The organism is Roseococcus sp. (genome assembly GCF_965227005.1).
Taxonomy (GTDB): domain Bacteria; phylum Pseudomonadota; class Alphaproteobacteria; order Acetobacterales; family Acetobacteraceae; genus Roseococcus.
This window is the reverse complement of sequence record NZ_CBDDFJ010000026.1, coordinates 1-56,279: the sequence shown is the minus strand read 5'-3', so window position 1 is coordinate 56,279 and position 56,279 is coordinate 1. Positions and strand designations below refer to the sequence as shown.

Here is a 56,279-nt window from a genome sequence, read left to right as displayed (position 1 = left end):
GGTCGTCTTGCCCATGCCGTTGCGGCCGAGGAGGGTGACGACCTCGCCGGCCGCCACGTCCAGGCCGACGTCGCTCAGCGCCTGGCTCTGGCCATAGGCGGCGGCAAGGGCTTCGACGCGGAGCATCAGACCTCCTCCTCCTCGCCGAGATAGGCGTCGCGGACGATGGGGTCGGCGCGGATCTCGTCCTTGGTCCCGGTCGCGATCACGCGGCCCTGCGCGAGCACCGAGATGCGGTCGGCCAGGGCGAAGACGGCCGGCATGTCGTGCTCGATGAGCAGGATGCCGTAGCGCGCGCGCAGCCCGCTCAGGATGCGCAGCAGCCGCTCGGCCTCCTCGGCGCCGGTTCCGGCCAGGGGCTCGTCCAGAAGCAGCAAGCGCGGGCGCATGGCGAGCGCGATGGCGAGCTCCAGCTGCCGCTTCTCGCCATGCGAGAGCGCGGCGGCGCCGATGGCCGCGCGGCGTTCCAGCCCGACCTCGGCGAGCGCCGCCATGGCCTCGTCGTTCAGCGCGGCCTCGCTGCTCGCGGGCCGGAAGAAGCGGAAGGAGGAGCCGCTGCGCGCCTGCACGGCGAGCGCGACATTCTCGAGCGAGGAGAAGCCCGGCACGAGGCTCGTGATCTGGAAGCTGCGCGCCAGCCCCCGTCGCGCGCGGCGCGCCAGCGACAGCCGCGTCACATCCTCGCCGGCGAAGAGGACCTGGCCGGAATCGGGCGCGAGCGTGCCGCTGATCTGATGGATCAGCGTCGTCTTGCCGGCGCCGTTCGGGCCGATCAGCGCGTGGATCTCCCCCTGGCGGAGGTCCAGCGAGACGTCGTCGGTGACCACCAGCCCGCCGAAGGCCTTGCGCAGATGCCGCAGCTCCAGCAGTGCCTCAGCCACGGCGCAGCAGCCCGGCGATGCCACCACGCATGTAGTAAACGCAGAGGATCAGCAGCGGCCCGAAGATCAGCCGCCAGTGCTCGGTGACGTGGGAGAGCCATTCCTCGATGAGGATGAAGGCCAGCGCCCCCATCAGCGCGCCATGCGGCCCGGCGGTGCCGCCCAGGATCACCATGAAGAGCAGGTCGCCGCTGCGCTGCCAGGTGAGATAGGCCGGCGCCACGAATTCCGTGCCATTGGCCAGCAGCACGCCGGCCAGCCCGCCGATCGCGCCCGCGATGACATAGGCGACGAGGCGGTAGCGATAGGGCTCGAAACCCACGGCGCGCGCGCGCGTCTCGTTCTCGTGCGAGGCGCGCAGCACGCGCCCGAAGCGGCTCGACAGCAGGGCCTGCACCAGCGCCCAGCATAGGATCAGCAAGGCGAGGCAGGCGAAGTGGAAGAACAGCCGCCCCTCCAGCGCGCGCGAGCCGAAGAGCGCGGTGCGGCTGTAGAGGGTGTAGCCGTCGTCGCCGCCATAGATGGCGAGCGAGGAGGTGGCGAAGAAGGCCATCTGCCCGAAGGCCAGGGTGATCATGATGAAGTGCACGCCCGAGGTGCGGATCGCGATCGCGCCCGTGATCGCCGCGAAGCCGGCGGCGGCGAGGATCGCCAGCGGCACGACCATCCAGGCCTCGGTGATGCGCGCATGGTCGAGCACCACCACGGCATAGGCGCCCACGCCCAGCATCGCCGCATGGCCGAGGCTCACCAGCCCCGCGCCGCCGACGATCAGCGAGAGCGAGATCGCCGCCATGGCGAAGATCATCGCGCGCGACAGCAGCGTCAGCGAATAGCCCTGGCCGAAGCCGGCGAAGGGGGCGATGGCCAGCAGCGCGAAGATCGCGAGCGGCACGGCGGCGTCGCGCCACTTCATCGGCGGGCCGGGAAGAGGCCGGCGGGGCGGAAGGTCAGGATGGCCGCCATCACGATATAGACCAGCATCGAGGCCAGGGCCGCGCCCGTCTGTCGCGCCGCCGAGGGGTCGAGGAAGAGGCGCATGAGATCGGGCATGAGCCCGCGCCCCATGGTCTCGACGAGGCCCACCAGCAGGGCCGCGATGAAGGCCCCGCGAATGCTGCCGATGCCCCCGATCACGATCACGACGAAGGCGAGGATGAGGGGCGTGTCGCCCATACCGGGCTCGACCGAGAGGATGGGCGCGGCCAGCGCGCCGGCGAAACCGGCCAGCATCGCGCCGAAGCCGAAGACCAGCATGAAGAGCCGGCGGATATCGACGCCGAGCGCGCTGACCATCGGCGCGTTGCTCGCCCCCGCGCGCACCAGCATGCCCGCGCGCGTGCGCTCCACGAGGAACCAGAGCAGGCCGGCGATGGCCAGGCCCACGACGAGGATCGCGACGCGATAAGTCGGGTAGAGCAGCCCGTCCATCACGGGGAAGCCGCCGCTCAGCAGCTCGGGCAGGGGCATCTGCATCGGCGCCGTGCCGAAGACGGCCTTCACGCCCTGGTTCAGGAAGACGATGACGCCGAAGGTCGCCAGCACTTGCGACAGGTGGTCGCGGTCGTAGAAGTGGCGGAAGACGAGGAATTCCAGCAGCAGCCCGAAGCCCAGCGTGGCCGGCAGCGTCAGCAGCAGCCCCCACCAGAAGCTGCCCGTCCAGGCGGCGAGGGTCGCGCCCAGATAGGCGCCCACCATGTACTGCACGCCATGGGCGAGGTTGATGAAGTCCATCACGCCGAAGACCAGAGTGAGGCCCGCGGCGATGAGAAACAGCAGAATGCCGAATTGCAGGCCGTTCAGGGCCTGCACGAAGAGCAGTGTTGCGCTCACCCGTTCAGATGCGAACGGGCATGCGGCAATCGCCGACCCAGGGGTCGGTGTTGTTCGAGAGAACCTTGCGCACCGTCTCAGTCTGGAAGCGGCCATCGGCGCGGCGCGCGACCTGGAGCTGCCAGAAATCCTGCACGGGATACTGGTTCACGCCGAAGCGGAAGGGCCCGCGCACGCTCTGGAAATCGGCGGCGGCGATGGCGGCGCGCAGCGCGTTCTTGTCGGTGAGGTTGCCGCCCACCTTCTTCACCGCGGAATCCAGCAGCCGCGCGGCGTCGTAGCTCTGCGCCGCATAGGTGGCGGGCACGTAGTTGAAGACGCCCTCGAAGTCGCGCACGAAAAGCTGGTTGGCGGCGTTGTCCATGTTCGGCGCCCAGCTCGCCGCGGCGTAGAAGCCGAGCGCGGCCTCGCCCTGGGCGGGGAGGGTGGATTCATCGACGGTGAAGGTCGAGAGGAAGGGAATGGTCGCGAGGCCCGCCTGACGGTACTGCTTCACGAGGTTCACGCCCGGCCCGCCGGGCATGAAGGTGAAGATCGCATCGGGCCGCAGCGAGGCGATCCTCGCGAGCTCGGCCGAGAAATCCATCTGCGTCAGCGGCACGTAGACCTCGTCGACGACGGTGCCCTGGAACTTCGACTTGAAGCCCGCCACCGCGTCGCGGCCCGCCTGGTAGTTCGGCGTCATGACGAAGACGCGGCGGTAATTCGCATCCTGCGCCACCTGGCCCATCACGGAATGGACCTGGTCGTTGTTGTAGCTGGTCGTGAAGAAATACGGGTTGCAGCCGCGGCCGGCGAGCGTCGAGGGGCCGGCATTGGTGGAGATGAGGAAGGTGCCCGCATCCGTCACCGGGCGGACGATCGCGCCCAGGATGTTGGAGAAGACCACGCCCACGATGAAGTCCACCTTGTCGCGCTCCAGCGCGGCGCGGACCTTGGTGACGGCGACGTCGGGGCGCAGCTCGTCATCGATCACGAGGGTCTCGACGCGGCGGCCGCCCAGCTTGTTGTCCAGGTGCCGCATGCCAAGCATCCAGCCGTCGCGCAGATGCGTGCCCAGCGCGGCGGCGGGGCCGGTGAGCACGGAGACGAGGCCGATCTTGATCGGCGCGGGCTGCGCCTGGACGGCCGGCGCGGCGAGGACGGCGGCGCCGCCGCCGGCGAGGATCGTGCGGCGGGCAAAGCCCGTGTTGTCCTGGAACGCCATGGCGCTGTCTCCGCGAATTGTTTTTAACTCAGGCCACCGATAGCTCGCCGCAAGCCTGCCGAGCAAGCCTCGTGCCGGTGATCGTCAGGGGATGATCGGGGCGCGACAGGGGGGCGAGGACGGTGAAATGGTCTAGCCCCGGCAGGGCCTCCCACGTGCCGCCCCAGAGCGTGGCGAATTCGCGGCTCTGGCGCAGGAACTCGTCGCTTTCCGCGCCGCCCACGGCGCAGTGCAGCGGACGGCCGGGCGAGGGGAGCAAAGCGGGCGAGAGCGCGCGCGCGCCGGCTTCATCCAGGCCGAGCGCGACGTTGAGGCTCGTCGTCACCAGCGGCTCCAGCCAGAAGACGCCCGAGATGGACAAGGCGGCGGCGGCGATCTCCACCGGTAGCCGCGCCAACAGCATCGCGGAAAGCTGCCCGCCGGCCGAATGCCCCGCGATCAGCATCGGCCTTCCCAGCCGCGCATGCAGCGCGCGCGCCGCGGCCTCCGCCTGGTCCACGATCCGCACGAGCGGCACGCCGGGGCAGAGGTCGTAGGAGGGCACGCCCACGGCGATGCCATGGGCCAGCAGCCCGGCCGCGCAATGGCTCGCCGAGGAGCGGTCCAGCGCCTGCCAATAGCCGCCGTGGAAGAACATCGCCACGCCGCGGATCTCCCGCGGCAGGAAAAGGTCCATCGCCTCGCGCGGGCCGGGACCATAGGCCAGCACCTCGGGCGGATGGGCCGCGCGGAAGGCGGCGGCGTCGCGCATCCATTCGCCGATGATGGCGGGATGGCCCGGAACGCGGGCGCGGTTGTTGTATTCGACCTCGAGGTTCATGGCCTTCTTCCCTATCGCGATCCGGCCCCTCGCGACAGCGCCGCGAATATGGTCCGCAGCATGCATCCCTGGCAGGATGGCCCATGCGAATCTACCTGGCCGGCCCCGAGGTCTTCCTGCCCGAACCGGCCGCCCTGGGCGCGGCGAAGAAGGCCATCTGCGCGCGCCATGGGCTGGTGGGCGTCTTCCCCATCGACGATCCCACGACCGCGCCCTCCGGCCCGCCCGACTGGCGGCGCATCCACGCCGCCTGCGAGATGCATATGCGCGGCTGCGACGCGCTGGTCGCCAATCTCACGCCCTTCCGCGGTGCCGGCGCCGATGCGGGCACGGCCTATGAGCTCGGCTTCATGCGCGCTTTGGGGCGGCCGGTCTTCGGCTACACCCACATCCCCGGCGAATACCGCGCGCGCGTCCAGGCCCGCCGCGACGGCCGGGCGCTGCGCGATCACGAGGGGCTCGAGGTCGAGGATTTCGGGCTGGCCGACAACCTGATGCTGGAGGGGGCGATCGCGGCCTCCGGCGGCATGCTGCTGCGCGCGAACGCGCCGCTGGGCTGGACCGACCTCTCGCTCTTCGAGGCCTGCGTGGCGGCGGCGGCCCGCAGGCTCGCCGCCGCCTGAGGCTCAGGCCCAGCTCGGCTTGCGCTTCTCGCGGAAGGCGGCGAGGCCCTCCTTGCCCTCGGCGCCGGCGCGCACCATCCAGCTCTCATTGGTCAGCTGCGTGACCTGATGCGCGCTGAGCGTCAGCCCGTTGGATTCCAGCAGGCTGGTCTTCGTCACCGCGATCGCCGCCGGCGAGGAGAGCAGCATGGCGGAGATGATCTCCTCCAGCCGCGCCTCGATGGCCTCGGGCGCATGGACCTCATGCACGAGGCCGATGCGCATGGCCTCCTCGGGGCCGAAGCGCTCGCCCGTGATGGCGTAGCGGCGGGCGTGGCGCAGGCCCATGGCGTTGACCATATGCGTGGAGATGGGCGTCGGCGACACGCCCACGCGCACCTCGCTGATCCCGAAGCTCGCCTTGGTGCTGGCCAGCGCCACGTCCACGCAGCAGGCGATGCCCGTCCCGCCGCCGAAGCAGGCGCCGTGGATCAGGGCGAAGCTCGGCTTGGGGAACTCGTTCAGCAGCTGCATGGCGCGGGTGGTCTGCAGCGAGGAGGCGAAGGCCTGCTCCGGCGCGGCCGCGGCGGCGGCGTTGAGCCAGTTGATGTCGGCCCCCGCCTGGAAGTTCTTTCCCGCGCCGCGGATGACGAGGCCGCGAATGGCGGGATCGGCGGTGAGCTTGGGAATGGCCCCGATCAGGGCGTCCAGCATCTCGCCGTTATAGGCATTGCCGAGGGCGGGGCGGTTGAGGGTGGCGGTGGCGATGCCTCGGTGGTCCACGGTCATCAGCACGGGCGATTCGGTCATGGCGTTCTCCTTGGCGCGCAGGGTCCGCCGGGTGCCTGGAGCGCGCAACCCCAGTGCGACGAACTGGGCCGACGAACCGGGCCGGAGGCGGGGTCGGGACGACGCGACATCCGCGACAATTGCTGCCTTGGAAATTAATCTCCCGGCACATTAACTATTCGTATCAACGATGGGGATCGGGAGCGAGATATGGCGGCAACAGTGGTGACCTATATCCGAGGCAACCAATATGTGAGGGACACCAAAGGCGCCTGCGGCCTTGTGGGCGAGCTGATGGTCGGCGGAGAGACCTATCGAACGCTTGAGCGAATGGACGGCTACGTGAACATGGCGGGCAATAACGACTACACCAATTCCACCATGTACTGGTTTGAGAAGTATGGCGCATACGTGATCAATCCCTGGCTCGGCAAGGACGTGGAAAAGACCAAGAAGAAGAACATCCTCTTCCATCCGGCCAGCATCCCCACCGACCTCGAGGGGTGCGTCGGCGTGGGGACGCTCAACGCGGCCGGGCTGATGACGCAGAGCAGGGCCAAGTTCGCGAAGATCTGGGAGGCCTGCGGCGGCACGCCCGGCAAGAAAGAGGGCCAGATCATCATCACGCTCCGCGTCCAGGGGCAGATGAAGAGCCCGGCCGCCTGTACGGCCTGGGCGGGCTGAGGGCGTTCAGGCGGCGAGTTGCACCCGGTTCCGCCCCGCCGATTTCGCGGCATACATGGCCTGGTCGGCGCGGCGGAGCAGGCTGTCGAAATCCCGGTCCTCGGATTGGGACACGGCGATGCCGACCGAGACGGTGAGGGGGATCCGCACGCCCTGCAGCAGGAAGTGCTGGCGCTGCACCATCTGCCGCAGATATTCGGCCGCCTGCTGAGCCTTCTGCGGCGCGGTCTCCGTCAGCAAGGCGACGAATTCCTCGCCGCCGGTCCGCGCCAGCAACTCGCCGGCTTCGATGCCCTGACCGAGGCAGGTCGCGACATGCGTCAGCGCCATGTCGCCGACGTCATGGCCGTAGCAATCATTGATCGACTTGAAGCCGTCGATGTCGATGAGCGCCATCGCGACGCTCCTGCCTTCCAGCCGCGCCAGCTCGAAGCGTCGGCGGCCTGTCTCGGTGAGGGTGCGGCGGTTCGGCAGGCCCGTCAGATAGTCGGTGGAAGCGGCGCGCTCCCATTGGCGGCGCAGGCGTTCCGAGCACATGAGCGTGAAGGCCGTCGTCCCGATCACCGGCAGCATCGCGGCCACCAGCGGCGAGATGATGTTCATCACCTCCGCGTTGTCGGCGATGCTGAAGCCGGGCGGAATATCCGCCCAGGCGAAATAGCCGAAGCGCAGCGCGTTGAGCGCCGTGATCAGGACGAAGATCGCGGTCAGCAGCAGGCGGCTCAGCGAGCCGTCCCGATACTCGCGCTTGCCCAGGTCCGACACGCAACCGCCGAGGATCACGGCCGAGGCCAGCGAGACCGCAAGGATGCGCGTCAGCGTGTCCGGCTGGACGGCCGAGAACCAGCAGATGACGAGGGTGCCGAGCGCGGCGGGGACGAACTGCCACCGCCCTGGCGGCGATCCGTCGAATTGCTGGATGCCGCGCCAGCAGATCGTCAGGCCGAACAGGATCGCGCCGTTGGAGAACGTGACCATGACCGGCATCGGCAGGCTGGGAAAGGCATGCAGGAAATAGCCCGCCGCGATGATGAGCGTGCCGGCCTGCCAATGGCGGACCGGCGATCGCAGGTCTGCGGGAAGGTCCCGCAGGATGAGGCCGAGCGCGCCGCTATTGGCGAGCATCATGAGCGACAGGACGACGTAAGCGGTCCGGGAATCCATGCTCACCCAATAAGGATTGCAACCTGTGCGTGCAAGCGTTGCGATTCACTCGCGCAATATTGCATTCTTTATCATGAATTACTTGCCTCCGCCTTCATCCTGCGCGCCAGCCATTCACCGATCATCACGCAGGTGAAATGCGTGTTGGCCCGGCAGTCGAAGGGCATGATCGCCGCATCGGCGACGCGCAGCCCCTCCAGGCCCTTCACCTTCAGATCGGGATCGACGACGCCGCGCGGGTCCTCATAGGCCGTCATCTTGCAGGTGCCCGCGGCGTGCTGCATGTCGTTGACCTGATCGAGCATGATCGCGTCCAGATCGGCGGTCGGCATCGCGGCCACTTCGGCCACGGACAGGCCCGTCTCGCCGAAGCTGAAGCCGCTCGCGATCCGCATCAGCGCCGGCTGGGCGGCGAGCTCGGCCAGGCGGCGCACGGCGTCACGCATGCGGATCACGTCCCGCGCGTCGGAGAGCATGTTCTCCTCCACGATGGGGTCGATGCGCGGATCGGCCGAGGCCAGGGTCAGCGCGCCGCGCGAGAAGACGTCGTAGATGCCGGCCGCGACGCCGCCCATCGATCCGGGCAGGTTGCCCTGGCCGAGATAGCGGTGGTTGAAGCCGATGAAGATCATGTCGCGGAAGCCGCCGCCGCCCAGCCCCGAGGTATAGGTCACGCAGGAATTGGTGTGGCGCTGCTTGGGATCGGTGGAGACGAATTCGGGCTTCAGCGCGAGGTTCGTCCGGCAGATCGCATGGTCGTGGAAATGCTTGCCCACATGCGGCATGTCGCGAACGACGGGGATGCCCAGGGCCTGGAGCTCGGCGGCCGGGCCGAGGCCCGAGCGCAGCAGGATCGCCGGCGAATGGATGGCGCCGGAGGAGAGCACGATCTCGCGCCCGCGGATCTCCTGCCACTGCCCGTCCAGCATCACGCGCACGGCCACCGCGCGGCCGTCCTCGACGATGATCTTCTCGACCAGCGCGCCGCCGCGGATGGTCAGGTTCGGCCGGCCCCGCGCGGGTTCGAGATAGCCGTCATTGGTCGTGACGCGCTCGAAGTTGCGGCTGTTGATCGGGTAGCAGGAGACGCCCTCCTTCTCCGGATCGTTGAGGTCCGGATTCCAGGGATAGCCGCAGGCCAGGGCCGCCTCGCGCAGGCCCTTGTCCACGGGGCCCCAGGTCTCGAGCGGCGCGCGATAGACGGGGATGGGCCCGCCCTGGCCGTGATGCGCGACGCCCGCCATGTCGGGATCGTCCTCGAGCTTGGCGAAGAGCGGCATCACCTGCTCGGCCGACCATCCCTCGCAGCCGGATTCCGCCCAGGCGTCGAAGGCCGCGGCCACGCCCCAGATCGCGATCTGCGCGTTCACGGTGGACGAGCCGCCCAGCGCCTTGCCGCGCCAGTAGTATTTCGGCGCCTGTGCGCGCGAGCGGCGGGTGTGCAGCTCGGGCCATTGCCAGTCGAGCTGGTTCTGCCGGTCGTGCATGAAGGGGATGATGTTGCTGGAGCGCAGCGCCGGCGGCGCCTCGGCCGCGCGCCAGTCGCGCCCGGCCTCCAGCACGAGGACCTTGCGGCCGGGATCCTCGGACAGTCGGCCCGCCAGGGCGGCACCGGCCGAACCGGCGCCGACCACGATCACGTCATATTCGCTCATCAGGGCTTCTCGACATTCCAGAAGAGGGGGATGGCCGAGGGGATCATGTTTCGCAGCGTCGCGCGATAGGCGGCGGGCTGGGCGAACTGGCCCCAGGGAACGGCCATGCCGTTTTCGTAGACGATGCCCTGGATCTCGCCGGCGATCGCGCGGCGGGCCTCGATCGTGGGCGCGCGGGCGAAGGCATCGAAGAGCTCGTTCATGCGCGGGACGCACATGAAGCCGGCCGTGCCGGTGTCCTGGCAGTTGAGGGCGATCACCGAATTGGTCAGCGGCGAGCCGAGATCGACGTTCAGCGCATGCACGCCGTAGATGTGCCAGCCGTCGCGCCGGACGCGGCGGGCGAGCAGGGTGGCCCAGTCGGTCACCTGGGCATCCACATTGAAGCCGGCGCGGCGCATGCGGTCGGCCAGGATCTCGGTGGAGACCTTCGCGGCCTCGAGGTCGGAGGCGACCATCAGCACGATGGGCTCGTTGTTGTAGCGCGTGGCGCGCAGCGCGGCGCGCGCGGCCTCGATGGAGGGATCCGCCAGGGCCGAGACGCCCACGTCGGATTCATTCGGCCCGCCGCAGGTGAAGAAGGCCGGGCAGGAGCGGGCATAGCGCGCATCCAGCCCGAAGCCCTGCATCACCTCGTTCTGGTCCACGAGGCGCAGCAGCACGGCGCGGATCGCGGGATCGTTGAAGGGCGGCGCCGCGTGATTGAGGCGGTAATGCCCCGTGAACATCTGCGCGCCGGTGAAGTTCTGCACGGTGATGCGGCGGTTGCGCTCGAACTGCGGCAGCAGGTCGAAGGGCGCGTATTGCATGTAGTCGATCTGGCCGGCCTGCAGCGCCGCGGCGGCGGTGCCGGCATCTGGGACGACGCGGATGTCGAGCGCATCCACCATCACGCGCTTGCCCCCGGCCAGGAAGTCGGCCGGCTCGGCGCGCGGCACATAGTTCGCGTTGCGGCGCAGCAGCATGCGATCGCCCGTGCGGTGGTCGGCGCGCGAATAGACGAAGGGACCGGAGCCGACGATCTCGGTAACGCGCTCGGTGCCCGGCGTGCGCGCGATGCGCTCGGGCATGATGAAGGGCGTGGGCGAGGCCATCGTGCCCAGCGTCTCGATGACGAGGCCGTAGGGCTCCTTCAGCACGAGCCGGAAGGTCTTGGCGTCGACGGCCTCCAGGCTCTGCGTCGCGTTCATGAGCCGCGCGCCGAGCGGGGCGCGCGTGGCCCAGCGCCGCAGCGAGGCGACGACGTCGGCCGAGGTGACGGGCGTGTTGTCGTGGAAGAGCAGGCCGTCGCGGAGCGTGAAGGTCCAGGTCAGGCCGTCGGGCGAGACCGTGTGGCTGTCCACCATCTGCGGGCGGTAGTTGAAGTTGCTGTCCGGCGCGTAGAGCGTGTCGAAGACCGCATAGCCGAAGGTACGCGTGATATAGGCGCCGAAGAAATGCGGATCGAGCGTGACGATCTCGGCTTCCAGCACGACCGTCAGATTGGCGGCCGGGGCGGGTTTGGGCGCCCCCGCCAGGCTGGCCATGGCCAACCCCGCAAAGCCCAGAAGTCTCAAAACCTTCATTGCCCGCACCCCATTTTTGACGCCGGAATGCTGCGTTGCGGCATCCCCGGCGTCAATGGAGCGGCGAGGACTTATCCCGCCTTCAGCCCACGCTCGACGATCCGCGCATAGAGCGCCGCGCCGTAGGGGATGGCCTCGTCGTTGAACATGTAGCGGGGGTTGTGCGGCATCGCGCCCTCGCCGTTGCCGACGAGGATATAGGCGCCCGGCACCTGCTCCATCATGAAGGAGAAATCCTCCGAGCCCATGGAGGGCGGCTTGCCGCGCACGACCTTCGCCTCGCCGACCAGCTCGGTCGCCGCCGCGACATAGGAATCGGTCTGCTCGGGCGCATTCACCGTGGGCGCGAAGATGAGCCGCCAGTCCAGCACGGCCGTGCAGCCGAGGCCCGCGGCCACGCCCTCGACGACGCGCTTGAGCGCCTCGTGGACCTGCTCGCCGACCTTGCGGCTGAAGAAGCGCGCGGTGCCCGACATCGTGGCCGTCTCGGGGATGACGTTATAGGCGTCGCCGCCGCCGATCTTGGTGATGCTGATCACCGCGGGGTCGGCCGGGTTGAGGTTGCGCGCGATGATGGTCTGCGCGGCGGTGGCGATGTGGCAGGCCGCGATGACCGGATCCATGCCCGCATCCGGATGCGCGCCATGCGCGCCCTTGCCGGTGACGGTGATGTCGAAGAACGCGCCGCCCGCCATGGCCGGCCCCTCGCAGATCGCATATTCGCCGACCGCCATGCCGGGGCGGTTGTGCATGCCGAAGACGGCGTCGCAGGGGAAGCGCTGGAACAGCCCGTCCTCGAGCATGGCCAGCGCGCCGCCGCAGCCTTCCTCACCGGGCTGGAAGATGAAGTGGACGGTGCCGTCGAAGTCGCGCGTCTCGGCGAGATACTTCGCCGCGCCCAGCAGCATGGTCGTGTGGCCGTCATGGCCGCAGGCATGCATCACGCCGCCGGTCTTGCTGCGATAGGGGACGTCGTTCGCCTCCTCGATGGGCAGGGCGTCCATATCGGCGCGCAGGCCGATCGCGCGATTGCCCGGGCGGCCGCGCAGCACGCCCACGACGCCGGTCTTGCCGACGCCGCGATGCACCTCCACGCCGAAGGATTCGAGCTGCTTGGCCACGATCTCGGCCGTGCGGTGCTCGACCATGCCGAGCTCGGGATGGGCATGCAGGTCGCGCCGCAGTTCGGTCAGCTCGGGATGATAGGCGCGGATTTTGTCGAGGGTGGGCAAGGGGGGCGGCTCCTGGATGCGGATCGGCGTCAGGCGGGGACGCGGGCGGTGTCGAGAAAATTCTTCAGCAGGGCGTGGCCGTGCTCGGAGGCGATGCTCTCCGGGTGGAACTGCACGCCCTGGAGGGGCAGTTCGCGGTGCCTCAGGCCCATGATGAGCCCGTCCGAGGTCTCGGCCGTCACCTCCAGCTCCGCCGGCAGGCTCGACCGCTCGACGATCAGCGAGTGGTAGCGCGTGGCGCGGAAGGGGGAGGGCAGTCCGGCGAAGACGCCCTCGCCCTCATGCATCACGTCCCAGACCTTGCCGTGCACGGGCACGGGGGCGCGGATCACCCGGCCGCCGAAGACCTGGCCGATCGCCTGGTGGCCCAGGCACACGCCGAAGAGCGGCAGCTTCGCCTCGGCGGCGGCGGCGATGAGCGGGAGGCAGATACCGGCCTCGCTGGGCGTGCAGGGCCCGGGCGAGAGCACCACCGCATCCGGACGCATGGCGAAGACGTCCTGCACGGTGAGCGCGTCGTTGCGCTTCACCACCGCCTCCACGCCCAGGTCGCCCAGGAAGTGGTAAAGGTTGAAGGTGAAGCTGTCGTAGTTGTCGATGAGCAGAAGCATGCTGCGAAACTGGCTCCGGGGGCGGCCAGGGTCAAGCTGGGCGCCGCCCCCGCATCCTTCCGAAGCCGCTTACTTCTTCTTCGCGTCCAGGCTCCAGGGGCCGGGGCCGGCGAAGGTGAGGTAGAAGAAGACGAAGGAGAAGAGGATCGCGGTCTCGCCCCGGTTGAGGATGGGGAAGATGTTGTTCGGCGCGTGGAACTGGAAATAGGCGATCGCCATCATGCCCGAGCAGATGAAGGCGGCGGGCCGCGTGAAGAGGCCGATCATGATCAGCGCGCCGCCGATCATCTCGATCATGCCGCCCACGCCCATCTGGGAGAGGAGCTCCGGACCCGGATTGGCCCGGGTCGGGATGCTGAAATACTTCTGCGTCCCGTGCATCAGGAAGAGCAGGCCGGAGACGAAGCGCAGCACGCTCAGCACGCGGGGGGACCAGGCGTCGAGGCTCATGCGGGATTCCTTTGGGAAGACGTGCCGGTAACCGATGCTCCGGGGTTGGAATCGGCCCAACACAATTCGCCGGCCAGTCTTCCCCGGTTACCTCACATTCCGCCAGGATAATTCGGCCCGCCGCCGCCTTCGGGCGTCTTCCAGTCGATGTTCTGCGTCGGATCCTTGATGTCGCAGGTTTTGCAATGCACGCAGTTCTGCGCATTGATGACGAGGTGGGGATTGCCCTCCTCGACGCCCACGGCCTCATAGACGCCGGCCGGGCAATAGCGGCTCTCGGGGCTCGCGTATTTCTCCCAGTTCTCGCCCAGCCACTTGCCCGGATCGCGCAGCACGAGATGGGCGGGCTGGGTCTCCTCGTGATTGGTGTTCGACAGGAAGACCGAGGAGAGGCGGTCGAAGCTGATCACCCCGTCCGGCTTGGGATAGACGATGCGGGTCGCCTCGGCCGCCTTCTTCAGGCTGTCGTTGTCCGGATGGTGCCCCATGGTCCAGGGCGCCTTGCCGCGGAAGAGGTAGGTGTCGATGGCCGCATTCGCCATACCGCCCCAGAAGCCGTATTTCGCGAAGCCCGGACGGATGTTGCGGACGGCCTGAAGCTCCGGCCAGATCCAGCTGTTCTTGACCGCCTCGGGGTAGGATTCCAGCACCGGGGCCTTGTCGCCCGCCAGCGCGGCGGCGACGGCCTCGGCGGCCAGCATGCCGGACTTCATGGCGGTGTGCGTGCCCTTGATCTTGGGCACGTTGAGGAAGCCCGCCGTGTCGCCGACGAGCATCCCGCCAGGGAAGACCAGCTTGGGGATGGACTGGATGCCGCCCTCGTTCAGCGCGCGCGCGCCGTAGCTGACGCGCTTGCCGCCCTCGAGCATCGGCCGCACCGCAGGGTGCTGCTTGAAGCGCTGGAACTCGTCGAAGGGCGAGAGCCAGGGGTTGGGATAGTCCAGGCCGACGACGAAGCCGATCGTGACCAGATTCTCGCCGAACATGTAGAGGAAGGAGCCGCCATAGGTGTCGCTCTTCAGCGGCCAGCCGGCGCTGTGCCAGACGAGGCCCGGCGTGTGCTTCTCCTTGGGGATCTCCCAGAGCTCCTTGATGCCGATGCCGAAGGTCTGGGGCTGGCATTCGGCGCGCAGGTCGTAGGTCTCGAAGAGCTGCTTGGTGAGGCTGCCGCGGCAGCCTTCGGCGAAGATGGTGTAGGTGGCGCGCAGCTCCATGCCGGGCTGGTAGTCCGCGCCCTTCTCGCCGTCCTTCTGAATCCCCATGACGCCGGCGACGACGCCCTTCACGACCCCGTCCTCGATGAGCGTCTCGGAAGCCGCGAAGCCCGGATAGATCTCGACGCCCAGCGCCTCGGCCTTGGCGCCGAGCCAGCGGGCCACATTGCCCAGGCTGACGACGTAATTGCCGTGGTTGTTCATCTGCGGCGGCGTCGGCAGCTTGAAGGCCTTGGTCTCCGTCAGCAGCATGAAGCGGTCGTCGCCCGCGGGGGTGGCGAGATCGGGCGGGCTGTCGCGCCAGTCGGGCAGGAGCTCGTCGAGCGCCCGGGGCTCCAGCACGGCGCCGCTGAGGGTATGGGCGCCGATCTCGCTGCCCTTCTCGACCAGGCAGACGCTCATCTCGGGCGAGAGCTGCTTGAGGCGGATGGCCGCCGCCAGACCGGCAGGCCCACCGCCCACGATCAGGACGTCGAACTCCATGGCTTCGCGCTCTTCGCTCATCTCTCCGGACCTTTCCACGCCAAATCTCAAGTCATCTCACTAGACGAGCCCGCGGTTTCGCGGAACCCGTTCGGCGCGCTACACAGATGTGATGCAAGCCGTCACCGAACGCGACGCCCTGATCGCCGCCCTGAGCTGGCAACTCTCGATGGGCGCGGACGAGGCGATGCTCGACGCGCCCGTCGCCCGCACCGCCGCGCCTCCGCCCGGGCCGGAGGCCGAGGCGAAGCGTCCGCCAACAACGCCTTCCGCCCCCATTCCGTTGCGCAAGGTCCCGCCGGCGGGCCAGCTTTCCGCCTCCCTGGCCGCCGGGGCCTCCACGCTAGAGGAGCTGCGCGCCGCCATGGCCGGCTTCGAAGGTAGCGCCCTGCGCGAGACGGCGACCAACTTCGTCTTCAGTGACGGCGTGCCCGGCGCGCCCGTGATGATCATCGGCGAGGCGCCGGGCGCCGAGGAGGACCGCCAGGGAAAGCCCTTCGTGGGCGCCTCGGGCCAGCTGCTGGACCGGATGTTCGCCTCGATCGGGCTGAGCCGGGCGGAAAACCTCTACATCACGAACATCCTGCCCTTCCGTCCGCCGGGAAACCGCACGCCGACGGACGCCGAGATCGCGCTTTTCCTGCCTTTCGTGCTGCGCCACGTGCAGCTGGCGGCACCGCGTTTCCTCGTCCTCGCGGGCGGCGTTTCGGCCAAGGGCGTGTTGCAGGCGCGTGAGGGAATCACTCGTCTGCGTGGTCGCTGGCACGAAGTAACGGTACTTGACGGAACAGTATTCAAGGTGCTTCCCACCTGGCATCCGGCCTATTTGTTGAGAAATCCCATTGCGAAGCGGGATGCCTGGGCGGACCTCCTGTTACTGCGTCGCAACATGAAAGATGACTAGAATAGGGCAGACTGGAAATCTGTCCGGATCAACCGTCAGCCGGCTTTCCATATCTGGAACGGTTCGAGGCTGTCAGAAAATAAGCGCTTGCCAGCTTCGCCGGGACTGGGTACCGGGTAGCCCGTCATGCGAGCGATTGCCCCCATGGCCCGACTTCGACCCGGCCTGCTTGCCGGGTTTCTGCTTCTCGGCGCCGGGCTTGCCCCGGCCACCGCTCAACGGGCCAGCGAACAGGCCGCTCCTTCCCAGGCGCGGGCACGAACACAAATTGCCGGCCTGCCACAGCCGCTCTCGGCCACGGATGCCGCGCGGCTTCGCCGTGCCTTCGAGGCGCAGGCGCGGGGCGACCTCTCGACCGCCGTGCGGGAGTCCGAGCGCCTCGACGACCGGCGGCTGATGGGACACCTCCTCGCCGACCGCTATCGGCGCGGCGAGCCCACCGTCTACGAGCTCCAGGCCTGGCTCGCCGATTTCTCCGACCTGCCCGACGCGCCGCTGGTCCATGAGACCCTCGTCGCCCGCCTGCCGCGCGGGGCCGCCGCCCCGCCGCCGCCCAGCCAGCCGGACCTGCCGGGCGATCTGCTCCCCGAGGACCGCGCGCCCGAAGGCCCTCGCCTGTCGCGGGATTCCGGGCTGGAGCGCAGCGTCACCCAGCGCCTCAACGACGGCAATCTCGATGGGGCCCTCGCGCTCATCCAGGCCCGCCGCGGGCTGAGCCAGGCCTATCTGGCCCAGCTCAAGACCGAGATGGCGCAGACCCTGTTCCGCCTCGGACGGGATGCCGATGCCTGGCGCCTCGCCCAGGAGGCGCTGCGCCTCGCGCCGCACAATCCCTTCGCCGCCTATCAGGCCGGGCTCTCCGCCTGGGGGTCGGGCCAGTTCGACGCCGCCCAGGCGGCCTTCGAGCGCGCCTCGCGCAACGACAAGGCCCCGCCGACCCTGCGCGCCGCCGCCGCCTTCTGGGTCGCCCGCTCGGCCGTGCGCGCGCGCCGGCCCGCGCTCTACGTCCCCTGGATGCTCCAGGCCGCGCAGGAGCCGCGCACCTTCTACGGCATGATCGCCCGCCGCAGCCTGGGCCTGCCGCCCGGCCTCGTCTGGGAGCGCGACCAGGCCAATGAATCCCACGCCCAGCGCCTCGCCGAGACGGCCGGCGGCTGGCGGGCCCTGGCGCTGCTGCAGATCGGCCAGAAGGACCGCGCCGAGGCCGAGCTTCGGCTGCTCAACCGCCGCACGCGCAACAATGCCCCCGTCGTGCAGGGCATCCTCAGCGTGGCGCAGCAGTCGGGGCTGACCGGCCTTTCCTCCGAGGTCGCCTCGCAGGCCCAGGGCGAGGACGGCCGCGTGCGCGACGTCGCCCGCTTCCCGCTGCCGACCCTGCTGCCCAATGGCGGCTTCCGCATGGATCCCTCGCTGCTCTACGCCCTGGCCCTGCAGGAGAGCCGCTTCAATCCCGGCGCCGTCAGCCCGGCCGGGGCGCGCGGCATCCTCCAGATCATGCCGGCGACGGCGAGCTACCTCGCTAACGACCCTTCGCTGCGCGGCGAGAACGTCTCCCGCCTGCACGATCCCGGCTTCAGCCTCGAGATCGGCCAGCGCTACATCCATTATCTGGTGCGCCACGAGGCCATCCAGGGCGACATGATCCGCGTGCTGGCGGCCTATAACGCGGGGCCGGGAAACCTGGCCCGCTGGCTGCCCGCCACGCGCCATCGGGCGGACCCGCTGCTCTTCATCGAGAGCATCCCCTTCAACGAGACGCGCAACTTCGTCAGCCAGGTGCTGACCTATAGCTGGATCTACGCGAACCGCCTCGGCCTGCCGACGCCCTCGCTCGACCAGCTGGCCGGCGGCAATTTTCCGACCTTCCCGAACACGGAAGAGGTCACGGCCATGTTGCGGGTCCGGACGCAGCGTACCAATTGAGAGCGGCCGATCGCTCAGGGCCACCGCGGCCCGGGGCGTGAATCGGCCCCGCGCCCTCCGGGGCCAGCCTGCCGAGGTCTCAATGCCGATCGATCCCGAACGCGCCTTCCTGCCCGTCAACATCGCCGTCCTGACGGTCAGCGACACGCGCGACTTCGCCTCCGACCGCTCGGGCGAGACGCTCCAGGCGCGCATCGAGGCCGCCGGCCATCGCTGCGCCGACCGCCAGATCTGCCGCGACGAGGCGGGGGTGATCGAGGCGAAGCTGCTCACCTGGATCGCCGATCCCGAGGTCGATTGCGTCATCACCACGGGCGGCACCGGCATCACGGGGCGCGACGTGACGCCCGAGGCCTTCGATCGCGTGCTGGAGAAGGAGATCACCGGCTTCGGCGAGCTCTTCCGCATGCTGAGCTATCAGAAGATCGGCACCTCCACGATCCAGTCGCGCGCCATCGGCGGGGTGGCAGGCGGCACCTATCTCTTCGCGCTGCCGGGCAGCACGGGGGCCTGCAAGGATGCCTGGGACGATATCCTGGTCTTCCAGCTCGATGCGCGCTTCCGGCCCTGCAACCTGGTGGAGCTCATGCCGCGGCTCAAGGAACATCTGGCCTGAGTTCTTCGGCCAGGCGGGCTCAGCGCTGCAGTGATGGTCTTCTGGGGTATCCGGAAGGACTCGCCTGAAGGCGCGGGGGCTGCGGCCCCCCGCCGGTGCGTTCCAGGCAGATGACGCGGCTGCGGTTGGTGCAGATCCGCAGCCGGTTGGGCGTCTCCAGCCACAGGCAGGCGCGGCCGGGCCACGGCATCGCGCCGACGGGCATCAGTGCCCGCCGCTCGTCCAGCGCCGTGAGCGGGACCGGGCGGCGGAGCGGGCCATTGCCCATCGCGGCCATGGCCACGCCCTCGGGCGTCATCTCGATCGACAGATCCAGCCAGGGCCTCGTCGAGCGCCAGCGCCCGGCGAAGGCGGCGGTCGAGGCGCCTTCGGCCACGGGGTGGAAGTGCCGGGGCACATGCCCGATCGTCCCGGCGATACCGTCCGCCTCCGGGTGCAGATGCATCGGCAGATAGGGCGAAAGCGCGAAGGCCGCGCCGTCGGGGGCGGCGAAAAGCGCCTCGCGCGCGCCGAGGAAGGTGAGCTGGCCGGCGCGATGCTCGATCCAGGCCGGGCCAGCATCCTCCACGAAGAGCCCTTCGGGAAGCAGCGCCGTCGCCGGGGAGGGCAGCTCCACGCCCAGCAGCGATGCCAGGACCCGCAGGGCCGGCAGCAGTGGGTCGGTGTCCTCGCGGTTGGAGAGGAGGAGGACGCCCGCCCCGGCCTCGGCGTCGAGAAGAAAATGGCTCTTGAAGCCGGGCAGATGTCCGCCATGGCCGATCCAGCGCCGTCCCCCGATCTCCATCAGCGCGAGGCCGAGCCCATAGGCCGAGACGGTCCCGTCCTCCAGCACGCCGGGGGTCGCGAGACGCGACAGCACCGCGCCGGCCGGGCCGTCGCCGCGCAGCAGGGCCTGGAGCCAGAGGGCGAGGTCCGTCGCACTTCCGGTCAGGGCGCCGGAGGCGGAGAGCGCCATGCCGTAGCTGCCGGCGCGCCAGCCCGAAGCAGGCGAATCCCGCCAATGGCCGTCGGCGAGGTCGGGCAGGGGCGTGTCCCAGCCGCTCGGGTATCGCAATCCGGTGCCGAGCGCCGCGTTCAGCGGACCCTCGACCCAGTCGCGGAAGATCGCGCCCCGGCGCGCCAGTCCCTGCTCCACGAGCCGGTAGCCGGTGTTGCTGTAGGAGATCTCGGTGCCGGGCGGATTGTCGAGGCCGGGCAGCTCGCGGGTGAAGGCGTCCAGCGCCGCGCCGTCCAGAGCGAGGCCCGGGGGCACGCCGCAGAGCGTGTGGCTCGGCGAGAGGTCGGGAATGCCGCCGGACATCCCCAGGGCCTGTCCTGCCGTCACCGTCGCGAGATCGCCGGTCAGGTCGGGCAGCATCGCGCCCAGCGTCTCCCGCGGGTCCAGCCCATGGCCCAGCGCGAAGGCGCAGAAGATGTGCTTGGTGAGCGAGGCGAAGCGCAGCCGCGTGTCCGCCGTGATCGCCCGGCGGTGCGACAGGCTGGCGAGGCCACCTGTCGCGACGATGCGGATCGCATGGCGGTCGAAGGCCAGGAGGACGCCGCCCGGTTCCTCTGCGGTCCAGCGGGCAGCAACGTCGGAAGCGACGGTGGAGGACCAGTTCAGGGACATGTGTCGCGATTTTTCCGTTCGGGCCGGCTCACGTCGAAGGGCCTGACCGCATGTTTGCCGGGCACCCGCTCAGCGTCGCGCGGGGCCCATCTCGCTCAGTTCCAGATTCTGCTGCGCCAGGTCGGCCGCCATGGTGTCCGGCGCCAGCTCGATCGCCCGGCGCCAGTCGACCTGCGCGCCGGCCACATCGCCACGCAGCTGCCGCAGGATCCCGCGTTCCAGCAGGCCCTCGGCATTGTCGGGCGCGAGGGTGAGCGCGCGTTCGACGGCCTGGACGGCCTGGTCCACCCGGTCGAGGCGGCGCAGCGCGGCGGCGCGCAGCACCCAGGCCTCGGCGCGCTCCGGCTCGAGGGCCAGGGCTGCGTCGAGGTCCTCGATGGCCTCGTTGAAGCGGCGCAGCGCGGCCAGGATGACCGAGCGGTCCACCAGAAGCTCGGAGTCCTGGGGCGCGAGGGTGAGCGCGATGGTGGCCGCGCCATAGGCCCGGTTGGCGTCGCCCGCGATCATCCAGGCCTGGGCCGCCTGGCCGAAGACCTGGGCGCGGGCGATGCTGCCGGCGCGCGAGCTGCCGCCCAGCCGCTCCAGCCGCTCGGCCGCCTGCTCGGCCTCGCCGAGGCCGATCATTGCCAGGGCGATGCAATGGCGCGCGCCGTCGCCGCCGCCGGTCGCGTCCCAGGCCTGGGCGAAACGCATGGCCTCGTCGGGATCGTTGCGCAGCAGGGTCAGGCAGCGGTCGTAATCGGGCCCGTCGGCGATGCGCGGCATCTCCGGTGGCAAAGGCAGGGTGTCGGGGAGCGCCTCGGGCGCGGTGCCATCGGAGACGGTCTCGTGGCGATCGGAGCTGCCGGACAGATACCAGACGCCTCCCCCCACCGAGGCGAGGAGGATCAGACCGAATCCGACAAAAATGGGAAGGCGGTTGCGCACGCGCCCGACTCTACAGCACTTCGCCTCCATGCGGAATCGCGCAGGGGCGGAGGGGCGGGGGAGGGAAGGGAGCGGGCTTGGCCATGGGGGGTCCGTCTGGAGTGGCGCGACCGGGGGATCGCGAGCGCAGGGGAAATCATTCGCGATCAGAAGGGAATAGCCGGCCATCCTCCCATGGCGCATGACCGTCCTGCCGGGGAAGCGGGGCAGGCGGGCGCGGGGCCAGACTGGCGGGCGGCGCGACAAGGCCTTACGAACAGCGGCATGAACGGCCTGAAGCCCATATTGGCCCGCCTTGCGGCGGGAGAACGCCTGGCCGAGAGCGAGGCCGAGACCGCCTTCGGCATCATCATGGCGGGCGAGGCGACGCCGGCGCAGATCGCCGGAATGCTGATGGCGATGCGCGTGCGCGGCGAGACCGTCGCCGAGATGACCGGCGCCGTCCGCGCCATGCGCGCGCGCATGATCGCCGTCGAGGTGCCCAAGGAGGCGATCGACATCGTGGGCACGGGCGGCGATGCCTCCGGCAGCCTGAACATTTCCACCACGACGGCGATCGTCGTGGCGGGCGCCGGCGTGCCGGTGGCCAAGCACGGCAACCGCGCGCTCTCCTCCAGGTCGGGCGCGGGGGATGTGGTCGCGGCGCTGGGCGTCAATCTCGATGTGCCGCTGGAGAAGCTGCCCGCCGTGATCCGCGAGGCCGGAATGGTCTTCCTCATGGCGCCCCGCCACCACGCGGCCCTGCGCCATGCGGGCGGCGCGCGGGTCGAGCTCGGCACGCGCACCATTTTCAACCTGCTGGGCCCGCTGGCCAATCCGGGCCGCGTCACGCGCCAGATGACCGGCGCCTTCTCGGCCGAATGGATCCAGCCCATGGCCGAGGCGCTGGGCCGGCTCGGCACGGAGCGCGCCTGGGTCGTGCACGGCCAGGGCATGGACGAGATGGCGATCTCGGGCCCGACCGAGGTGGTGGAGCTGGCCGAGGGCCGCACCCGCCGCTTCCAGGTCACGCCCGAGGAGGCCGGCCTGCCGGTCCATCCCATCGAGAGCATCCGCGGCGGCACGCCCGAGGAGAACGCCGCGGCGCTCGTGGCGCTGCTGGAGGGCCAGACGGGCGGCTATCGCGACATGGTCCTGCTGAATTCCGCCGCCTCCCTGATCGTGGCCGGGCGCGCGGCAACGCTGCGCCAGGGTGCGGCGTTGGCAGCTGAAAGCATTGACAGCGGCCGGGCTCTGGATGTTCTAAACCGCCTGCGCCGCGCGACCACCGAGGTCTGATTCCATCATGAATATCGACGTCCTCCCCGATATGTCCGACACGCTCGCGAAGATTCTTCGCGACAAGCAGGCGGAGGTCGCCGCCGGCGCTTCCGCCGTCTCCATCGCCGAGATGGAGAAGCGCGCGCTCGACCAGTCGCCGCCGCGCGACTTCATGGGCGCGCTGTGCCGCGCCCTGGGCGAGGGCCGGACGGGCCTCATCGCCGAGATCAAGCGCGCCTCGCCCTCCGGCGGCCTCATCCGCGATCCCTTCGAGCCGGCGGAGCTGGCCGTGGCCTATGAGAGCGCCGGCGCCTCCTGCCTCTCGGTGCTGACGGATGCGAAGTATTTCCAGGGCAGCGCGGACTACCTCAAGGCCGCCCGCGCCGCCTGCACGCTGCCCGTGCTGCGCAAGGACTTCATGATCCATCCCTGGCAGGTCTTCGAGGCCCGGGCGATGGGCGCGGACGCCATCCTGCTCATCATGTCGGCCCTCTCCGACGCCAAGGCCCAGGAGCTGGAGGAGGTCGCCCGCAGTCTCGACATGGCGGTGCTGGCCGAGGTGCATGATGCCCGCGAGATGGATCGCGCGCTGGGTCTTCAGACGCGCCTCATCGGCGTGAACAACCGCAACCTCAAGACGCTGGAGACCGATCTGTCGATCAGCGAGGCGCTGGTGCCGCGGGTGCCCGCCGACCGCATCCCGGTCGCCGAAAGCGGGCTGCGCAACCCCGGCGATGTGGAGCGCATGGCCAAGGTCGGCGCGCGCTGCATCCTGGTCGGCGAATATCTGATGCGCCAGCCCGACGTCGCCGCGGCGACGCGCGCGCTGCTGGGCACGTGAGCCTCACCCACTTCGACGAAGCCGGCCGCGCCGCCATGGTCGACGTGGCGGGCAAGGCGGAGACGGAGCGCCTCGCGATCGCGCGCGGGCGGGTGGTGATGCAGCCGGCGACCCTGGCGCTCATCGCCGAGGGGAAGGCCGGGAAGGGCGACGTGCTCGGCGTCGCGCGGCTCGCCGGCATCATGGCGGCCAAGCGCACCTCCGACCTCATTCCCCTCTGCCATCCGCTGATGCTGACCAAGGTCTCGGTCGATCTGGTGATCGTCGAGCCCGATACGGTGGAGATCGAGGCGCAGGTGCGCGTCACGGGCCGCACGGGCGTGGAGATGGAGGCGCTGACCGCCGTCTCCGTCGCGGCCCTGACCGTCTACGACATGGTGAAGGCGATGGATCGCGGCATGCGCATCGACGACCTGCGCCTGGTCCTCAAGGAAGGCGGCAAGTCCGGCCGCTTCGAGGCCGAGGCGTGATCCCGCTCGACGAGGCGCGCGCGCGCATCCTCGCGGGCCTGGCGCCGACCGGGCCCGAGACCGTGCCGCTCGCCGCCGGATGGAACCGGGTGCTGGCGCGGCCCATCGCCGCAAGGCTCACCCAGCCGCCGGCCGATGTCTCCGCGATGGACGGCTATGCCCTGCGCGCGGCGGATGCGGTCGAGGGCGCGACGCTGCGCCTGGCCGGGGCTTCGCCGGCCGGCAAGCCCTACGCCGGCACGCTCGGCGCGGGCGAGGCCGTGCGCATCTTCACCGGCGGCTTCGTCCCCGCGGGCGCGGACAGCATCCTCCTCCAGGAGGACGCGACCGCCGCCGAGGGGCACGTCCGGGTGAACGAGACCGTCATGCTCGGGCGGCACATCCGCCGCCGGGGCCTGGATTTCGCCGAGGGCGCGGAGCTGCTGGGCGCCGGGCGGCGGCTGACCGCGCGCGACATCGGCCTGGCCGCCGCGGGCAACCATCCCTGGCTGACCGTGCATCGCCGCCCGCGCATCGGCATCCTAGCGACGGGCGACGAGATCGCGCTGCCGGGCGAGAAGCTGCCCGAGGGCGGCATCGTCAGCTCCAACGCCCATGCCCTGGCCGCGCTCGTCGCCTCGTGCGGCGGCGAGGCGAGCATCCTGCCCATCGCGCCGGACGATCCGGCGGAGATCGCGGCCCTGGCCAGCAGCGGCGGCTTCGACCTGCTGGTCACGACCGGTGGTGCCAGCGTGGGCGAGCATGACCTGGTGCAGAAGGCGCTGGGACGTGACGGCTTCGTGCTCGACTTCTGGCAGATCGCCATGCGTCCCGGAAAGCCGCTGATCTGGGGGAAGCTGGGCGCCGTTCCGGTGCTCGGGCTGCCGGGAAATCCGGTCTCCGCCCTGGTCTGCGCGGTGGTCTTCCTGCTGCCCGCTTTGGCGAAGCTGCAGGGCCTGGCCGACACCGCCACGCCCACGCTCCGCGCCCTGGCGGGCGTCGATCTGCCGGCGAACGACAAGCGCGCCGACCATCTGCGCGCGACGCTGACGCCGGGCGAGGGCGGCGTCTGGATCGCCACCCCGGCCGCGCGTCAGGACAGTTCGATGCTGGCCGTTCTCGCCGGGGCCGACGCGCTGGTGCTGCGCGCGCCCTTCGCGCCGAAGCTGGCCAAGGGCGAGCCCGTCGAGGTCATCGCGCTCGCCGCGCTGGGCGTCTGAAACGCCCCCATGGCCCGCCGGGCCACGGCGAGGTCGTGATACATCTGCAGCCGGAGCCAGAACTCCGCCGGATTGCCGAAGCGCCGTCCGAGCAGTAGGGCGGTCTGCGCCGAGATGCCGCGCGCCCCGTGCAGGATGTCGGTGACGCGGCTGCGCGGCACGCCGAGTTCGGCGGCGAGGCGCTTTCCCGACAGGCGGATGGGCGCCATGAACAGATGCGCCAGCACCTCGCCCGGCGTGCGCAGCGGCTGGCGCGGACGGAAGGGCGCGTCGGGCTCGACCGGCGCGGGCTGGGGCTGCGGGCGTGCTGGAAGCAGGCCGCGCGCGCGGCAGACGGCCTTGAGCGCCTCGTCGATGCTTGCGGGCGTGCCACCGGCATAGACGTCGGCGAGCAGCCGGGACTGGGCCTCGGGGGTGATGGGGTATCGCGTCGCGTCCAGGGGCATCGGTTTCGCCTTCGTGTTCGATGGCGCGACGCTACACATCAGGCCCTGGCATGGGGCATCGGGGGTTCCGATCCGTTTGATCACGCTGGCCTATCGGCCTTGCGAACGGGATGTCGGTTTTTCGTGCACCCGCTTCCGGGCCGCTGCTAGCCTCGGCTTCAGGGAAGATAGCCCGTCCTTCCTCAGGAGGCCGCATGACCGTCAGCCGTCGTTCCACCCTTGCCCTCGCCGCCGCCAGCATCGCCGCACCCCGATTGGCGACCGCGCAGGGCGCCAATGTGCTGCGGTTCATTCCGCAGATCGACCTGGCCTTCCTCGATCCGCATTTCACCACGGCCTATGTCACGCGCGGCCATGGCCACATGGTCTTCGATACGCTCTATGGCTGCGACGCCTCCTTCAAGCCGACGCCGCAGATGGTCTCGGGCCACACGATCGAGAACGACGGCAAGCTGTGGAACCTCACGCTGCGGCCGGGCCTGCTCTGGCATGACGGGGAACGCGTCACGGCGCGGGACTGCGTCGCCAGCATCCGCCGCTGGGCGCGGCGCGACGCGCTGGGCGGTGCGCTCATCGAGGCGACCGACGAGCTCTCCGCGCCCGACGACCGCACCATCCGCTTCCGCCTGAAGAAGCCCTTTCCGCTGCTGCCGGACGCGCTGGGCAAGGTCACCTCGCCGATGCCGGCGATGATGCCCGAGCGGCTGGCCAATACCGACCCCTTCACCCAGATCACCGAGATGGTGGGCAGCGGTCCCTTCCGCTTCGTCGCCAATGAGCGCATCGCCGGCTCGCGCAACGTCTATGCGAAGTTCGATCGCTACGTCTCGCGCGAGGACGGGCCCATGGAGTGGAATGCCGGCCCCAAGCGCGTGAATTTCGATCGTGTGATCTGGACCACCATCCCCGATGCCGCGACCAAGGTGGCGGCGCTGAATCAAGGCGAGCAGGACTGGTGGGAGAACCCCACGCACGACCTGCTGCCGCTGCTTCGCCGCAACCGCCAGATCCAGATCGTGGTGAACAACCCCACCGGCGCCGTGGACATGATGCGGCCCAATCACCTGCAGCCGCCCTTCAACAACCCGGCCATCCGCCGCGCCATGCTGCATGCCTTCAGCCAGACGGACTACATGCAGGCGATCGTGGGCAACGACCCCGCGATGTACCACGTGCCGCATGGCGTCTTCTGCCCGAACACGCCGATGGCCAGCGAGGCCGGGCTGGAGCCGCTGGTGGGGCCGCGCGACCTCGAGGGCGTGAAGGAGATGCTCAAGCGCGCCGGCTACGCCAATGAGAAGGTCGCGATCCTCGCCGCCACCGACTACGCGCAGTTCAAGGCGATCGGCGAGGTGATGGCCGACGTCATGGGCCGCATCGGCATGAACGTGGATTACGTCGCGACGGACTGGGGCACGATGCTCTCTCGCCGCAACAATCGCGGGCCGGTGGAGCAGGGCGGCTGGAGCTGCTTCAGCACGGGCTGGGAAGGCGTCGACCACATGGATCCCGCCAATCACTACGCCATCCGCGGCAATGGCGATCAGCCCTCGGGCTGGCCCGGCTGGTGCGTGAGCCCGCGCCTGGAGGAGCTGCGCAACCAGTGGTTCGACGCGCCCGACCTCGCCGCGCAGCAGGAGGCCTGCCGCCTCATGCAGATCCAGTGCATGCAGGACGTGCCCAGCATCCCGCTCGGGCAATACGTGCAGCCCACCGCCTTCCGCAACAATGTCACCGGGGTGCAGAAGGGCTTCCCGACCTTCTGGAACCTCCGCAAGACCTGATCACGCCAGTTCGGGATGGGCGGGCACGCTGCGCGGGAAGGCGTCGCGCCGCCGCATGATGTCCAGCCGCGTGGTCGGAAAGCGCTGCATCGCCGTGCCGGCCGCCGGCAGCCCGTCCAGGGCAGCCACGGTCTGGAGGTCGGGCGCATAGCCGGCCGGGCCGGCGGCCAGGCCCGGCTGGGTCGCCGGCCACCAGCCGATGGCGAAGATGAGTCCCTTCAGTTCGCGCGGCGTGTAGCCGCTCAGGCGCAGCTCCGGCAGATAGGGACTCTGCTCGGCCAGAGGCAGCGGGATGCGCAATTCGCGCGTCACGGTCTCGGTCGGCTTCAGCAGGAGGCAGAGCGGCAGGACCGGCACGGGAATGCGCATCCCCGGCGGCACGGAGGGGATGTATTTTCCCACCATCGCCACCCCGTCGGGCCGCAGGATCACCTGGGCGACCTGCGCATCGGCCGAGCGCTTGCCATCCGCTAGGCGCGGCCAGGCCTCCATCACCAGCAGCGGTACCGGCCCCATATTGGTGAGCTGATAGGGGAAGGTGAGCGTCCCCTCCGCGCGGCCGGGCCGGCATTCGAGGCGCAATTGGCCAAAGGGCGCGCGGCTCTCGGCGCTCATGATCCCGCTTTCATTCCAACGGCGGCGGCGGCGGGGGCGGCAGGGGATGGGGGCTGGGCGGGGGATTGCCGGGATCGGTGGCGGTTCCGCGCGGCGCCGAGGGCTGGCTGGCGTCGTCATTGGCGCCCCGGTCGTCCACCGCCGCGCCGTCGAGCGTGTCGGCGACGGCCTTGCGATGCGCGGCGGCGGCCTCGTCCGACCCGTCATCGGGCTCGCCCAGAACGACGAGGCTGGGCGAGCCGGTTCCCGTTCCCGTCTCCTGATCGCCCTCGGGCGTCTCCCGCCCGGTGAAATGGCCGGGGGGTGTCGCGCCTTTCGGATCCGTGGGCTGCGAAAAGGGCGGCGACTGGACCGTGTCCGGATCGGGCTTGCCGATCACCACCGGGTTCTTGCGGTCCTCCGCCGCGGCCAGCGCCGGCGCCGTGGCCGGATCGTCGCGCAGGTCCTGCAGCTGCGAGACCGCGTCATTGACGAATGCGGGATCGGGCGGCTGGCCGGGATCGATGACGATGCCCTGGCCGCCCCTCTCCCCGCCCGCCACCAGCGTGCCCTCCGGGCCGTTGCGCACCATCATGCCGGTGTGCAGCGCCATGTCGTGCGACTTGCGGCCGCCGCCGCCACCGCCCTTCTTCGCCTGCTGCACCAGCCAGTCGGACGGGTCGCCGGGATCGGCCTCGGCGGCGTCCAGCGGCTCCTTGATGGTGGGCGCGTCGAGCTGGTCGGGCGAGGCGCCCTTGTGGTCGAGGATCGGCCCTTCGGTGAAGACGCCGGCGGGGGTGATGACGACCATGGAGCCGCCGACCACCAGCTGGATCTTCTTTTTGGCCTGAAGCGCGATGGTGTCGGCCGTCAGCACGATCATCGCGGCGGAGAGCATGCTCCCGCCCGTCACCTCGGTGAGCTGGTCGCCCTTGATGAGGAGGTGGTCGTCCACGTCGATCCGGGTGTAGCGGCTGTCGCCGACATGCAGGTCCTTCTCGCCGCCGATGGTGGTGAAGTCCCCGCCCGTGGAATCCTGGTCTGCCGGCTTCTTGCCGCCGCCGACCAGCGTGTGCCGGCTGCCGCGCGTCGTGTCGAAGCGGCTGCCGGTGCTGGTGGTGTCCAGCCGGTGCTCGGCGCGGAGGAGCAGCTGTTCCTTGCCCTTCTGGTCGTCGAAGCGGAGCAGATGGAAGCCGGCCTCGGCATCGGGCTGGGGCGTGCTGCGCGTGCGGATGCCGCTGCGGGTCGTGTTGTTGTTCTGCGTCGCCTTCACGTCCTCCTCCGACTGGATGGGACGCGCGGCCGGCGAGGGGGGCACGAAGGGAAGGTGCGTCTTGCCGGAGCCCGCATTGTAGACGCGCCCGGTCACCAGCGGCCGCTCCGGGTCGCCATCGAGGAAGCTGACGATCACCTCCTGACCGATGCGCGGGACGAACTGGGTGCCGAAGCGCGTGCCGGCCCAGCCCTCGGCCACGCGCACCCAGGCGGTGACCTTGTCATTGGCGAAGGGGCCCTCGGCCTGCGCATCGGGCGTGGCCCCGGGCGGACCCTGGTCCCAGGGAAAGCGGATGCGCACCCGCCCGAGGCCGTCGGTGTGGATATCCCCCTCCGCGGTCGAGGTGCCTTTGGGCCCCAGGACCATCGCGAAATGCGGCCCCGCCGCGAGCGGCCGCGGCGAGGAGGGCGTGGGCCAGTGGTCGGCGTTGAGCGGCGCGGTGGTGGGGACCGCGTCGAAGGCGCAGGCGAAGCCGGCCCCGGATTCCAGGAGCTTGTCGATGATCTTGGCGATCTCGGTGACGGCCGAGATGGCCGAGGTGATCGCCCCGAAGATCCCGCTGCTGGTCCGCCCGATCGCATTGGCGATGAAGCCCGGCAGGCCCGAAGGGTCGGAGGAGTCTGGCTTGGCCGCCAGCCAATTGGCGATGTCGACGCCCTTGGAGATGTCCTTCTTGAGCTCGTCGCGCAGCTTTTCCGCGCCCTGGCCCATCGCATCCTCGGGGTCGCCGCCGCCGAAGATCGCGCTCTTCAGCAGGTCGCCGATCTTGAGGAGGAAGTTGCGGTCGTCCACCACGTCGAAGGCGTCGAGTGTGACCAGCTTCAGCACCATCGACTGCGCCTCGGCGCCCGAGCCGGCCTTGTCGGCGCCGATATTGACCGCGCGGCCGGCGTAGAAGCTGCTGCTATAGGCCCGCCCGGAGAAGGAGGCGGAGGCGGTCTCGTTTACGCGCATCCGCAGCCGCGCCGCGGCATCCGGATCCTTCACCTCCACGGCCGTGGCGGGGAAGGCTTCCGCCCGCAGGCCCACGCTGTTGGCCGCGAAGGCGTAGGGCTGGTCCACCACCGCCAGCCCCTCGGGCGAGCGCTGCGGGTCGATCTGGTTGAAGTCGCCCACGCGCGCGTTCTGCGCCGCCGCCGTGAAGCTGCGCCTGAAGTTGCGGATGAGGTCCACGCCCTTGCCCGACATGGCGGATTTCGTGTCGCCGGCCGAGCCGTCCTCGGAGACGACGGTCATGGTGTCGTCCACGGGGCCGGGATTGTGCCGGCGGAAGGACAGCACCATCCGCTCGCGCGAGGGTGTCGCACCGGGGCGGCTGCTGTCGGGGCCATGCTCGAAGCGATAGGCGACGCCGCAGCGGTCGAGCAGGCGGTGGACGAAGGCGAAAGTCGTCTCATTGTACTGCACGCAATAGGGGATGCGCGTGGCCGGAAGGTCCGCGAGAAGGTTGGTGCGGAAGTCGATGAGGGGAAAGGGCTCGAACACCTCGCGCAGGATCGAGATGAGGTCGCGATCCTCGAAGACGCGGTAGCGCAGCTCGTAGCCGGTCATGCGGAAGGCGGGGACGAGGCGGGCGCGGTAGATGCGCCGGCCGCGCAGGGTGCTCAGATGCTCGAAGGTCTCGAAGAGGCCGAAGCGCTCGTTGAAGCCTTCCTCCTGCACCGTGTTGGTGATCTTCGTCTTGCGGATGCCGAACTTCGCCGCCCGCCCGATGAGCTGTTCCGGCCTGATCTCGGTCTTCTTGTCGCCGAGCAAGGTGAGCTCGAAGGCATAAGGAATGGAGATGCCCTCGGCGCCGGAGACGCGCAGCAGCAGGAAAGGGTCGTCGTCGTCCTCGCCCTTGGCCAGGCCGAGCGGCGTTTCCACGCTGAGGTGCCGCTTGGCATTTCTCAGGGCCATGCGGCGTCGCCCGGGGACGTGGGCAAGCGCGCTCTAAGGCACATGCTGCACCGCCTGGCCGGCGAAGAGGATGCTCACCGTCCCGCCCCACAGGCACTGGCAGACCGAGACGTCGTGCAGCGCGATCTCATGGGTGATCTGCCGGGTCGGGCTGCCTGGGGTCCAGGGAGACATGGTCATGGGCTGGCAGGGCTGCGGCGTCAGCACGCCCAGGGCGGCCGAGGTCGCGGCCGCCACCTGCGGGTTGGACGGGCTCATGCACAGGCCGAAGGGCTGGATGTTCACCATGGGCTGGTGATCCATGATGGTAGCCATCGGCTTCATGGTGTGGAACTGGCCGCGATGCGGCAGGACCTTCAACTGGCTCGGCGAGGGGCTGAAAGTGCAGGCGGTGACGGCTCCGTCGATCACCCAGAGCGGCATGGCGGAAACTCCCTGCGCGGTGGCGATTAAGCTCTGCCGGTCAGGTTAGTGACGTATGCCGTGTCATGACAATTGAACAATCGCCGCGGGCCCGCCCCGCGCGACAGATGCGACAGACGCGGGCTACAGCCCCCGCCACTCGTGGCTCTGCGCCTCGAAGGCCTTGCGGCCGAAGAGCGAGACCACCGCGGTGCGCGCGAGGATGCGCAGGTCCAGCCAGATGGACCATTCGCTCAGATAGGCGAGGTCATGCGCGGTGACCTCGCGGGCGAAGGCGGTGTCGGCCATGGTGCCCGACAGCCCGTTCACCTGCGCCCATCCGGTGATGCCCGGCTTCATGCGGTACCGCGCGCCATAGCCCGGCACGACCTTCTCGATGGGCATGCCCGCGACCAGCATATGCGCGACATGCGGGCGCGGCCCAACCATGCTCATCTCGCCCTTGAGCACGTTGATGAGCTGCGGCAGCTCGTCGATGCAGGTCGGGCGAAGGACGCGGCCCACGCGCGTGATGCGCGAATCGCGCGAGAGCACGCCGCGCGTGCCGGTATCGGCAGGGTCGTCGCGCAGGGTGCGCAGCTTCAGGATGTGGAAGATCTCGCCGTTGCGCCCGATCCGGGGCTGGCGGAAGAAGATGGGCCCCGCCCCCTCGATCCGGATGGCGAGCATGGCGCATAGCAGGATCGGCGAGACCGCGATCAGCGCGAGCGTCGCCAGCACATAGTCGATCAGCGCCTTCGCGACGACGGCGCCGGGCGCCAGCGGCTGGCGGACGAGCTCCAGCACCGGCTGGCCCGCGATCGCCGAGCGGCTTGTGCCCTGGGGCGCATGATTCGCGCCGTCGAGCAGCACCACGACCTCGGCCGTCAGCCACTGCACCTGCTGGACCGAGCGCAGGATGTCGATGGCGCGGCTCAGCGGCAGCGCGATGACGATGAGGTCGAGCCGCTCCTCGCCGGCGAAGGCGCAGAGGGAGGCGATGTCGCCCACCACCGGCACGTTGGACACCTCGGGCGGGCGGCGCGTGGCGTCGCGGTCGTCGAAGATGCCGACGATGTCTGGCGTTTCGGGGTTTTCCGGGCCGCTCAGCCGGTCGATCAGCAGGCCGGACATCTCGGTCGCGCCCACGATGGCGATGCGCCGGCGCAGCCAGCCCGCCTTCACGCCGCGCCGCGCGATGACCGAGAGGAGGACGCGGCAGGGCAGCAGCAGCGACACCGCGGCGACCGGCCAGAGCAGCATCGCCGCGGCATAGGGCGTGCCGGCCAGCGGCAGCACCAGAACGGCGACGGCTCCCCCCACGAAGAGCGGCAGGAGCAGGACGTCGGCCACGGCCCATGGCAGGTCGAGCAGCCGGCCGAGGCGGGGGGGCGCGAGGCGCAGCATGGCGAGCCAGCCCAGGCCAGCCAGCCCGCCGGCGATCAGCTGGGCTTCGAGCGGCGTGAAGGACATCTGGACCCTGGTGACGCTCAGCCACAGCCATCCCGCGAGCAGGAGGCCAATCAGGTCGATGGCGCTGGCCATCTGCGTGAAGGCGCTGACCGGCGCGATCGCATTCACCCCGCTCTTTCGGCGCAGGCTCTTCACGGTCGACGGCTGCGGCGAAGCCTCGCGATGCGTGGCGACCTCGGCATCCTTGCTGGCCACGCCCACCATGGTCTCGGGAGGCATCATCCGCAGGGCTGCAAACGATGTCTAGGCAAGGTCAGCATAGCAATCAGGCCTATTCTTCGCGGAATCAGTGGAAACGTGAATTTTTTATATTAAGAACACGCGGTGGGCGAGATCGGGTTATTTGCCAAGAGTATAATATTTTGCACTCAGGGTATACGGCAAACCTGGCCGCCGGGCGTGGCCTATCGCCCGCCCGCCGGCCCCGAGGCCCGTCTGGCCCTTGCGAGGCGCCGGGCGCGCAGCGTCATGCGGAGCAGGGGCGGCAGGTCTTCGGCGTAGCGCCGGCCGAGCCGCATCGGCTCCGTCCAGGCCCGGTGGAGCCATTCGATGCCGGCGCGCCGCATCCAGTCCGGCGCCCTGCGGGTCAGCCCCACGGAGAAGAGCAGGCCGCTGCCAACGGCGATGCCGAGGCCCGTCACGCTAGCGCGCGCCTGCATCTCGGCCATCAGGATCTCCGAGCGCGGCGCGCCGGTCGCCACGAAGACGAAGCGCGCCGGATGCGCCTCGGCGAAGCGGATCGCGGCCTCGCGCGCCTCGGGACTGCGGATATAGCCCATCGGCGGCTCGTGCTGCGCCACCCGGCGCAGGCCGTAGGTTTCCCTCAGCGCCGGCACCAGGAGAGGGCCGCCGCCGATGATCGTGATGGGGTCCTCGGGCTGGATCACCTGGCGCAGCAGCATCTGCGCGACGTCGCTGCCCGGCGCCACCGGAACGCTCACGCCGGTCGCCCAGCGGTGCAGGCGCGACAGGACCTGGCTGTCGTTCAGCCGCATCCAGGCCGCCGCCATCGCGGGGGCCAGCCCTGTTTCAGCCCGGCTGCCGAGGACCATCACCTGGGCGTTGATCGGCACGATGTAGGTGAAAGGCAAGCCGGGATCGCGCGCGGCCATGAGCGCGACGGCCCCCTGGGCGTCCACCGGGGTCACCTCGTCCTGGCCGAGGAGGAGGATGGTTTCGGGCATCAGGCGGTCCCCCGGGGGATGGCAGGAGAGGGGCGCGCGGCGCCGTGTCGAAGGTCGCTCGGAACGACAAACCATGGCCAAATATTAATTTTAATGCAACCTTGGCTGTTGGTAGCGCTTTTCTTTGCGCCAAGGCCAATGATAGGAATGCGCGGATTTCGAGTATAGATGCGCTTTCTGAGAGACATCACGGACGAAGAGACAATCCTCGGAAAATGAAACGAAATATCCTGATCCTGGGCGCGGGCGGTTTTCTCGGGCGCCATATGCTGGTCCGGCTCTCCGCGGCGGGCTTCGGCGTGGTCGCGGGGCTTCGGGGCAAGGGCGCTCCCGCCACGGGCGTTCGCCACCTCGATGCCACGGATTGCGCATCGCTCCGCGACGCGCTCGACGGCGTGACCGATATCGTGAACTGCGTGGCCGGTTCGCCGGAGGTCATGGTGCGCGCCACCACGGCCCTCTGCGCCGCGGCCGGGTCGCGGCGCATCGTCCATCTGAGCAGCATGGCGGTCTACGGCAACGCCCGCGGCCTCGTGGACGAGGATGCCCCGCTGGCCGGCGCCAGCCCCTATGCCCGGGCCAAGATCGAGAGCGAGGTGCTGCTGCGCGCCCATGTCGCGGCGGGCGGCAATGCCGTGATGCTGCGGTTGGGATGCGTCCATGGGCCGGGCTCGGAGCCCTGGACGCTCCGCCCCGCGCGCCTGTTGCGCCAGGGCCGGCTCGGCGAGCTGGGGCCGGCGGGGGAGGGCGTCTGCAACCTCTCGGCCCTGGCCGATTGCAGCTCGGCCGTCATCGCCTGCCTCGAGGGCCGGGGCATCAGCGGCGCCGCCTTCAACATCTCCGATCCTGAGCCGGGCAGCTGGAACGTCTATTTCCGAGACCTCGCCGGGGCGATCGGCCTGCCCGCGCTCGCGCCCGTGCCCGCCTGGCGGATCGCGGCCGAGAAGATCGCCGCCTATCCGCTCAAGGCCGCCGAGATCGCCGGGCGCCGGCTCGGCCTGCGCCCGCCCGAGGCGATCCCGCCCTCGCTCTGGTCGACCTTCGGGCAGGACATCCGCCTGGATCACCGCCGCTGCGACCTCGCCTTGCGCATCGCGCGCCAGTCGCCGGCCGAGGCCCTGGCCGAGGCGGCCGCGTGGCTGAGGCGCGAAGCCGCGATCGGGCGCTGACGCCCCGCCCGGCATGGCGTCAGCGCCGGGCAAGGGTCAGGGCCAGATGGTCGGCGAGCCGCACCGCCAGGGCGATGGCGGGAAAGGTGGGATTGGCCTGGCCGCTGGTGGGGAAGACCGAGGCGCCCGCCACATACAGATTGCCCGTTCCGAAGACCAGCGCATCGCGGTCCACCACCCCCGTCGCCGGGCTGTCGGCCATCCGCGTGGTGCCGATCTGGTGATGGCCGTCGGTGCATTGCGCCAGCGCCAGCGCGGCCAGCTCCGCCTCGGGGGCCGCCCATTCCATCCGCCCCAGCCCCGTGCGCTCCAGCCAGGCGCCGAAGAGCGCATGCGCGCGGATCAGCGCCTGGATGTCGGCGGGGCTGAAGCGCAGGTCGATCCGGGCCCGGCGCAGCCCGGTCGCGTCGCGCTCCTCGCCCAGGGTGATGCGGCTCTCGGGATCGGGGGTGGCCTCGGCATGGTAGCGCAGGGAGTAGCGTCGCGCGGCGTTGCGCTGGAAGAAGCCGGGGTGGCGGGGCTTGGCGATTTTCCGCCGCCACAGGAAGCGCGGAATGAAGGTCGCGGTATTGGTCACGTCCAGGGCGACGTTGCGCAGGTGGCGCATCAGCCGCAGCGGACCCGTGCCGATATAGGAGCGCCGGATCGACTCGCCCACGACGAGACGCCCGAGCGGCGCGACCGACAGCGCCAGGAAGGCGGCCGAGAGCAGGCCGCTGCCATGGCCGGGATCGTGGATGGGCGGGAATTCCGGCCAGATCGCGGTGTTCAGCAGATTCTCGCGCCCGACCAGCTCCGCGCTTGGATTGAAGCGCCGTCGGCCGAAGACGCCCTGGCCGACCTGCTCGTAATCGAGGGCGGCGTCGAGCGCCTCGGTGGCGAGCTGGATCGAGGCGATGGTGCCGTAGAGATGGCCCATGTAGCAGCGCCCCACCCAGCCCTCCGGCCCGCCGAAGCGCTGCGGATCGCCATTCTCGGGATCGTCCTGCGCGTTCAGAAGCAGCCGCGCATTCTCGATGCCGCCGCAGGCGAGGACGAAGCGCCCGGCGTGCACCGTCGCGCGCTGGCCGTCGGGCCCCTGGAGGATCGCCGCCTCCACCCGGCCCGCCGCCGAGAAGCGAAGGGCCGCGAGCGTGGCGCCCAGCCGCAGGTCCAGCTGGGGCTCCGTCCTCAGCCGGCGGTCATGGACGAGCTGCAGGCGCGGCTCGCGGCACCAGCGTTCGAGCCGGTGGAAGGTGAAGTCCGGATCGCTCGCCGCGACGCCCGGGACGGGCCGGTCAAAATCCGCCGTGCCGATATCCGCGTAATCCGCGGCGCGGTCGAGGAAGGGCGCGAGGTCCGCGGCCGTGATCGGCCAGCGCGCCAGAGGCGAGACCTCCGGGCGATCCTCGAAATCGAGCGGGTCGAGCGGCACGCAGCGCCCGCCCCAGAGATTGCCCGCCCCGCCGAGGCTGCGCTGGACGGCGATGGCCATGGGAGCATGCCGCGCCGGATCGGCAATCTGCGCCTCGGCCAGGGCCTGGGCCTGGGGCGTGGGCTTTTCCTGACCGGATTCGGCGAGCAGCACGCTGTGCCCCAGCCGCGCCAGCTCAAGCGCCAGGGCGATGCCGGCAGGGCCGGCGCCGATGACGCAGACGTCGTGATGCGACCGATCGAGGTCGGGGCTGAAGGGGCGGATCATCGGTGGGTGGGTCCATGGCGCGCTTCTATTGGCATCGCATCGCGCGTTGCCGCAAGCGCGCATTAGAAGGCGTGCGGCAGCCGGCGCCGCGCCACCCAGCTCGTGGCCAGACCGCCGAAGCCGGTGGTGATCGCCGTCATCGCCGCCGCGCCCACCGGGCCGAAGAACGGCACCAGGGTGATGGTCAGCGCCGTGCCGACCGCCACCTGCACGAGGTTGATGCGGAACAGCGCCCGCCCCTGGCCGGCGCTGGCCAGCAGGGTGTCGCGCATGGCGAAGAGCGCGTTGACCGCCTGGCCGATGCACAGGATCCGCAGGGCCAGCGAGGCCGTCTCCAGCCCCGGCCCCAGCAGGCTCAGCAGCCAGGGCGCGAAGACCATCATGGCCAGCAGCGGGGGCAGGGTCAGCGCGGCCGCGGACCATCGCGCGGCGCGATGCACGGCCCGCAGCCGGGGCCATTCCTCGCGCCGGTGATGCTCGGCCATGCGCGGCGCGGCGATGAGCGACACGTTGATCAGCAGCACCCAGGGCAGGGTGGAGATGCGCATCGCCATGCTGAAGGCGCCGACGGCCTCGGGCGGGGAGAAGGTGGCCAGGACGAGGGTGGGCAGCGTCATCATCGCGAATTGCGAAAGCTCCACCCCCATCAGCGGAATCGACAGGCGCCACAGGGGCGGCATCGCGACGACCGGCCCGTCCGGGCGCACGGCGAAGCGCCGGCGATGGACGAGCGTCAGCGCCAGGCCGAGCACGGCGGTCAGCCCGCGCGCGGCGATGGTGGCGATCATCGCGTCCTGCACGGTATCGCCATGGCCGAACCAGAGGATCGCCAGGGTGATCACCGGCCAGAGCGCGTTGGCCGTCACCTGCGAGGCGACGTTGCGGCCGAGCCCGGCGAGCACCCCCGCGAAGGTGACCGCGAAGGCCTCCATGGTCATGAGCAGGCTGGTCAGCGCCAGCACCGGGGCGAGGGCGGGCTGGTCCATCAGCCGGATGGCGACGGCCGGGCCCAGCCAGGCGTTGATGCCGCCCACGATCAGGCAGCCCACCACAATGACGCGCAGCGCCAGCGTCAGCGCCCCCAGGGCGGCGCGGCCGTCCTGCACGGCCAGCTCGCCCGGCACCCGCGCCGCCAAGGCGCGGTCCACGCCGCAGCGGGCCAGCGCGCCGATCAGCAGCGACCAGGCCAAGGCGGTGAAATAGAGCCCGGCATCGCCGAGGCTGAGCTGCCGGGCGATCAGCACATAGAGGACGAGCTTGCCCAGCACCTCCATGCCGCGCGCGCCCAGCCCCAGCCCCAGTCGCAAGGCCATGCTCCAGGGCAGCCGCCGCCAGGATGCCGAGGCGACAGCAGTCATCGCCACCAGGCCGAGCAGAAGGGAAGCACCGGGCTAGCGGTGCCGACATCGGGCATGCAATACAGCAGGGGGGTCCTTGAGCCGTGGGCCGGATGACGCTGGAACGGAAGAAACGGGACAGTCGTCGTCGCGCATGTGAAAGGATCTATTTCGATATGAGTGGTCTCTCGCTGGCGGTCAAGCGAATGGCGCTTCGCGCCAGCCCGGGCCTGGCTTGGCGGATGGCCGGCTATCTTGATCCCGATGACGGCTTCAACCTGCGCCTCGCCCGCGCCCTGTCCGACCCCCATCGGCTGGGGCTCGATATCGGCGGAAGCTGGGGCCTCTTCGCCGCGGCGATCATCGCCCGCGTTCGGGAATTGCACGTCTTCGAGCCCAATCCCGAGAAGGCGGCCTATCTGAGCTCCGCCCTGCGGGGGGCGGTCGTCCACGGCATCGCGCTCTCCGACGAGGCGGGAGAGGTGGAGCTCTTCATCCCCGACCTCTCCTCCGCCATGGCCACCATCGAGGCCGCCAATCCCGCGCGGCAGCTGCCCGGTCAGCGGGCGCTGGTGCGGCGCGAGCGGCTGGACAGCCTGGATCTCGGCTCGGTCGGTTTCATCAAGATGGATGTGGAGGGTCACGAGGCCGCGGTGCTGCAGGGGGCCGAAGCCCTGCTGCGCCGGGACATGCCCGCGATCCTGGTGGAACTCGAGGACCGGCATCGCCCCGACGCCGTCCGCCTGACGAGCGAATGGCTGCGCGCGCTGGGCTATCGCGGCTATATGCTGGACAAGGGCGTCATCCGCGATATCGCCCAGTTCGACGCGGCGCGGGACCAGTCCGCGGCGGGCCTCGCGGCCGGCGGCAGGGGCCGCTATCTCAACAGCTTCCTGTTCCTCGGGCCCGACGAGGCCGGAGCGCTGCGCGCGCGCCTGGCCGCGGCCGGGGTGCCGCTGCCGCATGGCTGATCTCACCCGTTGCATCCAGGGTTGAACTTCATGCCTATATGGATAACTGGCATGTCGGAATTTCCCGGCGGCGAGCGAGGCTGAATGAGCGGGGATTCCCTCACGACGCCGGCACGGGCCGCTGCGGGCGGCCTTGCGCCGCTCGTGACGAACTCCGTGCCGGGCCATCTGCGCGACCTGTCCTTCGAGGGCTGGGCGCTGCTGCGCAGCGTGCTGGCGACCGTGCGGCACCGCCGCCTGTGGCTGGCGATCGCCTTCGCCGTCCCCGTCGTGCTCTCCATCCTGGTCGCGCTGGTCGTGCCCGCCCGCTACACCGCCCAGACCCTGCTGGTCGTCTCGGCGAACCGCGAGAATGCCAGCTCCAACGAGATCACCGGCGCCGGGCAGCAGCTGCAGCAGAGCGAGGTGCAGAAGCTCGTCCAGTCCGAGATCGACCTGGTGACCAGCGCCGCCGTCGAGCGGCGGGTCTTCGAGAAGATCGCGCCCGACAGCATCTATCCCTCGCTCGGCCGGCGCCGGTTCTTCGGCCTGCTGCCCCCCCCCTCCGAGGAGCGTCAGCGCTCGGCGGCGGCCGTTCAGCTGCGCGGCACGCTGATGGCCGAGGCGCAGCTCACCAGCAACGTGATCCGCGTCTATGTCCTGCATCCCGATCGCGAGACGGCGATCCGCCTGCTGGACGCCGTGCTGACTGCCTATCTGGAGCTGCGCGCCGAGGTCTTCATGAGCCCCGCCGCCAATGTCCTCGCGGTCGATCTCGACCGGCAGGGGCAGGAGCTGCGCGAGGTCGAGAACCAGATCACCGAGCTCAAGGCCCGGATCGGCGTGCTCGACATCAACCAGGAGGCCACTCTGGCCGGGCTGCGGCTGGACCAGACGCAGCAGCGCCTGGACCGCCTGCGCGAGCAGCGCGAGGCCGCGCGCGCCGCCGTGACCGCCACCCAGGCGGCGATCGCCACCCAGCCCGCCCAGGTCGTGGCCCAGCTGGAGCAGTCCAACCTCGCGCCCAATGACGACGCGCGCAACACGCTCGCCCGGCTCCTGCAGGAGCGGCAGCGGATGGCCGCGCAATACCAGCCGAACGCGCCCATGATGGTCGAGCTCGAGAACCAGATCGCGCGCGCGCGCATCCAGGTCGGCGAGGCGCGCGCGAACAACTACCAGTCCCGGCGCGAGGTGCGGAACCCGGCCCTCGAACTGCTCAACGCCCGCCTTCTCGCCGCCCAGGTGGATGCCGACGTGCTGCTCAGCCAGGAGCAGGAGGTGCGCCGCCAGGTGCAGGAGGGCCAGCAGCGCAACCTGCTGCTGCTGCGCGCCCAGAACGACCTGCGCGAGCTGGAGCGCCGCCGTGACGCGCGTGAGGCGGCCTATCTGCAGTTCAGCCAGCGCGCCGCCGCGGCCCGGCTGAGCGAGGAGGCCCGGCTGGGCCGCGGGGCCGCGGTGGGCGTGGCCCAGCGCCCCTTCGCGCCCGCCATCCCGCGCGACCTGACGGTGAGCTTCCTCATCGCGGGCATCGGCGCGGGCATCGGCGTCACCATCGCCGCGGCCATGGTGCTGACCTTCCTCCGCCGCACCTGGCTGCATCCGGCCGAGGTGGAGCAGGCCACGGGCCTGCCGGTGCTCGGCGCCCTGCCCAAGGGTGCCTGGCCGGCCGGCGCGGGCAGCGCGGCACCCCCCATCGCCGACCTCGCGGCGCAGCTCCTCGATGCGGGCCAGCGCGCGCGCGTGCAGCTGCTTCAACTCCTGGGCACCGAGGAAGGCGACGACCGAGACCGCGTCGCCCGTGCCTTGGCCATCGAGCTCGCGCGGACGCAGGGCAAGCGCGTCCTGCTGGTGGACCTCGCGGGGGATGGCATGCGCCACTTCGTGGAGCTCGGCGATCCGGCGCAGCGGCCCAGCCCCTCCAACGAGGGCATCCTGGCGCATGAGACCATGGTGCCGCGGCTGTGGATCGCCTATCAGGCCCGCGATTCCGATCTGGCCCGCCCGCACGCCCTGGAGGCGACGGTCACGCAGCTGGCCGACCGGCTGTGCAAGGCCTTCGACGTCATCATCATCATCGGCGCGGGAGAGATGGAAAGTTATGCGCGCAGAAGGCTCGCGGTGATCGTGGACGGCAATATCCTTATCGCCGGAGAGGACCTCACGCGTTCGACCGACGCGAAGGGGATGATCGAGCGCGTCCAGGCCAGCGGCGGGCATTTCTTCGGCGTGGTCTATACCGGGGCCGAGGGCGGGATGATGACCGCATGACGCCGCGCCGCGCCCTGATCCTGCTGCCGCTCCTGGCGGGCTGCACCGGCCAGACCACCACCGTCGCCGGCGACAATCCCGAGGGCTTCGCGCCCTGGAACGACGCGATCCCCTCCTATCGCATCGGGCCCAACGACAAGCTGAACGTGCGCTTCCGCCTCACGCCCGAGCTCAACGAGATCGCCCTCGTCGGGCCCGACGGCACCATCGCGCTGCGCGCGGCGGGGCGCGTGCAGCTGCTGGGCATGACCGCCGCCGAGGCGGAGGTCGCGATCACACAGGCCGCGCGGCGGATCCTGATCCAGCCCGAGGTCTCGGTGACCTTCGAGGAGGCCGCGGCCAGCCAGATCTTCGTGGGCGGCATGGTCAAGCGCTCGGGCGCCTTTCCGCTCACCGGGCGGCGCGGCGTGATGGAGGCCGTCTTCCTGGCCGGCGGCTTCGAGCCGGAAGCGCGGATGAACGAGGTCGTGCTCATCCGGCGCGACCGGCAGAACCGGCCCATGCTGCGCACGGTGAACCTGCAGGGCTTCGCGCAATCGGCCTCGGCCAATGACGACGTGCCGCTCTATCCGGGCGACATCGTCTTCGTGCCGCGCACGCGCATCGCCGAGGTCGCGCTCTGGGTCGACCAGGCGATCAACAAGACGATCCCCTTCAACCGCGCCTTCAGCTACACGCTGAACGCCTATCCGCTGGGCGGCGGCGGGCTGTGAGCGGGGAGGCCGCGTATCAGCGGTTCTTCCCGACCCCCTCGCGCGAGGCGCAGCCCATCGCCCGCGTGCCGGGCGTCCTCGCCATCCTGCTGCTGTCGCTGCCCATCTACATGCAGGTCTTTCAGTATCTGAAGGACATCCGCGCCGTCTGGGCCTTCGCCAAGATCTCGCCGCTGCTGCTGCTGCCGGTGACGGTCTTCGGCCTGGTCTTCCTCAAGCTGCCCTATCGCGCCCTGTGGCTGCTGCTGATGATCTACCTGCTGCTGGTCGGCCCGATGCTGTCGATGCTCTATGTCGATGCGAGCTTCCTGGAAGCGGCGGGCTCGACCGTGAAGATCTGGGCCTTCGCCTTCTACTTCACCGCCGGCGCGACCTTCCTGATGCTGCGCGTGAGCGAGGAGAAGCTCTCCCGCGCGCTGATGATCCTGGCGGTGACGAATTTCGCCACGCTGTGGATCCTCTGGATCGTGATGCCCGACAGCACCTATGTGACGGACATCACCCTGACCGGCATGTTCCTGTGGGACCAGGAGCGCGGGCCGCGCATCATGCTGCCGCTGGTCTTCGGGCTGCTCGGCCTAGTGTGGATGGCGCGCAGCTTCTCGGTCCGGCCCTCGATCTGGCAGCCGGCGCTGATCGTGCTGTGCTTCACGCTGATGTTCGTCATCTACAAGCAGCGCACGGTGATCGGCTTCTCGCTGCTGATGGTGCTCTGGGCCGCGACGGGCGAGATCCGCCGCCGGCTGCCGCTGTTCTTCTGGGCCGGCTGCGCGCTGGCGGCGGCGGGCTTCATCGCCCTCGTGCCCTTCCTGTCGGAACTTCTCGGCTCCTCGGTGCGCGACAGCCTGGGCGGCTCGCTCACCGTGCGTGAGGAATCCGGCCGCCTGCTCACGGCCTTCCTGGAACAAAGGCCCGAGCGCTGGCTTTTCGGCATGGGCGGGACGACGGAATTCAACACGATCCAGCTGCCCGACTTCTTCCGCAAGCGCGACTTCTTCCTGGCCGATCTGGGCTGGCTGGGCACCATCGGCGAATACGGGCTCGTCGGGAGCGTGCTGATCGCGGCCTGCTACGCCTGCACGTTGCGCGAGGCAGCCCGCGCCGCGTCCCTGGCGCGCACGCCTTTCCGCCTGGCCTTGCAGGACCTCACGATGGTGCTGATCCTGGTCACGGCCTTCTATTCCGTGACCTATACGCCGGGCCAGATCGCGACCGTGATGGCGATCGTGATCTATCTGCAGAGCCTGCCGATCCCGCCCCCGCCGCCGGCGCGCCCGGGCGTCGTGCGCCCGGCCCCGCATCGGCATGGCCTCGTGCCGCGCCCCGTCGCGGGGCGCGGATAGCGGCTCACTCGCGCCAGGGATGCTCGCGCCACATGCGCGTATAGGTCTCGTGCATCCCGACCAGGACGGCGCGGTGCTGGTCCGGATCGAGGAAGCGCAGCGGCAGCTGCTGCTGGTTCGCGAGCGCGATGAATTCCGGCTGCTCCATCACCGTCTTCACCACGCCGGCGAGGCGTTGCAGCACCGGTCCGGGCGTTCCCGCCGGCGCCGCGATGCCCCGCAGCGAGCCGTCCACCACGTCGATGCCCTGTTCGCGGAAGGTCGGCACCTCGGCGGTATTGGTCCAGCGCGCGGTCGCCATCTGGCCGAGCGGGCGGATCTGTCCCTGGCGGAAATCGCCGACACCTTCGCCCATGTTCATGGCCGCGAGCTGGATCTGCCGTCCCAGCATCGCGTTCTTCACCTGGGACGATCCGTTGAAGGGCACGTGCAGCAGCCGCGTGCCGGTCGCGCGCTCGAAGGCGAGGGTCGCGAGATGGTCGTCCGAGCCGACGCCGGTCGTGCCATAGGCGATCTCGCCCGGCTTGGCGCGGGCGGCGGCGGCGAGGTCCTGCAGGTTGCGCCAGGGGCTGTCGGGCAGCACCCAGAAGCCGCCCGGATCGTCCACGACATTGGCGATGGGCGAGAAGTCGTCGAGCTTGTAGCGCGCCTGCCGCTCGATGGGGATGGTGACGAGGTTGGGCGTGTTGATGAAGCCGATCGTGAGCCCGTCGGGACGCGCGCGGGCCAGTTCCGACCAGCCGATCTCGCCGCCCGCGCCGGCGCGGTTGTTCACCACCACGGACTGCCCGAGTTCGCGCTCCATGAAGCGCGCGAGCGTGCGCGCGGCGACATCGGTGCCGCCGCCGGCCGCGAAGGCGACGATCATGGCGATGGGGCGGTCGGGCTGCCAGCTCTGCGCGGAAGCGCGCGTGGCGGCCAACAGGGCGGGCGCGGCCAATATCAGGCGGCGTGGGGTCATTTTGATGCTTCCTCCGTATTTCGGAGGATGCTGCCTCAATCCTTGCCCGGCGCGAAGAGCTTCAGCAGCGGCGGCAGGACCAGCATCACGCAGAGCAGCGAATAGACGAGGCTCACCGAGAGCACGACGCCCATGCTCGCCGTGCCCGGATGCGGCGAGACGGCCAGCGCCCCGAAGGCGGCGGCATTGGTCACGGCCGAATAGATCACCGCGCGATTGAGCGGCGAGGCCAGCAGGTCGCGCCGGCCCTGCTGCCAGGCGGCGACGAAATAGATGTCGTAGGCGACGCCCATGCCGAAGAGCAGCGGCATGGCGATGATATTGGCGAGGTTCAGATCCGGCCCGAAGATCGCGCAATGCGCCAGCGTCATCAGCCCTGCCAGCGCGAGCGGGGCGATGGCGAGCAGCGACAGCCGGATGGAGCGCAGCATCAGCCAGAGCAGCGCCATCACGAAGATCACGCCCAGCGCGCCGGATTCCAGGAAGGCGGCCTGGATGGTGGCCGAGGAGGCCTGGGTCGAGACGGCGAGGCCCGTCGCATCGGGGGCCACGGCCTGCACGGCGCGCGCGAAGCGGCGCAGCATCAGGGTCTCGTCGGGCGTGGTCTGGCGCGGGGCGAGCTCGACGCGCGCGCGTCCGTCAGGGGTGAGCCAGTCGGCCACGAGATCGGGCGGCAGGCCCTCCAGCGTGACCGGCCGCGACGCCAGGATGGCGCGCACCTGTCCGACGAGATGGGTGAGTCCGGGCAGGGTGGCGCGGGCGAAGGTGTCGCGGTTCGCGGCGGGGCCCTCGGCCAGCCGCGTCAGGGCGGCGGCGAGGCGGGCCGTGTCCCGATAAACCGGGCCTTCGCCGCGCAGCGGGGCGAGCTCGGCCGCGGCCTTGCGCAGCGCGGCCACCACGGCGGCGTCGTCCGGCGCGGGCAGGGGCGCGGTGGCCAGGGCGGGGCCGAGCAGCATCGCCGCATCCTCGATGAGGGCGAGCTTGGCCTCCTGCTCCTCGGGGATGAAATCGGCCAGGGTCATGGCCCGCGCCACTTCGGGCAGCAGGGCCAGCCGCCGGCCCAGGGCCTGGGCCTGGGGCAGGTCGGGCGCCAGCACCTCGAGGATGTTCGGGTCGGTGTCGGGATCGCGGGCGAGGTCGCGCCAGGTGGCGACGGATTCCGAGGCGGGGTCGCGCAGGTTGATCGGATTGGTGTCGAAGCGCAGCCAGCCCAGCGAGACGATGCAGGCGAGGCTCAGCACGACCACGCCCAGGCCCACGGCCCGCGCATGGCGCGAGAGCCACTCATCCACCGGGCGCAGCGCGGGATAGCCGACCTCGCGCGCCTCGCCGGCGGGCTTGGCCAGCACCATCAGCGCCGGCAGCAGGGTCATGGCCAGGAACCAGCCGATCACCATGCCGCCCCCCGCGATCAGGCCGAGCTCGGCGACACCTCGGTAATCGGTCGGCAGGAAGGCGAGGAAGCTGAAGGTGACGGCGAGCGCGGCCAGCGTCATGCCGGGGCCGGCCGTGCGCGCGGCCTCCTCCAGCGCGGGGATGAGGGCCGGGAGGTGCACCCGCTCGGCGCGGTACTGCACGGCATACTGGATGCCGAAATCCACCCCGATGCCGATGAAGAGCACGGCGAAGGCAATGGAAAGCGGGTTGAAGCTGCCGACCGAAAGGATGCCCCATCCGGCCGTCCAGATGAGCCCCGCCACCACCAGCACCAGCAGCGGCCAGATCAGCTTCCAGCTGCGCAGCGCCATCCAGAGCAGGATCGCCACCAGCACGAAGGAGAGGACGGCGTTCTCCACCGCGCCCTCGGAGACGGTGGCGAATTCCTCGTCGGCCATGGGCACCGGGCCGGTGAGGCGGATGCGCAGCCCATGCGCCGCGTCGATGCCCAGGCGCAGGGCCTCCGAGCGGATCACCTCGGTCGCGGCCGCGCCGGCGGAGAGCAGCTCGTAGTTCAGCGCGGGCTGCACCAGGATGATGCGCCGCAGTTCGAGCGGGCGGGCCGGGCGGCCGGTCATCATCACGCCCCAGTCGGGGGCGACGACGCGACCCTCGGCGGCGCCCTGGGCGGCGTCCGCGAAGGCGTGCAGCGGGGCGGCGAGCTGGCCCGGATTGGCCTCGCTTGTGCGAAGTCCCTCGGCCATCAGCCCGAGCAGGCGGCCGAGCCCGCGCAGGCTTGGATCCTCGGCGAGCGGGCCGAGCAGGCCCTGCGCGTCGACCAGCTTCTCGGTGACGGACTGCACCTCCGCGCGGTCCAGATAGAGCAGGCCGTGGCTGGCCCAGAAGGGGCCGCCATTGGGCTGGCGGACGCTGCGGAACAGCTCGGGGCGGGCCGCCAGGGTGTCGGCCAGGGTGCCGGCGGCGCGGTCGGAGGTGGCGGCGTCGGGGCCGTCCAGGACGATGGCGATGAGGTCGAGCCGCTGGGGGAAGGCGCGGTCCATCGTCAGCTCGGCCACGCGCCAGGGCAGGTCGGGCGAGAAGAGCTTGCCCACGTCGGAATCGAGGACGAAGCGCGTGGCCGTCAGCCAGAGCGCGGCCGCCGAGACCAGCGCCAGCATGGCCAGCATTCGCCACGGCCGGCGGATCGAGACACGTACCAGCGCGACGACGATCCGGCCGAGGAAGGCGGCCGGATCAGCTGCCGCCATGGGTGACGATCATCAACAGGCCGAAGAGGCCGAGGCAAATAGTATAGCCGAGGTAGCCCGCGCGCCGCTCCCACTCCAGGGACAGGCGCAGGGATTTCCATCGCGCGATGATGGCCAGCAGCGCCAGCAGCGCGGGCACCGCCTCGCCGGGTTCGGGCGGCGCGGAGAGCACCAGCAGCAGGCCCAGCAGGCCGAGCAAAGGCGGGGCGAGAGCGAGGCGGCCGCGCTCGCCGCCCAGCAGGCGCCAGGTCTCGCCGAGGCCGCCGATCAGCACCAGCACGGCCAAGGCGTCGCGCAGGCCGCCATCGGGCTCGGCCAGCAGAAGGATCGCGATGGGCAGCAGCAGGACCGGCCCGAAGCGCGTGAAGCGCAGCCAGTCCGGCCGGCGGATCAAGGAGAGCAGAGCCATCAGCATGACCAGCGCGCCGGCCAGGGCGGTGAGGCCGGGAGCGCGCAGCGCCAAAGCCGGCCAGAGCGAGGGCAGCTCGCCTGCGCCGGGCTGGGCCATCATCAGGGCCACAGTGGCGGCGGCGAGGGCCAGGCCCAGCATCATCTCCAGCTCGACCGTCACGCGCAGGCGCGGCAGCCAGACGGCCCGCGCGCCGGCCCGCGAGCCCATCGCGAGCAGGACCGCCCGCGCGGCGAGCGCCAGCAGCGCGATGGTGGCCAGAACGGCTGTCAGGGCCGAGACGGGGAAGCTGGCGGGGGTGAGGAAGGTCGCGCGGTGGGGCCAGGCCACGAAGCCCGCGACAGCCAGCACGGCGAGGCCGGGCAGAGCGAGGAGAAGATGGCGCGCCCCCACGAGTTGGGCGGCGGCCGGGGGCCAGGGCGCGCGCAGGGCCAGCCACAGCACCGCGAGCGAGCCCAGGCACAGGCCCAATCCGGCCTCGGCCAGCAGGCCCACCAGCTCGCGCGGGCCCATCCAGGGCGGCTCGTCGGAGGCGAAGGCCAGCGTCATGGACAGCGCGGCCAGCAGGAGGAGCAGCGCCGCGCGGAGCGGCACGGGGCCGGTGCGCGGGGCGAAGGCGAAGATGATCAGCCCGGCGATGGCCGGGATCAGCGTGGCCGGCGGGGGGATTATGCCGAAGACGAAGCCGATCACTCCCGCCTCGGCCAGGGCGAAGCCGACCGTGAGCAAGGCGAAGAGTCGGATGGCCGACTGGTTGCGGGCCGTCAGCGCCAGCGACTGCTCGCCGGGCAGGCGGGCCGCCAGGGGCGAGGCCACCGCCACCAGGAAGGCGAGGCTGCCGAACAACGCCGCATGCGCGGCGAGGTTGAAGGCTGCCATCAGCCCCGCGATCGCGCCCGGCAGGATGGCTTCGGCCCCCATCGCCTCAGGCCGGCTTGCGGCGAAGCTGGCGCGCGCCGAGATCCCACAGGCGCAGGCCTCGCAGCGCGAGGCCGGCCATGGCCGGCAGCAGGCGCGGCTGCATCAGGTCGGGGTCGAAGATGGCCATGCGGCGGCTGTTCTCCCGGTAGCAATCCTCCACGAACTTCGTGAAGTTGAACCCATCGAGAAACACGCCGGACTGCGTGACGTTGAAGTCCTTGCCGTCATTCATCTCCTGGCCGCGGCCGACCATGCCCTTCAGCCGGGCGACGGCGCGGCCGTAGAAGATCGTGGACTTCATCGCGCGGAGCGGCGCGATCAGGCCGCGCTGGCGCTCGCGCCAGGCCATGTAGTTGATGAAGAAGACGATGTGGCGCGTCTCCTCATCCATCAGAATGTCGAAGATCTCGAACATGGCTTCCGGCAGGAATTCCGACTCCCTGGCCGTCTTGAACGCGCCAAAGCCCAGGAAGGCGTCAAGGCATTCGCCGAAACCGAAATCGATGAAGGCCTTTTCCAGGTTCTCGGGGAAGTCCTCGATGGGCTGCTCGGTGGCGTTCAGCTGGTACTTGTCGATCAGCACGCGGATCAGCTTCGCGTGCCGCGTCTCCTCGATGCCCTGGATGCGCGCGGCCTCGCGCACGATCGGATCCTGGATCTGCGGCAGGAAGGCCAGGACGATCGCGCCGGCCCGGCGCTCGGTGTGATAGACCTCCTGCCAGAAGGGCACGGCGCGCAGGCGCGCGAGCTCCTCCTCGTTGAGCTCCGGCCAGGGAAGCTGCTCGGGGTCGAAGGTCAGATGCGTGTCGATAAACTGCTGGCAGAAGAGGTTCTTGTGCTCTTCCGACCCGGCGACCATGCGTCGGCTCATCATCGGATATCCTTGGGTCAGGCGGCCTTGGGCCGCGGCGTGCGCATGAACTTCCGCGCGATCCGCACCAGGAAGGGCATGGTGGTCGGGCGCAGCAGGCGGCTGTCATAGCCGGAGAAGCGGCGGTCGTTCTCGGAGAGGCAGAGGTCCATGATCTGGGGGAGGGAGATCTCCTCCTCCACCAGCGCCTTGGAGCCGTTCACCGTGAAATTGTTGTCCTGCTTGTGCTCGTTGCCGGCGCCATCGACCGTCTTGGCCATGCCGATCCGCTCATAGCCGAGGAAGACCCAGACGGCCCAGACGCGCATCTCGAAGAAGGGGCGGCGCCAGAAGGGCATGTTCTTGCGGTGCCAGGCGAGCCAGTTGGCGAAGAGCAGGATGTGGCGGCACTCCTCCTGCATCACCGGCTCGAAGGTTTCGACCAGCTCCGAGGGGAAGAGCTCGGAGCGGCGGGCCATCTCGAAGAGGCCGAAGGCGAAGAAGCTGTCCACGCATTCGCTGAAGCCGGTGACCAGATAGGCCCATTCGGGGTCCTTCGGCTCGACATATTCGGGCTCGGGCGCGAGCGGGATGCCATAGGCCTCGACCAGCTTGGAGAGGACCTCCTTGTGGCGGCTCTCCTCCCATCCGTTGCGCGCGATCGTCTCGCGCATCTCGGGGTCCGCGAGGGTCGCCGCATAGGCCGCCATGCGCAGCCGGGCCTTGCCCTCCGTCTGCACGGCGATGTCCCAGATGGGCAGGGAGGTGATGCGGTTCTGCGTCTCGGGATCGAGCTTCGGCCAGGGGATGACCGAGGGCTTGTAGGGGTTGAAGGTGTCCTCGAACATCTTGCAGACGGCGTGCTTATGCGCCTCGGACCCGATGACGAGACGGCCCGGTTCGGGGCTCTGCCAGTGGCGGGCCGCGTGGTCGGCCGCGGCGATGGTGGCGGCGTCGGCGGTGTACACGCTGGTGTGACTCCGGAGGCTGAGGGGCGGCCTTGAAGGCTGCCCGGGTTGCATATCCGGCCCCGCCGGGTGCGGCAAGTTCCGCGAGGAGCCTCCCGGGCGGCCCTTACCCTCCGGGCGCATTCGGATGCGGACAGATGGGAGCAAGGGCCCCGTCCGCAAGGCGCCGGGCCGTGCGTATCGCGCAGGGGCGCAATGGTTTTCCCAGTTCTTCGCATTGCGGCATGGGCTGTGCTAAGGGCTTCCCCTTGTTTTGATCCGGAGCGGATTCGGTATGGGTATTCCTCTCGCGCAGCAGGCGAAGGTTGCGGCCTATGTGGTCAAGCAGCAGCTCGCCGGGCGCAAGCGCTTCCCGCTGGTGCTGATGCTGGAGCCGCTGTTCAAGTGCAATCTGGCCTGCGCCGGCTGCGGCAAGATCGACTATCCCGACGCGATCCTGAACAAGCGTCTCTCCGTCGAGGACAGCCTGGCCGCGGCCGAGGAATGCGGCGCGCCCGTGGTGGCCATCGCCGGCGGCGAGCCGTTGCTCCACAAGGAGATGCCGCAGATCGTCGAGGGCCTGCTCAAGCAGGGCCGCATCGTCATCCTCTGCACCAATGCGCTGCTGCTCGAGAAGCGCATGGACGCCTATAAGCCGCATCCGCGCTTCATCTGGGACATCCACCTGGACGGCGACAAGGCGCAGCACGACTGGGCCGTGAGCCAGGAGGGCGTCTATGAGCGCGCCGTCGAGGCGCTCAAGAAGGTGAAGGCGCTGGGCTTCCGCACCGCCATCAACTGCACGCTGTTCAACAACGCCCATGCCGAGCGCACCGCGAAGTTCTTCGACGACGTGACGGCCCTGGGCGTGGACAACATCATGCTCAGCCCCGGCTATTCCTACGAGCGCGCGCCGGACCAGAAGCACTTCCTGAACCGCCAGTCGACCAAGGAACTGTTCCGCGACGTCTTCTCGCGGAACAAGGGCGGCAAGGATGGCAAGACCAAGTGGCGCATGGGCAACTCGCCCCTCTTCCTGGACTTCCTCGCCGGCAACCAGAAGTACAATTGCACGCCCTGGGGCAACCCGACGCGCAACATCTTCGGCTGGCAGCGTCCCTGCTATCTGCTCGGCGAGGGTTACGCCAAGACCTTCAAGGAGCTGATGGAAGAAACGGACTGGGACAAGTACGGCGTCGGCAATTACGAGAAATGCGCCGACTGCATGGTCCATTCCGGCTTCGAGGCGACGGCGGCCATCGATTCCATCACCAAGCCCTGGAAGGCGATCGCGGCCCAGCTGCGCGGCCCCCGCACCGAGGGGGCGATGGTCGAGGAGATCGACCTGACGAAGCAGCGCCCGGCCGAGTACGTCTTCTCCACCCATGTGGAGAAGGCCATGGGCGACATGAAGCACGAGCCGCCGAAGCGCGCGGCCAAGCACGGCAACACGGCCGCGCCGGTGTCTCCCGCCGAATAGCGGCCTCTCGGCCCGCCTGCCGGCGGCGAGGCGGGCCGGCCGCGCAACCTTTTCATGGGTGTTTGTGTTGGCGACGGCAGGGCTGGCACAGGCCGCGCTTCGCCTTGAATTGGCCTGAGTTCTGCGGTTGACTGACTGTCCCGAATTGCCCTGAAAGCCCTGTCTGCCATGTGGCGCGCCGCAATCCTGCTTCTCCTCGCCGCGCTGCCGGCCCGGGCAGACACCGTCTATGTCCTCAATTCGGGCGACGCCTCCATCTCCGTCGTGGATGTCGCGACCCTCACCGAGACCCGCCGGATCCCGCTGCTGCGCGAGGCGCATCACATGGTGATCTCGCCGGATGGCCAGAATCTGGTCATCGGCGACAGCGGCGCGAACGAGTTGATCTTCCTCGATCCCCGCACGGGCGAGATCCGCCGGCGCGAGCGGATCAGCAATCCCTACCACCTGGAATTCAGCCCCGATGGGCGCTTCCTCGTCGTCGCCTCGCTGCGGCGCGACCAGATCGACATCTACGACGCGACTTCCCTGGCCCTGATCCAGCGCTTCCGCCAGCGCGACAAGCCGAGCCACGTGGCCTTCAGCCCCGACAGCCGCTGGGTCTATGTGACCATGCAGGGAACCGGGCAGGTGGCGGCCGTCGATCTGCAGGCCAAGGCCGTCGCCTGGCTGCAGGATGTCGGCCCCGAGCCCGCGGGCATCATCTGGAATCGGGGCAAGCTGCTGATCGGGCTGATGGGCCGGCAGGACTTCATCACCCTCGACCCCGGCACGCGCGAGGTCCGGCCCGTCTTCCAGGTCGGGCGCGGCGCGCATACGGCCTTCCCCGCGCCGGACGGGCGCACGCTCTACGCCACCTCGCGCGTCGACAGCCGCATCGCCGAGGTGGACGCCGAGACCTATGAGGTCCGCCGCGTCTTCGACATCGCCGGCGGTCCGGACTGCCTGGCCTTCGACGCCGATGGCCGCATCTTCGCGACGCTGCGCTGGACGGGCCGCATCCTCTCCCTGGATCCGCGCAGCGGCGAGAGCGCCCAGGTCCGCGTGGGCCGCAGCCCCCATGGCCTCTTCGTCATGCCGCAGCGCGAGGGCGTGAACGCCGACTTCGCCTATGCCGCCCCCGGCGCGGTCAGCGGCAGCCGCCCGATGGCGCAGCCGGTCGTCGGCGGGGGGGCTACGGTGCGCGTCGCCGTGGCGCCCACGCCGGTCGCCCCCGCCGCGGCCGACCTCGCCGTGCGCGTGAACGCCGGAACGCCGGCGAGCTATCCCTCCCGCGCCAGTCTGCGCTGACGTGATCGCCCGCCGCACCCTTGGCGCGGCGCTGCTGGCGGGGCCTGCGGCCGCGCAACCGGCCAGCCCCCGCCTGGGGCGCGCCTGCGCCGGCACGCTCTACCTCACCATCGACACCGGCTGGGGCCGCGAGGCGGAGACGATCGCGGCCGCCATGGCGCGCCACGGCGTCCGCGCCACGCTTTTCGTCGCGCAGGAGCCGACCTTTCGCGGGGACCGCTCGCTCGATCCGTCCTGGGGCGATTTCTGGCGCGCCCGCGCGGCGGAGGGCCATGCCTTCGCCAGCCACACCTGGCGCCACTGGTATTTCCGCGGCGATGCCGGGCCGGGGCGCACCTCCTACGTCTCCAACCGGGGCGAGGGCAGGGCGGTGCTGGACCAGGCCGCCCTCTGCACCGAGCTCGCCCGCCCGGTCGAGGCGCTGCGCGCCCTGGCGCCCGAGGCGCGGGTCCTGCCGCTCTGGCGCGCGCCGGGCGGCATCGTCACCCCGGGCGCGCTGGCCATGGCCGGGGCCTGCGGGCTGCGCCACCAGGGCTGGACCGCCCATGGCCTCCTCGGCGACGAGCTGGATTCCGCGGCCCATCCCAATGCCGCGCTGCTGCGCCGCAACCTCGCGCAGATCCGCGACGGGGAGGTTCTCGTGATGCATTGGGGCGTGCGCTCGCGGCGCGAGCCCTTCGGGCTTATCTTCGAGGCGCTGCTGACCGGGCTGCTCGAACGCGGCTTCTGCTTCGCCACCCTCCCGGCCGAGGGAAAGAGATGATCGACTTCTTCCAGGACCAATATGACAGCGTCACGGGCTGGCTCTTCGAGGCCCTGCTCCAGCCGGCGATGTATCGCCTCGGCCTGATGAACTGGGCCGACGAGGCCTTCCAGTGGATGGACTTCTTCGTCTTCGGCCTGATCCAGGTGGCCGTGGTCGCCCTCGTCTGCCTGCCGCTGGAGCACTGGCGGCCGGTCGAGCGCTGGGAGAGCCAGCGGGTGGTCCGGACGGACGTGGTCTACACCCTGCTCTCGCGGCTCGGCATCCTGCCCTTGCTGGGCTTCATCCTCTTCTACGCGGCCTCCTCGCGCATCGAGGGGATGATCGCCGACAGCGGCTTCGTCCCGCCGACGCTGGAGACGCTGATGCCCTGGCTGCGCGAACAGCCTCTGGCCGCGCTGGCGCTGTACATCGTCATCCTCGATTTCTCGGAATACTGGCGGCACCGCTTCCAGCACCGCTTCGCCTGGTGGTGGGCGCTGCATTCGATCCATCATGCCCAGACCCAGATGACCTTCTGGACCGACGACCGCAACCACGTGCTGGACGACATCATCGCCGCCGCCTGGTTCGGCATCATCGCCGTGGCGATCGGCGTGCCGCCCGGCCAATTCCCTATCATCCTGCTGGTGCAGCGCCTGGCCGAGAGCCTGAGCCACGCCAATGTGCGGCTGGATTTCGGCAAGCTCGGCGAGCGGCTGGTCGTGAGCCCGCGCTTCCACCGCCTGCACCACGGCGTGCTGAGCGTGGGCAATTCGGGCAAGAATTACGGTGTTCTGCTGCCCGTCTGGGACTGGATCTTCGGCACGGCGGATTTCAAGCGCGACCATTATCCGCGCACGGGCGATCCCCAGGCGCCGGCAGCCTATGTGCGGGGTGGCTGGTTCGCGCAGCAGGTGGAGGGCCTGCGGCAGGTGTGGCGGGCGATCACGGCCAGGAGGGCCTGAATACCCGTCCTCGGAAGCGCGAATGCCGCCGAAGGCGGCGGCTTACGCGCCGTCACCCGCCTTCTTCAGATCTTGTCGAAGCCGCCACCTGCAGCCACGAAGCCGCCGGTCACGCGCAGCGAGTCGATGGCGCCATGCTGCTCGATCGGGGCGACACCGGCTCCATTGGTCCTGATGCCGCCGCTGATCTCGATCTCGCGCGCCGAACCGCCCGGCTTGATGCTCAGCGCGATGGCCGAGAGCGTGACGACGACACCCTTCACCAGTGACGGCCCGGTGCCGCCGAAGGTCTCGATGCCGCGATGCACGACCAGCCGGCCGATCGGCTGGCTGATCTGAACGCCAACCGCGCCGTCCGCGTGGGTGATGACGCGGTCGAACTCCGCGAGGTTGACCGTGCCGGTATAGACATTGAAGCCTCGCGCGCCCTGGCCGAAGGTCTCGATCGGAGCATGGACCTTCAGTTCATGGACGATGCCGAAGTTGACGAAGCCGATGCCGCTCGGGCCATGCGAGGTGATCTTCGCCTCGGCCGTCCAGCGATCGACCACGCCCCAATTGTCGAGCACCATGTCGTTGACGCCGTAGGTGACGACCGGACCGCGATTGCGCACGACATCGACATAGGCGCCATGGACCGTGAAGACACCGCCTGTGATCTGGTCCGCCGTGCCGGACGCAATGCCGCCGTCGCTATAGACCGCATTGGTTTCCAGCCGCCTCACGTTGAGCCGGCCGGCCTTGTCGCCACCGCCGCTGACGAAGATGCCGCTGCCGCGAACCGGCGCGCCGTCGCGGCCAGCCGAAAGGCCGACGAGGTCGGCACTGACCACCACGCCGGTATCCTGCTGCATGTTCCAGAGCGTGAACGCGCCGTTGACAACGTAGACGCCATAGCCGTGCGGGCGTTCCTTCTCGCTGCGAGCATCGGCCGCGATGATATCAAGCCCATTCACATCGACGTGGCCTCCGCGCACCTTGTCGCGGGCGAGAATTCGAACGCAGCCGGTCGTGGTGACGCTGCGCAGCTCGATCCGCCCGAGGCTTTCGACCGAGGTGTCGTTGAAGATCGCGCGCTTATCCTCGGAGGCGTTCAGACGGATGTTGTGGATACGGTTGTCCGACGACAGCTGAAGGCCATCCACGCCTGCGGCGAAAGTGATGGAGGAGTGTTCGTGCTGCCCCCGCAGGAACTGTCCTGGAGCGAGGCGGACGGAAGGGACATCGATCAAATCGCCAACCACGACAATTCGCTGGACGCCTTTGTCCTTGGTCAGGGCGACGAGTTCTTCGGCGGTGGCGGCTGATTTTTCATTATTTTTCATGTGATTATCCGTCCCGAAGTCGTTTTGTGGTGCGGTTTTATCGTGTCATGCACGGTTCGACCGACGTGTGAGATCGGCGCCTGTCGGGCCCAATGATGTCCGACCTGGGTTTGAAATATGCATCAAGGCGGACATCCGCCGATGCCCCTGAATTTATAGGTTTACGTAATGTCGCAGCAGGGAACGTGTTCCCTGCTGCGAGAGTTGGGGGCGAAGCCCCTTCAGGGCGCGATGCTCGTCAGGATCAGCCCCGCGAGGGCGGTGAGCCCAAGAAGGGGCA

At 69.9% G+C, this 56,279-nt stretch carries 48 protein-coding genes and 1 pseudogene (1 of these 49 running past the window's edge); 19 read left to right on the top strand and 30 right to left on the bottom strand.

The genetic code is table 11. From position 1 onward, the window contains the following. The 6 genes in view from ACO057_RS14605 to ACO057_RS14580 are tightly spaced (at most 28 nt apart) and all read right to left on the bottom strand, a layout consistent with a single transcriptional unit that may run on beyond the window. Positions 1-126: the 5' end (the start) of an ABC transporter ATP-binding protein gene (locus ACO057_RS14605; RefSeq protein ID WP_421992972.1), read on the bottom strand. 576 nt of this gene lie to the left of the window's left edge; 126 of the gene's 702 nt are visible here — the first part of the coding sequence; it begins with the start codon at positions 124-126; its stop codon lies off the left edge, out of view. After that, the gene (locus ACO057_RS14600; protein ID WP_421992970.1) at positions 126-881 is read right to left on the bottom strand and encodes an ABC transporter ATP-binding protein; all 756 of its coding nucleotides are present in this window, start codon (positions 879-881) and stop codon (positions 126-128) included. The genes ACO057_RS14605 and ACO057_RS14600 overlap by 1 nt, the downstream gene beginning before the upstream one ends. Then, a complete protein-coding gene (locus tag ACO057_RS14595; RefSeq protein ID WP_421992968.1) occupies positions 874-1,797 on the bottom strand; it encodes a branched-chain amino acid ABC transporter permease in 924 nt (307 codons plus the stop codon). Before ACO057_RS14595 ends, ACO057_RS14600 begins: the two co-directional genes overlap by 8 nt. Next, positions 1,794-2,714, bottom strand: a complete 921-nt coding sequence (locus tag ACO057_RS14590; protein WP_421992966.1) for a branched-chain amino acid ABC transporter permease — start codon at positions 2,712-2,714, stop codon at positions 1,794-1,796. The genes ACO057_RS14595 and ACO057_RS14590 overlap by 4 nt, the downstream gene beginning before the upstream one ends. 4 nt (positions 2,715-2,718) lie before the next feature. Then, positions 2,719-3,921, bottom strand: a complete 1,203-nt coding sequence (locus ACO057_RS14585; protein WP_421992964.1) for an ABC transporter substrate-binding protein — start codon at positions 3,919-3,921, stop codon at positions 2,719-2,721. Between the two features lie 28 nt (positions 3,922-3,949). Further along, positions 3,950-4,741 (bottom strand): alpha/beta hydrolase, encoded by a 792-nt coding sequence (locus ACO057_RS14580; RefSeq protein ID WP_421992962.1) that lies wholly within the window; start codon positions 4,739-4,741, stop codon positions 3,950-3,952. 83 nt (positions 4,742-4,824) lie between these two features. Between ACO057_RS14580 and ACO057_RS14575 the strand changes: the two genes are divergently transcribed. After that, a complete protein-coding gene (locus tag ACO057_RS14575; RefSeq protein WP_421992960.1) occupies positions 4,825-5,364 on the top strand; it encodes a nucleoside 2-deoxyribosyltransferase in 540 nt (179 codons plus the stop codon). 3 nt (positions 5,365-5,367) lie between these two features. Here the strand turns inward: ACO057_RS14575 and ACO057_RS14570 are convergent, their stop codons facing one another. Next, the gene (locus tag ACO057_RS14570) at positions 5,368-6,153 is read right to left on the bottom strand and encodes an enoyl-CoA hydratase-related protein (protein ID WP_421992958.1); all 786 of its coding nucleotides are present in this window, start codon (positions 6,151-6,153) and stop codon (positions 5,368-5,370) included. A gap of 231 nt (positions 6,154-6,384) precedes the next feature. On the opposite strand from ACO057_RS14570, the gene ACO057_RS14565 reads away from it, so the two are divergent. Continuing rightward, entirely contained in the window at positions 6,385-6,816 is a 432-nt protein-coding gene (locus tag ACO057_RS14565; protein WP_421992956.1) for a hypothetical protein, read from the top strand. 6 nt (positions 6,817-6,822) lie between these two features. On the opposite strand, the gene ACO057_RS14560 is transcribed toward ACO057_RS14565, so the two are convergent. The 7 genes from ACO057_RS14560 to ACO057_RS14530 form a co-directional block, all read right to left on the bottom strand. Then, complete coding sequence (locus ACO057_RS14560) at positions 6,823-7,980, bottom strand: GGDEF domain-containing protein (protein WP_421992954.1); 1,158 nt, start codon at positions 7,978-7,980, stop codon at positions 6,823-6,825. Between the two features lie 71 nt (positions 7,981-8,051). Continuing rightward, complete coding sequence (locus ACO057_RS14555; protein WP_421992952.1) at positions 8,052-9,635, bottom strand: GMC family oxidoreductase; 1,584 nt, start codon at positions 9,633-9,635, stop codon at positions 8,052-8,054. Next, entirely contained in the window at positions 9,635-11,200 is a 1,566-nt protein-coding gene (locus tag ACO057_RS14550; RefSeq protein ID WP_421992950.1) for an ABC transporter substrate-binding protein, read from the bottom strand. The genes ACO057_RS14555 and ACO057_RS14550 overlap by 1 nt, the downstream gene beginning before the upstream one ends. Positions 11,201-11,271: 71 nt before the next feature. Next, positions 11,272-12,432 carry a M20 aminoacylase family protein gene (locus tag ACO057_RS14545; RefSeq protein WP_421992948.1) on the bottom strand — a complete coding sequence of 387 codons (1,161 nt, stop codon included), beginning with the start codon at positions 12,430-12,432 and terminating at the stop codon, positions 11,272-11,274. Between the two features lie 29 nt (positions 12,433-12,461). Then, a complete protein-coding gene (locus tag ACO057_RS14540) occupies positions 12,462-13,043 on the bottom strand; it encodes an anthranilate synthase component II (protein WP_421992946.1) in 582 nt (193 codons plus the stop codon). 69 nt (positions 13,044-13,112) lie between these two features. Then, a complete protein-coding gene (locus ACO057_RS14535) occupies positions 13,113-13,493 on the bottom strand; it encodes a DoxX family protein (protein ID WP_421992944.1) in 381 nt (126 codons plus the stop codon). 92 nt (positions 13,494-13,585) lie between these two features. After that, entirely contained in the window at positions 13,586-15,211 is a 1,626-nt protein-coding gene (locus ACO057_RS14530; protein ID WP_421992942.1) for a 4Fe-4S dicluster domain-containing protein, read from the bottom strand. A gap of 91 nt (positions 15,212-15,302) precedes the next feature. On the opposite strand from ACO057_RS14530, the gene ACO057_RS14525 reads away from it, so the two are divergent. The 3 genes from ACO057_RS14525 to moaB all read left to right on the top strand — a co-directional run bounded on the left by ACO057_RS14525 (position 15,303) and on the right by moaB (position 18,633). Further along, entirely contained in the window at positions 15,303-16,094 is a 792-nt protein-coding gene (locus ACO057_RS14525; protein WP_421992940.1) for a uracil-DNA glycosylase family protein, read from the top strand. A gap of 144 nt (positions 16,095-16,238) precedes the next feature. Beyond that, positions 16,239-18,017, top strand: a complete 1,779-nt coding sequence (locus ACO057_RS14520; protein WP_421992938.1) for a transglycosylase SLT domain-containing protein — start codon at positions 16,239-16,241, stop codon at positions 18,015-18,017. A gap of 82 nt (positions 18,018-18,099) precedes the next feature. Further along, on the top strand, positions 18,100-18,633 hold the full coding sequence (gene moaB / locus ACO057_RS14515) for a molybdenum cofactor biosynthesis protein B (RefSeq protein ID WP_421992936.1): 534 nt from the start codon (positions 18,100-18,102) through the stop codon (positions 18,631-18,633). Positions 18,634-18,652: 19 nt separating this feature from the next. On the opposite strand, the gene ACO057_RS14510 is transcribed toward moaB, so the two are convergent. Both ACO057_RS14510 and ACO057_RS14505 read right to left on the bottom strand, forming a co-directional pair. Continuing rightward, positions 18,653-20,242 (bottom strand): serine hydrolase domain-containing protein, encoded by a 1,590-nt coding sequence (locus tag ACO057_RS14510; protein WP_421992933.1) that lies wholly within the window; start codon positions 20,240-20,242, stop codon positions 18,653-18,655. Positions 20,243-20,311: 69 nt separating this feature from the next. Further along, positions 20,312-21,169 (bottom strand): tetratricopeptide repeat protein, encoded by an 858-nt coding sequence (locus ACO057_RS14505; RefSeq protein WP_421992931.1) that lies wholly within the window; start codon positions 21,167-21,169, stop codon positions 20,312-20,314. A gap of 264 nt (positions 21,170-21,433) precedes the next feature. Here ACO057_RS14505 and trpD point away from each other — a divergent pair, with 264 nt between their 5' ends. Genes trpD through glp form a run of 4 tightly spaced genes read left to right on the top strand, consistent with a single transcriptional unit; the run spans position 21,434 to position 24,939 of the window. Then, a complete protein-coding gene (gene trpD, locus ACO057_RS14500) occupies positions 21,434-22,447 on the top strand; it encodes an anthranilate phosphoribosyltransferase (protein ID WP_421992929.1) in 1,014 nt (337 codons plus the stop codon). Between the two features lie 7 nt (positions 22,448-22,454). Further along, a complete protein-coding gene (gene trpC / locus ACO057_RS14495) occupies positions 22,455-23,270 on the top strand; it encodes an indole-3-glycerol phosphate synthase TrpC (protein ID WP_421992927.1) in 816 nt (271 codons plus the stop codon). Further along, positions 23,267-23,740 carry a cyclic pyranopterin monophosphate synthase MoaC gene (gene moaC / locus ACO057_RS14490; protein ID WP_421992925.1) on the top strand — a complete coding sequence of 158 codons (474 nt, stop codon included), beginning with the start codon at positions 23,267-23,269 and terminating at the stop codon, positions 23,738-23,740. Before trpC ends, moaC begins: the two co-directional genes overlap by 4 nt. Continuing rightward, positions 23,737-24,939 carry a gephyrin-like molybdotransferase Glp gene (glp, locus tag ACO057_RS14485; RefSeq protein WP_421992923.1) on the top strand — a complete coding sequence of 401 codons (1,203 nt, stop codon included), beginning with the start codon at positions 23,737-23,739 and terminating at the stop codon, positions 24,937-24,939. The genes moaC and glp overlap by 4 nt, the downstream gene beginning before the upstream one ends. 26 nt (positions 24,940-24,965) lie before the next feature. On the opposite strand, the pseudogene ACO057_RS14480 reads toward glp, so the two are convergent. Then, positions 24,966-25,385 (bottom strand): annotated as a pseudogene (locus tag ACO057_RS14480) (HigA family addiction module antitoxin); the annotation flags it as partial. Between the two features lie 194 nt (positions 25,386-25,579). Here ACO057_RS14480 and ACO057_RS14475 point away from each other — a divergent pair. After that, positions 25,580-27,169 (top strand): ABC transporter substrate-binding protein, encoded by a 1,590-nt coding sequence (locus ACO057_RS14475; protein ID WP_421992921.1) that lies wholly within the window; start codon positions 25,580-25,582, stop codon positions 27,167-27,169. On the opposite strand, the gene ACO057_RS14470 is transcribed toward ACO057_RS14475, so the two are convergent. From ACO057_RS14470 to ACO057_RS14450, 5 genes are all read right to left on the bottom strand, one after another. Then, on the bottom strand, positions 27,170-27,784 hold the full coding sequence (locus ACO057_RS14470; protein ID WP_421992919.1) for a hypothetical protein: 615 nt from the start codon (positions 27,782-27,784) through the stop codon (positions 27,170-27,172). Between the two features lie 10 nt (positions 27,785-27,794). After that, positions 27,795-30,938: a type VI secretion system Vgr family protein gene (locus ACO057_RS14465; protein WP_421992917.1), complete on the bottom strand. Its 3,144-nt coding sequence runs from the start codon at positions 30,936-30,938 to the stop codon at positions 27,795-27,797. Between the two features lie 33 nt (positions 30,939-30,971). Next, positions 30,972-31,361 (bottom strand): DUF4280 domain-containing protein, encoded by a 390-nt coding sequence (locus ACO057_RS14460; RefSeq protein ID WP_421992915.1) that lies wholly within the window; start codon positions 31,359-31,361, stop codon positions 30,972-30,974. Between the two features lie 123 nt (positions 31,362-31,484). Next, complete coding sequence (locus tag ACO057_RS14455; protein WP_421992913.1) at positions 31,485-33,035, bottom strand: sugar transferase; 1,551 nt, start codon at positions 33,033-33,035, stop codon at positions 31,485-31,487. A 182-nt stretch (positions 33,036-33,217) separates the two neighbouring features. Beyond that, the gene (locus ACO057_RS14450; protein WP_421992911.1) at positions 33,218-33,997 is read right to left on the bottom strand and encodes a WecB/TagA/CpsF family glycosyltransferase; all 780 of its coding nucleotides are present in this window, start codon (positions 33,995-33,997) and stop codon (positions 33,218-33,220) included. Between the two features lie 215 nt (positions 33,998-34,212). On the opposite strand from ACO057_RS14450, the gene ACO057_RS14445 reads away from it, so the two are divergent. Beyond that, a complete protein-coding gene (locus ACO057_RS14445; RefSeq protein ID WP_421992909.1) occupies positions 34,213-35,166 on the top strand; it encodes an NAD-dependent epimerase/dehydratase family protein in 954 nt (317 codons plus the stop codon). 19 nt (positions 35,167-35,185) lie between these two features. On the opposite strand, the gene ACO057_RS14440 is transcribed toward ACO057_RS14445, so the two are convergent. Both ACO057_RS14440 and ACO057_RS14435 read right to left on the bottom strand, forming a co-directional pair. Continuing rightward, positions 35,186-36,847, bottom strand: coding sequence for an FAD-dependent oxidoreductase (locus ACO057_RS14440; RefSeq protein WP_421992907.1), 1,662 nt, complete (start codon positions 36,845-36,847; stop codon positions 35,186-35,188). A gap of 62 nt (positions 36,848-36,909) precedes the next feature. Continuing rightward, complete coding sequence (locus ACO057_RS14435) at positions 36,910-38,205, bottom strand: oligosaccharide flippase family protein (protein ID WP_421993062.1); 1,296 nt, start codon at positions 38,203-38,205, stop codon at positions 36,910-36,912. A gap of 155 nt (positions 38,206-38,360) precedes the next feature. Here ACO057_RS14435 and ACO057_RS14430 point away from each other — a divergent pair, with 155 nt between their 5' ends. The 4 genes from ACO057_RS14430 (at position 38,361) to ACO057_RS14415 (ending at position 43,461) form a co-directional block, all read left to right on the top strand. Further along, positions 38,361-39,155 carry an FkbM family methyltransferase gene (locus ACO057_RS14430; RefSeq protein ID WP_421992905.1) on the top strand — a complete coding sequence of 265 codons (795 nt, stop codon included), beginning with the start codon at positions 38,361-38,363 and terminating at the stop codon, positions 39,153-39,155. Between the two features lie 84 nt (positions 39,156-39,239). Further along, positions 39,240-41,405 (top strand): exopolysaccharide transport family protein, encoded by a 2,166-nt coding sequence (locus ACO057_RS14425; RefSeq protein ID WP_421992903.1) that lies wholly within the window; start codon positions 39,240-39,242, stop codon positions 41,403-41,405. Continuing rightward, positions 41,402-42,118 (top strand): polysaccharide biosynthesis/export family protein, encoded by a 717-nt coding sequence (locus ACO057_RS14420; RefSeq protein ID WP_421992901.1) that lies wholly within the window; start codon positions 41,402-41,404, stop codon positions 42,116-42,118. Before ACO057_RS14425 ends, ACO057_RS14420 begins: the two co-directional genes overlap by 4 nt. After that, entirely contained in the window at positions 42,115-43,461 is a 1,347-nt protein-coding gene (locus ACO057_RS14415) for a hypothetical protein (RefSeq protein WP_421992899.1), read from the top strand. The genes ACO057_RS14420 and ACO057_RS14415 overlap by 4 nt, the downstream gene beginning before the upstream one ends. 4 nt (positions 43,462-43,465) lie before the next feature. On the opposite strand, the gene ACO057_RS14410 is transcribed toward ACO057_RS14415, so the two are convergent. The 5 genes from ACO057_RS14410 to ACO057_RS14390 are packed head-to-tail and all read right to left on the bottom strand — an operon-like array spanning position 43,466 to position 50,215. Next, a complete protein-coding gene (locus tag ACO057_RS14410) occupies positions 43,466-44,422 on the bottom strand; it encodes a tripartite tricarboxylate transporter substrate binding protein (RefSeq protein WP_421992897.1) in 957 nt (318 codons plus the stop codon). A 35-nt stretch (positions 44,423-44,457) separates the two neighbouring features. Further along, positions 44,458-47,067, bottom strand: a complete 2,610-nt coding sequence (locus ACO057_RS14405; RefSeq protein ID WP_421992895.1) for an MMPL family transporter — start codon at positions 47,065-47,067, stop codon at positions 44,458-44,460. Next, complete coding sequence (locus ACO057_RS14400; protein ID WP_421992893.1) at positions 47,054-48,397, bottom strand: hypothetical protein; 1,344 nt, start codon at positions 48,395-48,397, stop codon at positions 47,054-47,056. The genes ACO057_RS14405 and ACO057_RS14400 overlap by 14 nt, the downstream gene beginning before the upstream one ends. Before the next feature lie 4 nt (positions 48,398-48,401). After that, positions 48,402-49,268 (bottom strand): hypothetical protein, encoded by an 867-nt coding sequence (locus ACO057_RS14395; RefSeq protein ID WP_421992891.1) that lies wholly within the window; start codon positions 49,266-49,268, stop codon positions 48,402-48,404. A gap of 17 nt (positions 49,269-49,285) precedes the next feature. Continuing rightward, positions 49,286-50,215: a ferritin-like domain-containing protein gene (locus ACO057_RS14390; protein ID WP_421992889.1), complete on the bottom strand. Its 930-nt coding sequence runs from the start codon at positions 50,213-50,215 to the stop codon at positions 49,286-49,288. A gap of 274 nt (positions 50,216-50,489) precedes the next feature. Here ACO057_RS14390 and hpnH point away from each other — a divergent pair, with 274 nt between their 5' ends. The 4 genes from hpnH (at position 50,490) to ACO057_RS14370 (ending at position 54,674) form a co-directional block, all read left to right on the top strand. Next, positions 50,490-51,674: an adenosyl-hopene transferase HpnH gene (gene hpnH, locus ACO057_RS14385; protein ID WP_421992887.1), complete on the top strand. Its 1,185-nt coding sequence runs from the start codon at positions 50,490-50,492 to the stop codon at positions 51,672-51,674. A 168-nt stretch (positions 51,675-51,842) separates the two neighbouring features. Next, positions 51,843-52,964 carry a YncE family protein gene (locus ACO057_RS14380; RefSeq protein ID WP_421992885.1) on the top strand — a complete coding sequence of 374 codons (1,122 nt, stop codon included), beginning with the start codon at positions 51,843-51,845 and terminating at the stop codon, positions 52,962-52,964. Position 52,965: 1 nt separating this feature from the next. Further along, positions 52,966-53,727, top strand: a complete 762-nt coding sequence (locus tag ACO057_RS14375) for a polysaccharide deacetylase family protein (RefSeq protein WP_421992883.1) — start codon at positions 52,966-52,968, stop codon at positions 53,725-53,727. After that, positions 53,724-54,674, top strand: coding sequence for a sterol desaturase family protein (locus ACO057_RS14370; RefSeq protein ID WP_421992881.1), 951 nt, complete (start codon positions 53,724-53,726; stop codon positions 54,672-54,674). Before ACO057_RS14375 ends, ACO057_RS14370 begins: the two co-directional genes overlap by 4 nt. 65 nt (positions 54,675-54,739) lie before the next feature. Here the strand turns inward: ACO057_RS14370 and ACO057_RS14365 are convergent, their stop codons facing one another. Then, positions 54,740-55,999 (bottom strand): hypothetical protein, encoded by a 1,260-nt coding sequence (locus tag ACO057_RS14365; protein WP_421992879.1) that lies wholly within the window; start codon positions 55,997-55,999, stop codon positions 54,740-54,742. Positions 56,000-56,279: the final 280 nt, after the last annotated feature.

Excerpts from the sequence above, each read along its gene's own strand:
- ACO057_RS14595 (WP_421992968.1), bottom strand. The coding sequence starts at position 1,797 with ATGAAGTGGCGCGACGCCGCCGTGCCGCTCGCGATCTTCGCGCTGCTG.
- ACO057_RS14585 (WP_421992964.1), bottom strand. The coding sequence starts at position 3,921 with ATGGCGTTCCAGGACAACACGGGCTTTGCCCGCCGCACGATCCTCGCC.
- ACO057_RS14580 (WP_421992962.1), bottom strand. The coding sequence starts at position 4,741 with ATGAACCTCGAGGTCGAATACAACAACCGCGCCCGCGTTCCGGGCCAT.
- ACO057_RS14575 (WP_421992960.1), top strand. The coding sequence starts at position 4,825 with ATGCGAATCTACCTGGCCGGCCCCGAGGTCTTCCTGCCCGAACCGGCC.
- ACO057_RS14570 (WP_421992958.1), bottom strand. The coding sequence starts at position 6,153 with ATGACCGAATCGCCCGTGCTGATGACCGTGGACCACCGAGGCATCGCC.
- ACO057_RS14560 (WP_421992954.1), bottom strand. The coding sequence starts at position 7,980 with ATGGATTCCCGGACCGCTTACGTCGTCCTGTCGCTCATGATGCTCGCC.
- ACO057_RS14555 (WP_421992952.1), bottom strand. The coding sequence starts at position 9,635 with ATGAGCGAATATGACGTGATCGTGGTCGGCGCCGGTTCGGCCGGTGCC.
- ACO057_RS14550 (WP_421992950.1), bottom strand. The coding sequence starts at position 11,200 with ATGAAGGTTTTGAGACTTCTGGGCTTTGCGGGGTTGGCCATGGCCAGC.
- ACO057_RS14540 (WP_421992946.1), bottom strand. The coding sequence starts at position 13,043 with ATGCTTCTGCTCATCGACAACTACGACAGCTTCACCTTCAACCTTTAC.
- ACO057_RS14535 (WP_421992944.1), bottom strand. The coding sequence starts at position 13,493 with ATGAGCCTCGACGCCTGGTCCCCCCGCGTGCTGAGCGTGCTGCGCTTC.
- ACO057_RS14530 (WP_421992942.1), bottom strand. The coding sequence starts at position 15,211 with ATGAGCGAAGAGCGCGAAGCCATGGAGTTCGACGTCCTGATCGTGGGC.
- ACO057_RS14525 (WP_421992940.1), top strand. The coding sequence starts at position 15,303 with ATGCAAGCCGTCACCGAACGCGACGCCCTGATCGCCGCCCTGAGCTGG.
- ACO057_RS14520 (WP_421992938.1), top strand. The coding sequence starts at position 16,239 with ATGGCCCGACTTCGACCCGGCCTGCTTGCCGGGTTTCTGCTTCTCGGC.
- moaB (WP_421992936.1), top strand. The coding sequence starts at position 18,100 with ATGCCGATCGATCCCGAACGCGCCTTCCTGCCCGTCAACATCGCCGTC.
- ACO057_RS14510 (WP_421992933.1), bottom strand. The coding sequence starts at position 20,242 with ATGTCCCTGAACTGGTCCTCCACCGTCGCTTCCGACGTTGCTGCCCGC.
- trpD (WP_421992929.1), top strand. The coding sequence starts at position 21,434 with ATGAACGGCCTGAAGCCCATATTGGCCCGCCTTGCGGCGGGAGAACGC.
- trpC (WP_421992927.1), top strand. The coding sequence starts at position 22,455 with ATGAATATCGACGTCCTCCCCGATATGTCCGACACGCTCGCGAAGATT.
- ACO057_RS14475 (WP_421992921.1), top strand. The coding sequence starts at position 25,580 with ATGACCGTCAGCCGTCGTTCCACCCTTGCCCTCGCCGCCGCCAGCATC.
- ACO057_RS14470 (WP_421992919.1), bottom strand. The coding sequence starts at position 27,784 with ATGAGCGCCGAGAGCCGCGCGCCCTTTGGCCAATTGCGCCTCGAATGC.
- ACO057_RS14465 (WP_421992917.1), bottom strand. The coding sequence starts at position 30,938 with ATGGCCCTGAGAAATGCCAAGCGGCACCTCAGCGTGGAAACGCCGCTC.
- ACO057_RS14460 (WP_421992915.1), bottom strand. The coding sequence starts at position 31,361 with ATGCCGCTCTGGGTGATCGACGGAGCCGTCACCGCCTGCACTTTCAGC.
- ACO057_RS14455 (WP_421992913.1), bottom strand. The coding sequence starts at position 33,035 with ATGATGCCTCCCGAGACCATGGTGGGCGTGGCCAGCAAGGATGCCGAG.
- ACO057_RS14450 (WP_421992911.1), bottom strand. The coding sequence starts at position 33,997 with ATGCCCGAAACCATCCTCCTCCTCGGCCAGGACGAGGTGACCCCGGTG.
- ACO057_RS14445 (WP_421992909.1), top strand. The coding sequence starts at position 34,213 with ATGAAACGAAATATCCTGATCCTGGGCGCGGGCGGTTTTCTCGGGCGC.
- ACO057_RS14440 (WP_421992907.1), bottom strand. The coding sequence starts at position 36,847 with ATGATCCGCCCCTTCAGCCCCGACCTCGATCGGTCGCATCACGACGTC.
- ACO057_RS14435 (WP_421993062.1), bottom strand. The coding sequence starts at position 38,205 with ATGACTGCTGTCGCCTCGGCATCCTGGCGGCGGCTGCCCTGGAGCATG.
- ACO057_RS14430 (WP_421992905.1), top strand. The coding sequence starts at position 38,361 with ATGAGTGGTCTCTCGCTGGCGGTCAAGCGAATGGCGCTTCGCGCCAGC.
- ACO057_RS14425 (WP_421992903.1), top strand. The coding sequence starts at position 39,240 with ATGAGCGGGGATTCCCTCACGACGCCGGCACGGGCCGCTGCGGGCGGC.
- ACO057_RS14420 (WP_421992901.1), top strand. The coding sequence starts at position 41,402 with ATGACGCCGCGCCGCGCCCTGATCCTGCTGCCGCTCCTGGCGGGCTGC.
- ACO057_RS14410 (WP_421992897.1), bottom strand. The coding sequence starts at position 44,422 with ATGACCCCACGCCGCCTGATATTGGCCGCGCCCGCCCTGTTGGCCGCC.
- ACO057_RS14405 (WP_421992895.1), bottom strand. The coding sequence starts at position 47,067 with ATGGCGGCAGCTGATCCGGCCGCCTTCCTCGGCCGGATCGTCGTCGCG.
- ACO057_RS14400 (WP_421992893.1), bottom strand. The coding sequence starts at position 48,397 with ATGGGGGCCGAAGCCATCCTGCCGGGCGCGATCGCGGGGCTGATGGCA.
- ACO057_RS14395 (WP_421992891.1), bottom strand. The coding sequence starts at position 49,268 with ATGAGCCGACGCATGGTCGCCGGGTCGGAAGAGCACAAGAACCTCTTC.
- hpnH (WP_421992887.1), top strand. The coding sequence starts at position 50,490 with ATGGGTATTCCTCTCGCGCAGCAGGCGAAGGTTGCGGCCTATGTGGTC.
- ACO057_RS14380 (WP_421992885.1), top strand. The coding sequence starts at position 51,843 with ATGTGGCGCGCCGCAATCCTGCTTCTCCTCGCCGCGCTGCCGGCCCGG.
- ACO057_RS14370 (WP_421992881.1), top strand. The coding sequence starts at position 53,724 with ATGATCGACTTCTTCCAGGACCAATATGACAGCGTCACGGGCTGGCTC.
- ACO057_RS14365 (WP_421992879.1), bottom strand. The coding sequence starts at position 55,999 with ATGAAAAATAATGAAAAATCAGCCGCCACCGCCGAAGAACTCGTCGCC.